We start from the raw sequence: 52,020 nt of genomic DNA, 5'->3' as shown, positions 1-52,020 counted from the left end.
GAAAAATGCTCCGTATCTTTCGATACGGAGCATTTTCTTTGAGCGCTGCGCAGATTGCTAGGTTTTCACACAGTCTGGGATCGGGCGGGTTTTTTAACGGCTACAGGAAGATCACTCTTCGATGTTGCCCATCGCGGTGGTGTTGAAGCCGCCGTCGACGTACATGATTTCACCGCTGATGCCCGACGCCAGGTCGGAGCACAGGAAGGCGCCGGCGTTGCCGACTTCTTCGATGGTGACGTTGCGGCGCAGCGGAGTCTGCGCTTCGTTGGCAGCCAGCATCTTGCGGAAGTTCTTGATGCCGGAAGCAGCCAGGGTGCGGATCGGGCCAGCCGATACGCAGTTGACGCGGGTGCCGTCCGGACCGAGGGAACCGGCCAGGTAACGGACGCCGGCTTCCAGCGAAGCCTTGGCCATGCCCATCACGTTGTAGTTCGGCATGGTGCGCTCGGCGCCCAGGTACGACAGGGTCAGCAGGCTGCCGTTGCGGCCTTTCATCATTTCGCGGCCAGCTTTGGCCAGGGCCACGAAGCTGTAGGCGCTGATGTCGTGAGCGATGCGGAAACCTTCACGGGTAGTGGCTTCGGTGAAGTCGCCGTCCAGTTGGTCGCCCGGGGCGAAGCCGACGGAGTGCACGATGCAGTCCAGGCCGTCCCACTTCTTGCTCAGCTCTTCGAAGACCTTGGCGATTTCTTCATCGCTGGCCACGTCGCACGGGAAGCACAGCTCAGGGCTCGAACCCCAGCCTTGTGCGAATTCTTCGACGCGACCCTTGAGTTTGTCGTTCTGATAAGTGAAGGCAAGCTCAGCGCCCTCGCGATGCATGGCGGCAGCGATGCCGGATGCGATGGACAGCTTGCTGGCGACACCGACGATCAGTACGCGCTTACCGGCGAGAAAACCCATGTGTTGCTCCTCTTTCAGGTTATTGCGCAGTGGCTGGTGCCAGAAAAGCGGCTTCCAGCAACTGCTGTGTATACGGATGTTGGGGGGCGGCAAAAATACTTTGCGCGTCTCCCTGTTCGACCACTTGGCCATGCTTGACCACCATCAGCTGGTGGCTCAGCGCTTTGACGACAGCCAGGTCATGGCTGATGAACAAATACGTCAGGTTGTACTTGGCTTGCAGTGAACGCAACAGCTCCACCACTTGCCGCTGCACCGTGCGGTCGAGCGCCGAAGTCGGCTCGTCCAGCAGGATCAGCGCCGGTTTCAGCACCAAGGCCCGGGCAATGGCGATTCGCTGCCGTTGCCCTCCGGAAAATTCGTGGGGGTAGCGGTGCCGGGTTTCCGGATCCAGACCTACCTCCTTCAATGCCGCAATGATCGCCGCTTCCTGTTCGGTCGCGGTGCCCATCTTGTGTATCCGCAGGCCTTCGCCAACGATGTCATTGACGCACATGCGCGGGCTCAGGCTGCCAAACGGGTCCTGAAACACCACCTGCATCTCCCGCCGCAGCGGGCGAACCTCACTCTGCGTCAGGCAGTCTAGCTGCTTGCCTTCAAAGCGGATCGCGCCTTTGCTGCCGATCAGACGCAAAATCGCCAGACCGAGGGTGGATTTGCCGGAACCGCTTTCGCCGACGATCCCCAGGGTCTGACCCTGCGGCAGGCTGAAATTGATGCCGTCCACTGCCTTGACGTAATCCACCGTGCGCTTGAGCAGGCCTTTCTTGATCGGGAACCAGACTTTGAGGTCCTCGACTTCGAGCAGCGGCGCGCCGATTTCATTGCTCGCGGGGCCGCCGCTGGGCTCCGCGCCGAGCAATTCCCGAGTGTACGGATGCTGCGGCGAACGGAACAGCTCTGCGCACGATGCCTGTTCGACGATGCAACCGCGCTGCATGACACATACGCGATGCGCAATTCTTCGCACCAGGTTCAAATCGTGACTGATCAGTAACAGCGACATCCCCAATCGAGCCTGAAGATCCTTGAGCAAATCGAGGATTTTCAGCTGAACGGTCACGTCCAGCGCGGTGGTCGGTTCGTCGGCAATCAGCAATTCCGGCTCGTTGGCCAGGGCCATGGCGATCATCACCCGCTGGCGCTGGCCGCCGGACAATTCATGGGGCAGGGCCTTGAGACGCTTGTGCGGCTCGGGAATGCCGACCATCTCCAGCAGCTCCAAAGTGCGCCTGGTCGCGACTTTGCCGCTCAGGCCCTTGTGGATGCCGAGCACTTCGTTGATCTGCTTCTCGATCGAATGCAGCGGATTGAGCGAGGTCATCGGCTCCTGAAAGATCATGGCGATGCGGTTGCCACGAATATGGCGGATGGTCTTCTCGCTCAAATCCAGCAGGTTCTGCCCGGCGTAATTGATGCTGCCGGCCGGATGCCGCGCCATGGGGTAGGGCAGCAGGCGCAGGATCGAATGCGCCGTGACCGATTTGCCCGAGCCCGATTCGCCGACCAGCGCCAGGGTTTCGCCGCGCTTGATGTCGAAGCTCACGCCCTCGACCACGCGGTGGACCCGCTCGCCGAAACCGAATTCGACGGCGAGGTCGCGCACTTCGATCAGATTGTCCTGATTCATTTCACTTCCTCGGGTCGAAGGCATCGCGAGCGGACTCGCCGATAAACACCAGCAGGCTCAACATCAGCGCCAGCACGGCAAACGCGCTCATGCCCAGCCATGGCGCCTGCAGGTTGGATTTGCCTTGGGCAACCAGTTCGCCCAGCGACGGACTGCCGGCCGGCAAGCCGAAGCCGAGGAAGTCCAGCGCGGTCAGGGTGCCGATGGCGCCGGTAAGGATGAACGGCATGAAAGTCATGGTCGAGACCATGGCGTTGGGCAAGATGTGGCGGAACATGATCGCGCCGTTCTGCATGCCCAGCGCGCGGGCGGCGCGCACGTATTCCAAATTGCGGCCACGGAGGAACTCGGCGCGCACCACATCGACCAGGCTCATCCACGAGAACAGCAGCATGATGCCCAGCAACCACCAGAAATTCGGCTGGACGAAACTGGCAAGGATGATCAGCAGATACAGCACCGGCAGCCCCGACCAGATCTCGAGAAAACGCTGCCCGGCGAGATCGACCCAGCCGCCATAAAAGCCCTGTAGCGCCCCGGCAATCACGCCGATGATCGAACTCAGCACGGTCAGCGTCAGCGCAAACAACACGGAAATGCGGAAACCGTAGATCACCCGCGCCAACACGTCGCGGCCCTGATCGTCGGTGCCCAGCAGGTTGTCCGCCGAGGGTGGCGCCGGGGCCGGGACTTTCAGGTCGTAGTTGATGCTCTGGTAGCTGTAGGGGATCGGCGCCCACAGAATCCACGCGTCCTTGGCCTTGAGCAGTTCGCGAATGTACGGACTCTTGTAGTTGGCTTCCAGCGGGAATTCGCCGCCGAACGCGGTTTCCGGATAGCGCTTGATCGCCGGGAAATACCAGTTGTTGTCGTAATGCACGACCAGCGGCTTGTCGTTGGCAATCAGCTCGGCGCCCAGGCTCAGGCCGAACAGGATCAGAAACAGCCACAGCGACCACCAGCCACGCTTGTTGGCCTTGAACAGTTCGAAGCGCCGGCGGTTGAGAGGGGACAGGTTCATCTCAATGCTCCCGGCTGGCGAAGTCGATACGCGGATCGACAAAGGTGTAGGTCAGATCGCCGATCAGTTTCACCACCAGCCCGAGCAGGGTGAAGATGAACAGCGTGCCGAACACCACCGGGTAATCGCGATTGATCGCCGCTTCGAAACTCATCAGGCCAAGGCCGTCGAGGGAAAAAATCACTTCCACCAGCAGGGAACCGGTGAAGAAAATGCCGATGAACGCCGACGGAAAACCGGCAATCACCAGCAGCATGGCATTGCGGAATACATGCCCGTAGAGCACGCGATGGCGGGTCAGACCCTTGGCCTTGGCGGTGACCACGTACTGCTTGTTGATCTCGTCGAGAAAGCTGTTCTTGGTCAGCAGGGTCATGGTCGCGAAGTTGCCGATCACCAGCGCGGTGACCGGCAATGCCAGGTGCCAGAAGTAATCGAGGATCTTGCCGCCCAGGCTCAGCTCATCGAAGTTGTTCGAAGTCAGCCCGCGCAGGGGGAACCAGTCCAGATAACTGCCGCCGGCAAACACCACGATCAGCAGGATCGCAAACAGGAACGCCGGGATCGCATAGCCGACGATGATCGCCGAACTGGTCCAGACATCGAAGTGGCTGCCGTGCCGCGTGGCCTTGGCGATGCCCAGCGGGATCGACACCAGATACATGATCAGCGTGCTCCACAGCCCCAGCGAGATCGACACCGGCATCTTTTCCTTGATCAGGTCGATGACCTTGGCGTCGCGGAAGAAACTGTCGCCGAAATCCAGCTGCGCGTAGTTCTTGACCATGATCCATAGGCGTTCCGGGGCCGATTTGTCGAACCCGTACATGTGCTCGATTTCCTTGATCAGCGCCGGGTCCAGCCCCTGCGCGCCACGGTATGACGAGCCGGCCACCGCCACTTCGGCACCGCCGCCGGCAATCCGGCTGGTGGCGCCTTCGAAGCCTTCGAGCTTGGCGATCATCTGCTCGACCGGCCCGCCGGGCGCGGCCTGAATGATCACGAAGTTGATCAGCAGAATGCCGAACAGGGTCGGGATGATCAGCAGCAGTCGCCGAAAGATATACGCCAGCATCTGATTACTCCGTGCCCGCAGGGTCGGCTTGCAGTTGGGTTTCGACTTCTACGGCAGGCTTGGCGTCAGGCTTGACCCACCAGGTGTTGATGCCAATGTCGTACTTGGGCGAGGTTTTCGGGTGGCCTATATGATTCCAGTAAGCCACGCGCCAGCTCTTGATGTGCCAGTTCGGCACCACGTAGTAGCCCCATTGCAGAACACGATCCAGCGCGCGAGCGTGGGCCACCAGGCTTTTGCGCGAGTCGGCGTTGATCAGGCTTTCCACCAGTTGGTCAACGGTCGGATCCTTCAGACCCATGCTGTTGCGGCTGCTCGGTTTGTCGGCGGCGGCGCTCATCCAGTATTCGCGCTGCTCGTTGCCCGGCGAGTTGGACTGGGGAAAGCTGCCGACCATCATGTCGAAATCCCGCGAGCGCACGCGGTTGATGTACTGCGAGACGTCGACGCGGCGGATCACCAGATCGATACCGAGGTCGCTGAGGTTGCGCTTGAACGGCAGCAGCACGCGTTCGAATTCGGTCTGGGCAAGAAGAAATTCGATCACCACCGGTTTGCCGGTGGCGTCGACCATTTTGTCATCGACGATTTTCCAGCCGGCCTCTTGCAGCAGTTGATACGCCTCGCGCTGCTGGGTGCGGATCATGCCGCTGGCGTCGGTCTTGGGATTTTCGAAGGCTTCGCTGAACACCTGGGCCGGCAGTTGGCTGCGGAACGGTTCGAGGATCTTCCGTTGCTCGGCGTCGGGCAGGCCGGTGGCGGCCATTTCCGAGTTCTCGAAGTAACTGCGGGTGCGCACGTAGGCGCCGTTGAATAATTGCTTGTTGGTCCATTCGAAATCGAACAGCAGCCCCAGCGCCTGACGCACGCGCACATCCTGGAACACCGGGCGGCGCAGGTTGAAGACGAAGCCCTGCATGCCGGTCGGGTTGCTGTTGGGGATCAGTTCTTTGATCAAGCGCCCCTCGGTGACCGCCGGAACGTTATAGGCGCTGGCCCAGTTCTTCGCGGTCATTTCCAGCCAATAGTCGAACTGTCCGGCCTTCAGCGCTTCGAGGGCGACGGTGTTGTCGCGGTAATAGTCGGTAGTCATCGTGTCGAAGTTGTAGAAGCCACGGTTGACCGGCAAGTCCTTGCCCCAGTAATCCTTGACCCGTTCGTAACGTACCGAACGGCCGGCCTTCACTTGGGTGACCTTGTACGGGCCGCTGCCCAGCGGGATTTCCAGATTGCCCTTGTTGAAGTCGCGGCTGGCCCACCAGTGTTTCGGCAGGACCGGCAACTGGCCGAGGATCAGCGGCAGCTCGCGGTTGTTGCTGTGCTTGAACTTGAACAAGACCTTCAGCGGGTCTTCGGCGATGGCTTCGGCAACGTCGTTGTAGTAGCCGCGAAACATTGGCGAGCCTTCCTTGGTCAGCGTCTCGAAGCTGAACACCACGTCTTCGGCGCGCACCGGGTGGCCGTCGTGAAAGCGTGCTTCCGGGCGCAGGTAGAAGCGCACCCAACTGTTGTCCTCGGCTTTCTCGATCTTGCTGGCAATCAGGCCGTACTCGGTGAACGGCTCGTCGAGGCTGTGTTTGGTCAGGGTGTCGTAGATCTGGCCGATGTCATCGGCGGGCACGCCTTTGTTGATGAACGGGTTGAGGCTGTCGAAGCCACCGAAGCCGGCCTGACGGAATACGCCGCCCTTGGGCGCATCAGGGTTCACGTAGTCGAAATGCTTGAAATCGGCCGGGTATTTCGGCGGCTCGTTGTACAGGGTCACGGCGTGTTGCGGGGCGGCCCAGGCCAGCCCGGCGAACAGCAAGCCGCCGGCCTGCACGAGCAGGGTGCGAACAGCGTTCATCGATCTTTCTCCGAAGACTTCAGCCACCATGCGCTCAGGCCCAGGGTGTAGGGCGGCGTGGTGACAAAGGCCAACCGGTTGCGGTAGGCCAGACGGTGATAATTGAGGTACCAGTTGGGAATGCTGTAGTGCTGCCAGAGCAGCACGCGGTCGAGCGCCTTGCCGGCGGCGACCTGCTCGTCGCGGGTGCGCGCGGCGAGCAACTGTTCGAGCAGGTGATCGACCACCGGATTGGCGATGCCCGCGTAATTCTTGCTGCCCTTGACGTTTACCTGGCTGGAGTGGAAGTACTGCCACTGCTCAAGGCCCGGGCTCAGGGTCTGGCCGAGGGTCATCGAGATCATGTCGAAATCGAATTGGTCGAGGCGCTGTTTGTACTGGGCGCGATCGACGGTACGCAGGCGCGCGTCGATGCCGATGCTGTTGAGATTCTCGATGTAAGGCTGATAAAGCCGCTCCAGGCTCGGATTGACCAGCAGCAGTTCGAAACGCAGCGGTTGGCCGTCCTTATTTTGCAGGCGCTGGCCGTGGAGCTTCCAACCGGCCTCGGCGAGCAGGGCGAGGGCTTTACGCATGGTCTCGCGCGGGATGCCACGGCCGTCGGTTTTCGGCAGGGTGAACGGCTCGGTGAACAGCCGGGCTGGCAACTGCTCCTTGTAAGGCTTGAGCATCAGCCATTCATGCCCGACCGGCAGGCCGGACGCAGTGAATTCGCTGTTGGGGTAGTAACTGCTCGTGCGCTTATAGGCATCGCTGAACAGCGCGCGGTTGGTCCATTCGAAGTCGAACATCAGACCCAACGCTTCGCGCGTCCTGGCATCGGCGAAGGTCGCGCGGCGGCTGTTCATGAACAGGCCCTGAGTCTGGGTCGGGATCTGATGCGGGATCTGCACCTTGATCACTTCGCCACGACGTACAGCAGGGAAGTTGTAACCGTTGACCCAGTTCTTCGCCTGATGCTCGATGTAGATGTCGAACTCACCGGCCTTGAACGCTTCGAAGGCGACATCGCTGTCGCGGTAGAACTCGACGTCCATGCGATCGAAATTGTACTTGCCGCGATTGACCGCTAAGTCCTTGCCCCAGTAATCCTTGACCCGCTCGAAAATCAGCTGCCGCCCCGGCGTGACCGACGTGATGCGGTACGGCCCGCTACCCAGCGGCGGTTCGAAGGTGGTGGCTTTGAAGTCGCGGTCTTTCCAGTAATGCTGCGGCAGTACCGGCAATTCGCCCAGGCGCAGGATCAACAGCGGATTGCCCGAGCGCTTGAACACGAAACGAATGCGCTGCTTGTTGAGGATGTCGACCCGCAGCACTTCCTGCAGGGCCGTGCGATACAGCGGATGACCGTCCTTGAGCAGCGTTCGATAGGAGAACGCCACGTCGTAGGCGGTGACAGGCGCGCCGTCGTGAAAGCGCGCTTCGGGGCGCAAATTGAAGACGACCCAGCTGCGATCTTCGCTGTACTCCACCGATTGTGCGATCAACCCGTAACTCGACGCGGGTTCGTCGCCGGACGGCGAATACTGCCCGGTGCCAACCATCAGCGGCTCGTTGAGCTCGTTGATGCCGTACTGGAGAAAATTGGCGGTGGTGACCGGGCTGGTGCCCTTGAAAGTGTACGGATTGACCGTATCGAAGGTGCCGAACGCCATCACCCGCAACGTACCGCCCTTGGGCGCTTGCGGGTTGACCCAGTCGAAGTGGGTAAATCTGGCCGGGTACTTGAGCGTGCCGAACTGCGCATAACCGTGACTTTCGGTAATCGTCGCGCTTGCGGGTGAGCTCAAGGCCAGGCTGATCAGGAGCAGGGGGAGGGCACGCTTCAAGTCAGATCCGATCCAGCGGCTTGGGCTTTGTGGGCCGTACAGTAACAGCTTGTCTGGACAGGAAAAAGATGCGGGTTAATGCCGGGTTAATCGTTTGCGCGAAGAGCCCCTCACCCTAACCCTCTCCCGGAGGGAGAGGGGACTGATCGTGGTGTCTGGGCGAATTGCACCGAGGTGCGATACCGAGTCGAAGTCAGTTTCTGAAAAGCCCCCGATCGGCTCCCTTTCCCCCTCTCCCCCCTGGGGGAGAGGGCTGGGGTGAGGGGGGTGGATCTAAAGCACACCACAAAAACTTCATCCAAAAAAAGCCCCTGAAATATCAGGGGCTCTTCAATCAGTGCGGCTGATAAACCGTAAGCATCTGCCCCGGTTTCAACGCCTTGCCCGCACCCGGGTTCCAACGCTTGAGATGTTGCATCTCGACGTTGAAGCGCTTGGCCACCACGTACAGGGTGTCGCCGCGCTTGACCTTGTACTGGGTCTGCTGCTTGCTCTCGTCCTTGCCTTTGCTCTTGGTATTCGCCGCGACCACGGTGTTGACCCGGCCAGACTTGCGCGCCGGTGCACGCTTGGTGTTGTCCTGCATGACCAGGGTCTGGCCGACCTTGAGGTTCTTGCCGGTCAGCTTGTTCCAGCGCTGCAGATCCTTGACTTCGACCTTGTTGGCCTTGGCGATGGAGCCGAGGTTGTCGCCACGCTTGACCCGATAAGCACGTTTGAGCTGTGCCACTTCCGACGGATCGGCGCCTTCGAACACCGGTTTCAGCGAGCGCGGGCTGATCAGTTCGTCCGGGCGCATGGTCTGCAGACTGGCGGTCAGCAGTTGCGCCTTGGATGTCGGCACCAGCAAATGCTGCGGACCGTCGATGGTGGTGCGCTGTTTGAACGCCGGATTGAGCTGGAACAGTTCGTCTTCATCGATGTTCGCCACCGCAGCGACCTTGGACAGGTCCATGCGCTGGTTGATTTCGACGACCTGGAAGTACGGCTCGTTGGCGATCGGATTGAGGTTGACGCCGTAGGCTTCCGGCGCCAGCACCACTTGCGACAGCGCCAGCAACTTCGGCACATAGGCCTGGGTTTCCGCCGGCAGCGGCAGGTTCCAGTAGTCGGTGGGCAGGCCGAGCTTTTCGTTGCGTTCGATCGCGCGGCTAACGGTGCCTTCACCGGCGTTGTAGGCTGCCAGCGCCAGCAGCCAGTCGCCGTTGAACATGTCGTGCAGGCGAGTCAGGTAATCCATCGCTGCCGTGGTCGAAGCGGTGATGTCGCGACGACCGTCGTAGAAGCGGGTCTGGCGCAGGTTGAAGTAGCGCCCGGTGGACGGAATGAATTGCCACAGGCCCACCGCATCGGCGCGGGAGTAGGCCATCGGGTTGTACGCGCTCTCGATCACCGGCAGCAGGGCCAGTTCCAGCGGCATGTTGCGCTCTTCGAGGCGTTCGACAATGTAATGAATGTAGAGGCTGCCGCGTTCGCCGGCATTCTCGAGAAAAGAGGGATTACTGGCGAACCACAGGCGTTGTTGCTCGATGCGCGGATTGACGCCAAGGCCTTCCTGCAACTGGAAGCCCTGGCGCATGCGTTCCCAGATGTCCTGGGGCGCCACGGGAGTGGGCTTCTCGGTCAGCCAGATCGGCTTCTGCTTGGCTCGCGCAGCAATGTTCGGCGTATGCGTCGCTTCAGTCTGCGGAGCGTGGCTGGAGCAACCCGCCAGCGTGGCGGACACAGCCACCGCGATGGCTTGCGCCAGGCGGGTCAAAGCATCTGAATTGACGGACTTACGTATGGATGACGACATTGGCTGGAAGTAAGTTCCGGGCAAAAATGTCGGGCGATTCTAGAAAGCGCACCCCCTGCGGTCAACCATTGAGAATTTTTGTCCCGGCCGGCGCGCTTGTCAGAACTTGTCTTTCCATGCCCGCAGAGCCGCAAATACCTCGCTCGGCTCCCGGTTTTGAGCGCCTTCCCGTTCGTCCACTTTTTGTGTAACCAATGTTTCAGAAGTGCGTAAAAACGGATTGGTCAGCTTTTCCAGGGCCAAAGTCGACGGCAATGTCATCACGCCGTTCTGCCGTTGCTGCGTGACCTTTTCCAGACGGGCGGCGACTTCCGGGTTGCCCGGCTCGACGGCGGCGGCAAATTTCAGATTGCTCAAGGTGTATTCATGGGTGCAGTAAACCAGCGTATCTTCCGGCAGGGCCGCAAGACGGCTGAGCGAGCGGTACATCTGCTCGGGGGTGCCTTCGAACAACCGGCCGCAACCGGCGGCGAACAGGGTGTCGCCGCAGAACAGCAGGCCATGGTGGTAATAGGCGATGTGCCCCAGGGTGTGACCGGGCACCGCATAGACGTCGAAGTCCCAGCCGAGCACGCTGACGCTGTCGTTGTCCTTGAGCGCTACGTCGCGCGCCGGGATGCTTTCGCTGGCCGGGCCGTAGACCTTGGCGCCGGTCGCGGCTTTCAGGCGCTCGACGCCGCCGACATGGTCATGGTGATGGTGAGTGATCAGAATATCGCTGAGCACCCAGCCCGGATGCGCGTCAAGCCACGCCTGCACCGGGGCGGCGTCGCCCGGATCAACCACCGCGCAGCGCTGGGTCTGATGATCCTGTAACAACCAGATGTAGTTGTCGGTGAACGCGGGCAGGGCACTGATCTGTATCATCGTCGGAATTCGCCAAGCAGAAAACATTGGCGCATCTTAGTAGTTCCTGGCGCGTTGGAGAATGACATGACCGATAAAGCGTTCGCTCAGGCCGATCCCGACTGGCTGGCATTGATCAGCGCCGCCCGCGAATGGCTGTCGGGGCCGCTCGGGCAATTTCTGCTGGATGAAGAGCGGCGCATGCTCGATGACGAGCTCGGCCGCTTCTTCGGCGGTTATCTGGTGCATTACGGGCCGTCCGCCGAAACCCCGCCGGCCGCGCCGCAAGTGCAGCGCAACGTGCGTCTCGGCGCACCGTTGCCCGGAGTCGAGATCGTCTGCGAAGAGCAGGCCTGGCCGTTGAGCGAGCACGCCGCCGACGTGGTGGTGATGCAGCATGGCCTGGATTTCTGCCTGTCGCCCCACGGTTTGCTGCGTGAAGCAGCGAGCAGCGTGCGCCCCGGCGGACATCTGCTGATCATCGGCATCAACCCCTGGAGCACCTGGGGGCTGCGGCATTTCTTCGCCAATGATGCCCTGCGCAAGGCGCGCTGCATCTCGCCGTCGCGGGTCGCCGACTGGCTCAATCTGCTGGGCTTCGCGCTGGAGAAACGCCGCTTCGGGTGCTATCGTCCGCCGCTCGCATCACCCAAGTGGCAGAACCGTCTGGCCGGCTGGGAACGCAAGGCCGGTGACTGGCAATTGTCCGGCGGGGGCTTCTATCTGCTGGTGGCGCGCAAGATCGTGGTGGGGCTCCGGCCGTTGCGCCAGGAACGCCGCGAGCCGATGGGCAAGCTGATTCCGCTGCCGATGGCCAAGGTCAACCGCCGCCGCATCGAACCGTAAATCTTCTTTTATTTGTGGCCGGGCTTGTCCCGGCCGCGGTCATTGTCGATCCGTGATTGGCAGGACAGGCATTTTTCTGGAAAGACTGGCATGAGCGAAAGCGTGGAAAGCGTCGACACCGTAGAACTGTTCACCGACGGTGCCTGCAAGGGCAACCCCGGCCCCGGCGGCTGGGGCGCGCTGCTGGTGTGCAAGGGCGTCGAAAAGGAATTGTGGGGCGGCGAGGCCAACACCACCAACAACCGCATGGAGCTGCTCGGCGCGATTCGTGGCCTCGAAGCGCTCAAGCGCCCCTGCGAAGTGCTGCTGGTCACCGACTCGCAATACGTGATGAAAGGCATCAACGAGTGGATGGTCAACTGGAAGAAGCGCGGCTGGAAAACCGCTGCGAAAGAACCGGTGAAAAACGCCGATCTGTGGAAAGAGCTGGACGAGCAGGTCAATCGCCACAAAGTCACCTGGAAATGGGTGCGCGGGCACATTGGTCATCACGGTAACGAGCGGGCTGACCAGCTGGCCAACCGTGGGGTGGATGAAGTTCGCGGTTACAAGCAGAGCTGATTTCGCTTCTAACCGTGGCGTGGCCGTTCGCGAGCAGGCTCGCTCCCACATTTGCAATGCATTCCCCTGTAGGAGCTGCCGAAGGCTGCGATCTTTTGATCTTGCTGTAAGAAAAATCAAAAGATCGCAGCGTGCCGCAGCTCCTACAGGCTTCATTCCCAGCGTGTTAACATCCGCGCCTTTGCCCGATTGACCCGTTGAGAGCTGAGCACTGATGGCCACCAGATCCGTTGTACTCGATACCGAAACCACCGGCATGCCGGTGACCGATGGTCACCGGATCATTGAAATCGGTTGCGTCGAACTGATCGGTCGGCGCCTGACGGGCCGGCATTTTCACGTTTATCTGCAACCGGATCGCGAAAGCGACGAGGGTGCGATCGGTGTGCACGGTATTACCAACGAATTCCTCGTTGGCAAGCCGCGCTTTGCCGAAGTCGCCGACGAGTTCTTCGAGTTCATTCAGGGCGCACAGCTGATCATTCACAACGCGGCGTTCGACGTTGGCTTCATCAACAACGAATTCGCCTTGATGGGCCAGCACGATCGCGCTGACATCACCCAGCACTGCACGATCCTCGACACCCTGATGATGGCTCGGGAACGTCACCCGGGGCAGCGCAACAGCCTCGATGCGTTGTGCAAGCGTTACGGCGTCGACAACTCCGGCCGTGAACTGCACGGCGCTTTGCTCGACTCGGAGATTCTCGCCGACGTCTATCTGACCATGACCGGCGGCCAGACCAGCCTGTCGCTGGCCGGCAACGCCTCCGATGGCAATGGCACGGGCGAGGGTGCCGACAACTCGGCTACCGAAATCCGCCGCCTGCCGGTCGATCGCCAGCCAGCACGCATCATCCGGGCGACTGAAGAAGAACTGGCGGCGCATCTGGTGCGGCTGGAAATCATCGCCAAATCGGCGGGAGCGCCGGCGTTGTGGACGCAGATTGCCGAGGCTGATGCGCAGGCCTGAAAAACCTGAAGATCAAAAGATCGCAGCCTTCGGCGGCTCCTACGGGGATTGCATTCCAAGTTAGAGACACCGAAGGCAGCGATTTTTTGCATTTGGCGACATGGAGCCAAGTTGCCACCCTCGCCACATTCGCTGCAACCCTCTACCCTGAGTGCACTGGTCAGGTGCAAATCTGCCGCCTCAGGACACTGAGCCTCATGTACAAAGAGTTGAAATTTGCGCTGGCAATCATCCATCGCGACAGCAAGGTCGACACTGTCGGCTGCGTCAAGGAATGAGGACTTTTCCCAGTATGCAACCGGTCATGAATCCGAAATACCCAGGGTTGTCGGTGCGGGTCGCCGACGAAGGTTTTGCGCCGTATATCTGGGGCAGCGACTTCAGTTTCGAGGTTGCCGCCTATGGCGCCGCCGTGATCGGCAAGCCGGTCGAGCAGTGGCCGGTGACGCCGATCGTGCCGTACCGCAAGTGCTACGGTATTGATCCGGAAGAGTTCAGCGCCTTTCACAACGCGCCCGACAGTGCGATTTTCATGGCGTACCTGGACGACGAGCCGGTTGGTCACCTGGTGATCAGCACCAACTGGAACGGCTTTGCCCACATCGATGAACTGGCGGTGCATGCCCCGGCCCGTCGCCACGGCGTGGCCAAGGCGTTGCTCGATGTCGCGCAGTTCTGGAGTCGCAAGAAGAAGCTGCCGGGCATCATGCTCGAAACCCAGAACAACAACCTCGGCGCCTGTCGTCTGTATGAGCGTTGCGGTTATGTGATCGGCGGCATCGACCAGTTGCGCTATCGCGGCATCGATCCGCACACCGCCGAAGTCGCGTTGTTCTGGTATCGCCTGTTCGATAATCCGCTGGAAAAACCACTCAGCTCGACAACATCGCCTCGGCTTGTTCCGTGACGATCGTCAGCAGTGTCTGAATCGCCGCTGACGGCGTGGCATGTTTGAAGGTCAGGGCGTAGAGGTTGATCGGCACTGCCGGTGAGAGCGGGCAGACGTCAAGCCCACCGGCGCGGGCGCCCAACGCGGTGAAGGGGTCGACGATGGCCAGACCTTCGCCGGCCTCGACCATGCTGCGCATCATCTGATGGGTCTGCACGCGGGTCTGAATGCTTGGCGCCGGGCGCAAGGCCTGGAGTTTGTTTTCCAGTGCCGGGCTCAGCGGATCATGCCCTTCGAGACCGACCATGGCCTGACCGGCCAGATCCGCGAGGGAAATGTATTTCTGTTTCGGTTGTAGCCAGCCGTGCGGAGCGAGCAATTGCAGCTTGCCCTGGGCCAGCGGCTGGCAGTGGATATCGGGATGTTCGGGATCGTGCAGGCTCAGGCCCAGATCGCTTTCGCGCAGTAACAGGCTGCGAACGATGTCGCGAGTCGGCGCGCTGAGCAGGCTGCAAGGTGCGTCCGGCAAGCGCCGACGCAGAGTCGCAAGGCTTTGTGGCAGCAATTGTTGGGCCAGCGGCGGGGTGCCGATGATGCGCAAGGGCGGGGCGAGGTATTGCTTGAGGCTGCTGGCCAGACGCTGCACCGGCTCAAGCGCCTCGTAAATGTGCGCGATTTCCACTTGCAAGGCGCGCGCTTCGGCGGTCGATTGCAGGCGCCCGCGAACGCTGGCGAACAGCATGAACCCCAACTGACTCTCGGCTTCGCGCAAACGCTCTTCGACCTCGGTCACCGGCAGTTGCAGCCATTCGGCGGCGGTGCCCAGGTGACCGGTCTGCAAGAGCGCCTGAATCACTTCGATGTGGCGTAAACGCATGCGTGAAGTCCATGTTCAGCAGGTGGGGTCAGACGCTGAATCCTACCCCAAGTCCGCTCGCATGACTTCTGCTCATAACGCTGGGTTATTGAGCGACGGTTGGCTCAGGTTCGCGAATCAGGGTAATGCCTGATTGAACCAGGAGAAACTCGCTGTCACTGACTTTGTTGACCCGATCGCCAATAGCCAGTCTGTAAATGGGCTCCGAGCCAGTGGATCCGTCTGCAGACGGGTTCGATTCCTGGAATTCATGCACGGAATAAACGCGGCCTTCCGCATCTCTTGCATGAAACTGACCGACGAGTACTGCTGCCATCTGCTTAGAACCTCTGGAGATAAAACGCTTGATTTGCGGCTTTGTAGACCGTCACCAAGCTCGGTAAGTTTTCCTACAGGAAAAAAATATTCGCCGCGCAGGAAAAACCAATGACCACTGGTGAAAGCGCCACTGGATCATCTATAACTAGCGACTCTTCCCACGGACCATCGAGAGTCATCCATGAGCAATGTCTACAACGTCGCTGTAGTGGTCGGTAGCCTGCGCAAAGCATCGATCAATCGCAAAGTCGCACTGGCCCTCGCCGAACTGGCGCCGGCCAATCTCAAGCTCGAGATTGTCGAAATCGGTGAGCTGCCGCTGTACAACGAAGACATCGACGGCGCTTCTCCGCCGGCAGCCTACAGCACTTTCCGTCAGAAAGTGGCGTCATCCGACGCGGTGCTGTTTGTTACCCCCGAGTACAACCGCTCGATCCCGGCACCGTTGAAGAACGCCATCGACGTTGGTTCGCGCCCTTATGGCCAGAGCGCGTGGAGTGGCAAACCCGGTGCGGTGATCAGCGTATCGCCAGGCGCCATCGGCGGCTTCGGCGCCAACCAGCACCTGCGCCAGACTTTTGTTTTCCTCGATATCCATTGCCTGCAACAGCCGGAAGCGTATCTGGGCGGCGCCGGTAACGCGTTCGACGAAGCGGGCAAACTGAGCGACTCGGTGAAGCCGTTCCTGCAAAAATTCATTGATGCCTACGGCCAGTTCGTAGAGCAACACAAGAAATAAACTCACCGAAACTCACTGTGGGAGCGAGCCTGCTCGCGAAGGCGGACTGTCAGATAACAATTTCACGTCTGACACACCGCTTTCGCGAGCAGGCTCGCTCCCACATTTGTTCGATTTCCACCCGTTTCGCTATTTGAAGGCTTCTGCGAATGCTCGCTGCGTCACTGATTTTCCTGCTGACCATCACCCTCGTCATCTGGCAACCCAAAGGTCTCGGCGTCGGCTGGAGTGCAACGCTGGGCGCCGTGCTGGCGTTGATTTTTGGCGTCGTTCACCTCACGGATATTCCGCTGGTCTGGCAGATCATCTGGAACGCCACCGGCACCTTCGTGGCGCTGATCATCATCAGCCTGTTGCTCGACGAGGCTGGCTTTTTCAATTGGGCGGCGCTGCACGTGGCGCGTTGGGGGCGGGGCAGTGGGCGCAAACTGTTTGCCTTCATGGTGCTGCTTGGTGCGCTGGTGTCTGCGTTGTTCGCCAATGACGGCGCGGCGCTGATTCTCACGCCGATCGTGATTTCGATGCTGTTGGCGTTGCGCTTTTCACCGGCGGCGACGCTGGCATTCGTCATGGGCGCCGGGTTCATTGCCGACACGGCGAGCCTGCCGCTGGTGGTATCGAACCTGGTCAACATCGTTTCGGCGGACTTCTTCCACATCGGCTTCAACCGCTATGCCGCGGTGATGGTGCCGGTCAACTTCGTCAGCGTGGCGGCGACGCTGGGCATGTTGCTGTGGTTTTTTCGCCGCGACATCCCGGCGGCGTACGACCCGGAACAACTGGAAACCCCGCACACCGCGATCCACGACAAAGCGACGTTCTATGCCGGTTGGGCGGTGTTGGTGATCCTGTTGATCGGCTGCTTTGCCCTCGAACCGCTGGGCATTCCGATCAGCGCAATTTCCGCTGTGTGCGCCGCCTTGCTGCTGGGTATTGCCGCGCGCGGCCACAAAATCTCCACGCGCAAAGTGATGAAAGAGGCGCCGTGGCAGATCGTGATTTTCTCGCTGGGCATGTATCTGGTGGTGTACGGCCTGCGCAATGCCGGACTCACCAGTTACCTCGCCGGGTGGCTGGACGTATTCGCCGGCCACGGCGTGTGGGGCGCGGCGATGGGCACCGGGGTGCTGACGGCGCTGCTGTCGTCGATCATGAACAACTTGCCGACGGTGTTGATCGGCTTGTTGTCGATTGATGCCAGTCAGGCCAGCGGCGTGATCAAGGAAGCAATGATCTACGCCAACGTGATCGGCAGCGACCTGGGGCCGAAGATCACTCCGATCGGCAGTCTGGCGACCTTGTTGTGGTTGCATGTGCTGGAGCGCAAGGGCATCCACATCGGCTGGGGCTATTACTTCCGCGTCGGGATTGTGCTGACGGTGCCGGTGTTGCTGGTGACGTTGGCGGCGTTGGCGGTGCGGCTTTCGCTGTAGACCGGGGTGGGCCCAATCGCTGGCAAGCCAGCTCCCACAGGATTTGTATTCACCGCGAAACCTGTGGGAGCTGGCTTGCCAGCGATTGGGCCAGTTCAGGCACCACAAATCTCAGGTTTGACCGGGCACATTCGGCCAAAGATCCGCCACCAGAAACAACCGCTCCGCCTCTTCCCATTCGCCCTGGGCATTCTCGGTCAGGCGTACCATCAACTGCGCCGGGGCCAGTGCTGGCAGGTCTTCCAGCCACAAACGCAGGTGCTCATCTGTCCAGACCTGATCCGCCGGGTAATGCGCCGGCGCCAGCCACGCATGGCGGGGCAGGGGTTGCCAGCGGCCCGGCGGGCGCTGCGCGACAAACGCCGGCCAGTCCTTCTGATGCAGCCAACTGCCACGCAGATGTTGCGGATGCGCGCCGTGCGGTGAGTCGGCCTGCCCGGGCCACGGATACAGCAGATAACCGCCCAGCCACAGCTGCGCGCTGAAGGTTTCGATATCCAGCGCCGCGAGCACTTCGCGGCTTTCTGGGCGCGCCGAGATCGGCAATTGATGCTCGGCCAGATGTGCCAGCTTACGATCCAGCCGATCATGACAACCCGGCCCCAACCACTGCGCCGGATCGCGGCCATCGCCATCCTGCGGGCCAAGGTAGAGCTTGATCGCCAGTTCCAGATGATGCACGCCGTCGCGGTCACGCAGCAGCATGTCCAGCTCGCCGAGGGTGTGCCCGGCGCGGCGGATTGGCAGGTTGGCGGCGATCAATTCTATGCCCGGCGCATGCGAGACGGCGAACTGCCACAGGCGCTCGTAATACAGGCCCAGGCGCCGGGTGCGCGCCTGCGCCAGCCATTGCAGCAGGCCGTAACTGTCGTGGTCGAGCTGGCGCAGCCAATGTTCGAGACGCTGCGGGTCGGGCACCCAGTCGCTGCCGGCGAGCGGATGGCGCTGCGGCCACGGCGTAGCGGCGAGCATCGGCGGGGCGAGGATCACCCACGCCAGGTCCCGCACTTCGGGATGGCGTAACTGATGGGGCAACTGCAACAAATCGGGAAACAGGATCATCTTGCGAGCATAGCCTTAAACCTGAGCGCACCCTTGTGGCTGAAAGGATTTTGTCTATCTGGCGCTTTCGCCCATAATCGGGTTTTCGCGTTTTCGATTGTCCGCAGAGGTCCCATGGAGCAATTTCGTAATATCGGCATCATCGGTCGCCTGGGCAGTTCCCAGGTGCTGGATACCGTCCGCCGACTGAAACGCTTTCTGCTCGACCGTCACCTGCATGTGATCCTCGAAGACACCATCGCTGAAGTCCTGCCCGGCCACGGCCTGCAAACCTCGTCGCGCAAGATGCTCGGCGAAGTCTGCGACATGGTCATCGTCGTCGGCGGTGACGGCAGCCTGCTCGGCGCTGCGCGGGCGCTGGCCAAGCACAATATTCCGGTGCTGGGCATCAACCGTGGCAGCCTCGGCTTCCTCACCGATATTCGCCCGGACGAGCTGGAAATCAAGGTCGCCGAAGTGCTCGACGGCCACTATCTGGTAGAAAACCGCTTCCTGCTGCAAGCCGAAGTGCGTCGCCATGGCGAGGCCATCGGCCAGGGCGATGCGCTCAACGATGTGGTGCTGCACCCGGGCAAATCGACGCGGATGATCGAATTCGAGCTGTATATCGACGGCCAGTTCGTCTGCAGCCAGAAGGCCGACGGCCTGATCGTCGCCACGCCCACCGGCTCCACCGCCTATGCGTTGTCCGCCGGCGGGCCGATCATGCATCCCAAGCTCGACGCTATTGTGATTGTGCCGATGTACCCCCATACCTTGTCGGGACGGCCGATCGTGGTCGATGGCAACAGTGAGCTGAAAATCGTCGTGTCCAAAGATATGCAGATCTATCCGCAGGTGTCCTGCGACGGCCAGAACCACTTCACCTGCGCACCGGGCGACACCATTACCGTGAGCAAGAAAGCGCAGAAGCTGCGCCTGATTCATCCGCTCGATCACAATTACTACGAGGTGTGCCGCACCAAGCTTGGCTGGGGCAGCAAGCTGGGGGGCGGAGGCGACTGATGCTCGATCCCGCGCGCAGTTACGACCTGATCGGTGACGTGCACGGATGCGCCATGACCCTCGAACACTTGCTGGACCGTCTCGGTTATCACAAGCAGGGCGGGGTCTGGCGGCATCCGTCACGCATGGCGGTGTTCGTCGGCGACATCATCGACCGTGGCCCGCGTATTCGCGAGGCGCTGCATATCGTCCACGACATGGTCGAGGCGGGGCAGGCGCTGTGCATCATGGGCAACCATGAATTCAATGCGCTCGGCTGGGTCACCCCGGCGCCACCGGGCAGCGGCAAGCAGTTCGTGCGCGAACACACCAAGCGCCATGCGCGGCTGTTGCAGGAAACCCTGAGCCAATTCGAGGACCATCCCGGTGACTGGCATGACTTCCAGCAGTGGTTCTACGAGCTGCCGCTGTTCGTCGATGCCGGTCGCTTCCGCGTCGTCCATGCGTGCTGGGATGCCGGACTGATCGAGCCGCTGCGGGCGCTGTTCCCCAATGGCTGCGTCGATGAGCATTTCCTCCAGGCCTCGGCGGTGCCCGGCAGCTTCGCCTGCACCGTGTTCGACCGCTTGCTGCGCGGCACCGACATGCGTCTGCCCGGTGGCCTGACCATGACCAGCGGCGACGGTCTGGTGCGTTCGTTCTTCCGCACCAAGTTCTGGGAGGACGACCCGAAAACCTACGGCGACATCGTCTTCCAGCCCGATGCACTGCCGGAACCTGTCGCGCAGACGCCGCTGACTTCAACCGAAAAGAATTCCCTGCTGCGCTATGGCGTCGACGAGCCGTTGCTGTTCGTCGGCCACTACTGGCGCAGCGGCAAACCGGCGCCGATCCGCCCGAACCTCGCGTGCCTGGATTACAGCGCCGTGCTTTACGGCAAACTGGTGGCCTATCGTCTGGACCAGGAAACGCGCCTGGATCCGCAAAAATTCGTCTGGGTCGATGTCGAGCGGCCGGAGGTCCTGCAATGAGTGCGGTAGCGGTATTGCGCCTGCCGTTGGCGGTGGATTTGAGCGGTTTTGTCAAACTGCTGCAACGCATGCAAGTGCCCCATCGGGTCAGCGAAGAGGCGGGCGAACAGGTGTTGTGGGCGCCGGAGGAAATCAGCGAGGACGTGCGTTCGTTGTACGAGCGCTTCCCGGCCGGCGACCCGGATCAGCAACTGGACATTCCCGTGGGCCAGACCTTCAAACGGCCGGGTTTTGCCGAACAGTTGAAACACGCCAGGGCCACCGGATTGATTCTGCTGTTGAGCCTGATCGTTGGTGGTCTGACCTTCCTCGGCGAAAACCTCGAGACCCTGCGCTGGCTGACCTTCCTCGATTTTCGCGTGATCGGCGAGTACATCCACTTCACGCCCCTGGCCGACAGTCTGGCGGCAGGGCAGTGGTGGCGGCTGGTCACGCCGATGCTGATCCACTTCGGCATCCTCCATCTGGCCATGAACGGCATGTGGTATTGGGAGCTGGGGCGGCGCATCGAGTCGCGTCAGGGCAGCATAAACCTGATCGGCCTGACGCTGCTGTTCAGTCTGGTGTCCAACTACGCGCAGTTCGTCTGGAGCGGCCCGAGCCTGTTTGGTGGGCTGTCCGGCGTGCTTTACGGCTTGCTCGGGCATTGCTGGATTTTCCAGCTGCTGGCGCCGAACCCGGCCTATCGTCTGCCGCGCGGCGTGCTGGTGATGATGCTGGTGTGGCTGGTGGTGTGCATGTCCGGGGTGATTTCGCTGATCGGTTTCGGCCAGATCGCCAACGCCGCGCACCTGAGCGGGTTACTCATCGGATGCTTTACCGGTTTGTTGGGCGGTTTGTATAACCGCCGTAAACTGGCCGTCTAACATTTTTTGTTTCAGCAAAGAGCACGGAGACCCTGATGTCCTCTTTCAACGACATGATCAGCAACATCACCCCGGACATCTACGAAAGCCTGAAACTGGCCGTGGAAATCGGCAAATGGTCCGACGGCAACAAACTCACTGCCGAACAGCGCGAGCTGTCGTTGCAGGCGATGATTGCCTGGGAAGTCCAGAACCTGCCCGAAGACCAGCGCACTGGCTACATGGGCCCGCAAGAATGTGCGTCGAAGTCGATCGAAGTGCCGAACATCCTGTTCAAGTCGGATGCCATCCATTGATCGAGATTGGCCGCGGTGCAATCAGCAAAATGTCGGCGCGCCTGGACGGGTCGAACGTGCAATACGCGTTTCGTCTGGATGACGTCGAGGTGCCGGTCAATCCGTTGATCGGCAGCACGTTGCGTCTGGAATTCCTGGGGGCGATCCACTGCACCCATTGCGGGCGCAAGACCAAAACCAGTTTCAGCCAGGGTTATTGCTACCCGTGCATGACCAAACTGGCACAGTGCGACCTGTGCATCATGAGCCCGGAGCGTTGCCACTTCGACGCCGGCACCTGCCGCGATCCGGTGTGGGGCCAGCAGTTCTGCATGACCGACCATGTGGTCTACCTGGCCAACTCGTCAGGGATCAAGGTCGGTATCACCCGTGCCACCCAGTTGCCGACCCGCTGGCTCGATCAGGGTGCGAGTCAAGCCTTGCCAATCATGCGTGTATCGACACGCCAGCAGTCGGGCTTTGTCGAGGACCTGTTCCGCAGCCAGGTGGCGGACAAGACCAACTGGCGCGCGCTGCTCAAGGGCGATGCCGCGGCGGTGGATCTGGCCCAAGTGCGCGATCAGTTGTTCGAAAGCTGCGCTGAGGGCCTGCAAGGGTTGCAGGAGCGATTCGGCCTACAGGCGATTCAGACGATTGCCGATGTCGAACCGCTGGAAATCCGCTATCCCGTCGAGCAATACCCGGCGAAAATCGTCAGCTTCAACCTGGACAAGAACCCGATTGCCGAAGGCACGCTGCTGGGGATCAAGGGCCAGTACCTGATCTTCGACACCGGCGTGATCAACATTCGTAAATACACGGCGTACCAGCTCGCCGTGCATCAATAAGGATTCCAGCATGCGCACCGAACAACCGAAGATGATCTATCTCAAGGACTATCAGGCGCCCGAGTACCTGATTGACGAAACGCACCTGACCTTCGAGTTGTTCGAGGACCACAGCCTGGTTCACGCGCAACTGGTGATGCGCCGCAACCCGGAGCGCGGCGCCGGCCTGCCGCCGCTGGTGCTCGACGGCCAGCAACTTGAGCTGCTCTCGGTGACGCTGGCGGACCGGGAGCTGAGCGCTGCTGACTATCAAGTCTCGGACAGCCACCTGACCCTGCAGCCGACCAGTGAAACCTTCACCCTCGACACCAGCGTACGCATCCACCCGGAAACCAATACCGCGCTGGAAGGCCTGTACAAGTCCGGCGCGATGTTCTGCACCCAGTGCGAGGCCGAAGGCTTTCGCAAGATCACCTATTACCTCGACCGCCCGGACGTGATGAGCAAGTTCACCACCACCGTCGTGGCCGAACAGCACAGCTACCCGGTGCTGCTCTCCAACGGTAACCCGATCGCTTCCGGCCCCGGTGAAGACGGCCGGCACTGGGCGACCTGGGAAGACCCGTTCAAGAAACCAGCGTATCTGTTTGCGCTGGTCGCCGGTGATCTGTGGTGCGTCGAAGACACCTTCACCACCATGAGCCAGCGCAATGTCGCGCTGCGCATTTATGTCGAGCCGGAAAACATCGACAAGTGCCAGCACGCGATGAACAGCCTGAAGAAGTCCATGCGCTGGGACGAAGAGGTCTATGGTCGCGAGTACGATCTGGACATCTTCATGATCGTCGCCGTCAACGATTTCAATATGGGCGCGATGGAGAACAAGGGCCTCAATATCTTCAACTCCAGCGCCGTGCTGGCCCGCGCCGAAACCGCCACCGACGCCGCGCACCAGCGGGTCGAGGCGATCGTCGCCCACGAATACTTCCACAACTGGTCGGGCAACCGCGTGACCTGCCGTGACTGGTTCCAATTGTCGCTCAAGGAAGGCTTCACGGTGTTCCGCGATGCCGGTTTCTCCTCGGACATGAACTCGGCGACGGTCAAGCGCATTCAGGACGTGGCGTACCTGCGTACCCACCAGTTCGCCGAAGATGCCGGGCCGATGGCCCACGCCGTGCGTCCGGACAGCTTCATCGAGATTTCCAACTTCTACACCCTGACCGTGTACGAAAAGGGCTCGGAAGTGGTCGGCATGATCCACACCCTGCTGGGCGCAGAAGGCTTCCGCAAGGGCAGCGATCTGTACTTCGAGCGCCACGACGGCCAGGCCGTGACCTGCGACGACTTCGTCAAGGCCATGGAAGATGCCAATGGCGTTGATCTCAGCCAGTTCAAGCGCTGGTACAGCCAGGCCGGCACACCGCGTCTGGCCGTCAGCGAGTCCTACGACGCTGCGGCGAAAACCTACAGCCTGACCTTCCGCCAGAGCTGCCCGCCGACCCCGGACAAGGTGGAAAAACTGCCGTTCGTGATCCCGGTCGAGCTCGGCCTGCTCGACAGCCAAGGCAATGAAATCGCCCTGCGTCTGGCTGGCGAAGCGTCGGCACAAGGTACCACCCGAGTGATCTCGGTGACCGAAGCCGAGCAGACCTTCACCTTCGTCGACATCAACGAACAGCCGCTGCCATCACTGCTGCGCGGCTTCTCGGCGCCGGTGAAACTGAGCTTCCCGTACAACCGCGATCAACTGATGTTCCTGATGCAGCACGACAGCGACGGTTTCAATCGCTGGGATGCCGGTCAGCAACTGTCGGTGCAAGTGCTTCAAGAGTTGATCGGCCAACATCAGAAAGGCGAGAGCCTGAAGCTCGATCCGCGTTTGGTGTCGGCGCTGCGCACGGTGCTGTCCGACGAGTCGCTGGATCAGGCGATGGTTGCCGAAATGCTCTCGCTGCCGGGGGAGGCCTATCTCACCGAGATCAGCGAAGTGGCTGACGTCGAGGCGATTCACGTCGCTCGCGAGTTCGCCCGCAAGCAACTCGCCGAAGGCTTGTTCGAAGCGCTGTGGCTGCGTTATCAGGCCAACCGCGATCTGTCGAAAAAGACTCCGTACGTCGCCGAGGCAGAGCACTTCGCTCGTCGCGCCTTGCAGAACATTGCCCTGTCGTACCTGATGCTCAGCGGCAAGCCGGAAGTGCTGGCGGCGGCGCTGGAGCAATTCGAGACCGCCGACAACATGACCGAGCGCCTGACCGCCCTGGCGGTGCTGGTCAACTCGCCGTTCGAAGAACAGAAGGCCCTCGCCCTGGCCAGCTTCGCCGAGCACTTCAAGGACAATCCGCTGGTCATGGATCAGTGGTTCAGCGTGCAGGCTGGCAGCACCTTGCCGGGCGGTTTGGAGCGGGTGAAGGCGTTGATGCAGCACCCGGCATTCAACATCAAGAACCCGAACAAGGTGCGGGCACTGATCGGCGCGTTCGCCGGGCAGAACCTGATCAACTTCCACGCGGCGGACGGTTCCGGTTATCGCTTCCTCGCCGATCTGGTGATCGAACTGAACGGCTTCAACCCACAGATCGCCTCGCGCCAACTGGCCCCGCTGACTCGCTGGCGCAAATACGACAGCGCGCGTCAGGCGTTGATGAAGGCTGAGCTGGAACGCATTCTGGCGTCCGGGTCGCTGTCCAGCGATGTGTATGAAGTGGTGAGCAAAAGCCTGGCGTAACCCGATCCGGTAGGAACCGTCGAGTTGATCGTTCCCATGCTCTGCGTGGGAATGCCTCTCTCGACGCTCTGCGTCGGCTTTGGGACGCAGAGCGTTCCTTGCTGCATTCCAACGAGGAGCGTGGGAACGATCAACAAAAAATGCCGCTCAACGAGCGGCATTTTTATTGGTACAACAAACAGCTATTTACGCAGATCAAACCGATCCAGATTCATCACCTTCGTCCATGCCTTGACGAAATCGTTGACGAACTGCGCCTTCGCGTCGGAACTGGCGTACACCTCGGCCAACGCGCGCAATTGCGCATTCGAGCCGAACACCAGATCCACCCGAGTCGCCGTCCACTTTGGCGCCCCGGTCTTGCGGTCACGGCCTTCAAACTCATCGGCATCCCGTGACGTTGGGGTCCACTCCACGCCCATGTCCAGCAGGTGGGTGAAGAAGTCATTGCTCAGCGTTTCGCTTTTATCGGTGAACACGCCATGCCGCGTCTGGCCGACATTGGTGTTCAATACCCGCAAACCACCCAGCAGCACGGTCATTTCCGGTGCCGTGAGCGTCAGCAACTGCGCCTTGTCGATCAGCAACGTTTCCGCCGCAACCGTGTATTTACCCTTGCTGTAATTGCGGAAACCATCGGCAATCGGTTCGAGGAAGCCGAACGATTCGACATCGGTCTGCTCCTGCGAAGCATCGACGCGGCCCGGTGAAAACGGCACCGACACCGAATGCCCGGCGTTTTGCGCGGCTTTTTCCACCCCGGCATTACCGGCCAGGACGATCAGGTCCGCCAGCGAGATCTTCTTGCCATTGGCAGCAGAACCGTTGAACTCGTTCTGAATACCTTCCAGTGTGCTCAGCACCTTGTCCAATTGCTCGGGCTGGTTGGCCTGCCAGAACTTCTGCGGGGCCAGACGCAAGCGTCCGCCGTTGGCGCCACCGCGCTTGTCCGAACCGCGGAAGGTCGATGCTGCAGCCCACGCGGTCGAGACCAGTTGCGACACTGACAACCCTGAAGCCAGCACCTTGTTTTTCAGCGCCGTGGCGTCGCTGTCATCGATCAGCGGGTGCGTCACGTCGGGCAGCGGGTCTTGCCAGAGCAACTCCTCTTGCGGCATTTCCGGGCCGAGGTAGCGGGAGAGCGGACCCATGTCACGATGGATCAGCTTGTACCAGGCGCGGGCGAACGCGTCGGCGAGCTGATCGGGATTGGCCAGAAAGCGCCGCGAGATTTGTTCGTAAGCAGGATCGAAGCGCAACGCCAGGTCGGAGGTGAGCATGGTCGGCGAGAGCTTCTTGTTCGGATCGTGAGCGTGGGGAACGGCGCCTGCACCCGCGCCGTTTTTCGGTTGCCATTGATTGGCGCCCGCCGGGCTTTTGGTCAGCTCCCACTCGAAGCCGAACAGGTTTTCCAGATAGTTGTTGCTCCACTGCGTTGGTGTGGTGGTCCAGGTCACTTCCAGACCACTGGTGATGGTGTCGGCGCCTTTACCGGTGCCGAAGGCGTTTTTCCAGCCCAGACCCTGTTGCTCCAGACCGGCCGCTTCCGGCTCTGGGCCGACATTGTCGGCCGGGCCGGCGCCGTGGGTCTTGCCGAACGCGTGGCCGCCGGCGATCAGCGCCACGGTTTCTTCGTCGTTCATGGCCATGCGGCCGAAGGTTTCGCGGATGTCCTTGGCCGAGGCCACCGGGTCCGGGTTGCCTTCCGGGCCTTCCGGGTTGACGTAGATCAGGCCCATCTGCACGGCGGCGAGGGGATTTTCCAGATTGCGTTCGCCCTGATCGGTGCGGCTTTCTTCACGGCCATGCAGATCGGGCTCAGCCACCAGCGTGCCGTCGCCGGGCTCTTGCACCGGGCCATTGCTCTTGCCGTAACGGTTGTCGCCGCCCAGCCACTCGGTTTCCGAACCCCAGTACACGTCTTCATCCGGTTCCCAGACATCGGCGCGGCCCCCGGAAAAACCGAAGGTCTTGAAGCCCATGGATTCCAGCGCGACGTTGCCGGTGAGCACGATCAGGTCGGCCCAGGAGATGTTGCGTCCGTATTTCTGCTTGATCGGCCACAGCAGGCGGCGGGCCTTGTCGAGGCTGACGTTGTCCGGCCAGCTGTTGAGCGGGGCGAAGCGTTGCTGTCCGGAGCCGGCGCCGCCACGGCCGTCGGCGGTGCGATAGGTCCCGGCGCTGTGCCAGGCCATGCGCACGAACAGCGGGCCGTAATGGCCGAAGTCGGCTGGCCACCAGTCCTGAGAATCAGTCATCAGTGCTTTGATGTCTTGTTTCAGCGCCTGGAAGTCGAGGCTTTTGAAGGCTTTGGCGTAGTCGAAGTCCTGGCCCAGCGGATCGGACTTGGGGGAATGCTGGCTGAGGATTTTCAGATTGAGTTGATTCGGCCACCAGTCACGGTTCGTCGTACCGCCGCCGGCGGCGTGGTTGAACGGGCATTTCGATTCGTTTGCCATGTTCGTATCCCTATCAGGTCTGCGGCCGGCTCGTGCCGACTTCGGACTGGTAAGGCTAGACCCGAGTTGGCAAGTCGGCTAATAGCCCGACTATTGGATACCGATAGGCAAACTCTTTCACCGTCCCATGTAGGAGCCGCCGAAGGCTGCGATCTTTTGATCTTGCTGTTCGATGAAAAATCAAAGGCAAAAGATCGCAGCCTCCGGCAGCGCCTACAGGGGTTAGCTGGATTGCGCGGTTTCGTCATCAGGAACGTCATCAAGGATGTCTTCCTGGCCGGGCAATTCGGTGATGACGCTGAAGTCGCTGACCTCGACCGCGCCATTGCCATACCCCAGCAAATGAAACGAGAACGCCTTGCGCGGCTGGGGGTTTTCAAAGCTGAAGTCCAACTCCAGTGGCTGGTCCGCCGTGGCGACCATTTCCGTAGGCAGGCCCAGTTGCACGTCCTGTTCGAATTGCTTGGCCTTGAGCTGAATGTACGCCGCCTGCTGCGGATCGACCGAGCGAACGGTCAGGCGTACGCGGGTGTGCGAGCCTTTGGGCATTTCCAGGTATTGCGCGCCGATCAGGTTGTCGGCCCAGTCATCCTTGATCTGCGCTTGCAGAGGGATGATGTTGTTGCTGCCGAACTGGTAGCGATGATTAAGCGGTGTGCGCAGCAAGGACAGGTCCAGCGCATCGGCGCGCGCGGCGATCTGCCGGGCCGGATGGCCGCTGTAGGTGCCTTTGTAAGTGGCGCTTTCGGCGATGAAACCGGTGCTTTGGTAGTAGCGGCAGCGGCGCGGCAGGTCGCATTCGGAGAAGATGCCCTGGCCGTCGTGGTAGCGCAGCTTGCCGTTGGTGAACGACATGATTTCTCGCCCGGAATCGTAGTCGCGAAACAGCGAGCGGCCGCTCAGCGCAGACGGCACCGGCAGGTCAAAATAGTCGAGGATCGAGGTGCTCAGATCGACGTGACCATAGACCCCGGCATTCAGGCGCGGCAGTTGCGCCTGCTCCGGTGCCAGCGTCAGGTTGAAACCCCACGAGGAGGCCAGCCGCACGCCGTCGATGCCGTGGGATTCATCCGAGGTGATCACCACCAACGTGTCGTTGAGAACGCCCTGGCGCTCCAGCCCCGAAAGAAATTCATCCAGCGCATCGTCGAGATAACCCACAGCAGCCTGCTTCGGCGTTTCATAACGCTGCAGATAATCGTCCGGTGCCGAGTAGGGCTGATGGGTGCCGACCGTCAGCAGCGTTAGCATCCACGGCTGTTTTTGCTTCTTCAGTTGGCCGACGTAATCCAGCGCACCTTCGAAAAACGCCTTGTCATCCTTGCCCCAGGGGAATTCCAGGTAGTTGCTGTTGCTGAACCATTCCAGACCATGGGTCGCATCGAAACCGATGTGCGGCATGATCTTGTCTTTGGCCATGAAGCGCAGGCCTGCGCCCTGCAAATAATGAGTGCTGAAGCCGTGCTCGCGCAATTGTGCCGGCAGGCAGGCCTGATTGCGTTCGTTGAGGGTGAGCATTTCCACGCCTTTGGGCGTGCCATTGTTGAGCTTGTCGTAGTCACCGCACAGCATGGCATACAGACCGCGAATGGTCTGATGGGTGTGCAGCACGTAATCCGGGGTGTTCATGCCGCGCTCGGCCCAGCGGCTGAGGTTGGGCATCAGGTCTTCCTGATAATGACTGCCGATCGCTTCGCGGTTGGCGCGGATGTAGGCGCCGGGAATGCCTTCCAAAGCGATGATCAATACGTTGCGCGCCTGCCCCGGCGCGGCGAGCAGCTTCTGGCCGTTGAGATCGACGTCGGTGAGCCCGGCCATCGCCGGTGTGGGTTCTTCAACGTCGCCGTCGAGCCATTCCTCGGCCTGGATCTGCAGGTCGGCGACTTCACTGGCGAGCAACTGATGCGGCAGGTTGTACAGGCGCCAGGCGTCGCCGTCATTCGGCCACAGGTTTTGCGCGCCCCAATGGGCGGCGAACAAAACAATAGGCGCGGCCCAGACCGAGCGAGGCAGAGCAGGGCGAGACAAGCCGCGACCAACAAGCTGAGTCAGCAGCCAGAAAACCAGGGCACCCAGCAAAGCCATGGCCAGGGCAGGGTGCGCAAGTCCGCCGCCAGTGGAATTCTCGACGAACTGCGGGTCGATCAGGTAGTGAATATCCGAAGGCGTCGGCAGGCGGCCGACGGCGCTGACCAATTCTGCCGTGGCGATCGCCAGCAGCGCCCAAAACACCACCACCGGCAAGGTCAGCCACCATGCGCGGCGATGCAGCGTTACCACCAGCAAACTGCCCACGGCCAGATCCGACAAAAAGCCCAGCGGTGTCGACCAGCCCAACGCTGCACGCAGGCACACCGGTACGATCAATACCAGAACGATGAGAGAAAAAAGGCGGGCGTTCGGCCGCCGCAGCCAGTTGAAAAGAGCGCTCACAAAAAAGGCCTGCTTGTCATCAAAGGGTCAAAAAAGTGTGGGTAATGATACCAAGGGCAGGAAGGCTGATCGGCTATTAAAACCTGCGGCTGGCGATCGCTGAAATTTCGCGCGCCCATAGCGGACGGGGTTTCGAGCCTTAAAGCCGTTTTTCAGAAGCGGCAGTTTTTTGTTTCAGACTGTTGTAGGTCCATCCACTGCTCCTGAGTTTCAGCAGCAGACGCTAAATCGTGGAGTGCTATCGATATGCGATAAAGATATTTAATTTCTATTTTTTATAGCTATAAAGTCAGGCCTTTCAGCCCACCCCCATGCTGCGAGGTTGTCATGGCCACACCGTTCAAACGTTCTGCGCTGACTCTGTTGGCCGCAACTCTGGCAGCGGGCGCGCTGTTCAGTAGCGGCGCCCGGGCCGAGGGCAAAATCAGCATTGCCCAGCAATTCGGCATTGGTTACCTGATTCTCGACGTCGTGCGCGATCAACAATTGATCGAGAAACACGGCAAGGCCCAAGGCCTGGAGATCACGGTCGACTGGAACAGCATTTCCGGCGCCACGGCGATGAACGAGGCGCTGCTCACCGGTGCGCTGGACGTCGTCTCGGCCGGCGTGCCGCCGATGCTCACCGTGTGGGATCGCACCAAGGGCAAGCAGAACGTCAAAGCCATCGCCGCGCTGGGGTCGATGCCCAATTACCTGCTGACCAACAACCCGAACATCAAAACCCTCAAGGACTTCAGCGACAAGGACCGTATCGCCGTGCCGGCCGCAGGTGTAGGCTTCCAGTCGCGTACCCTGCAGATAGAAACCGCCAGGGAGTTCGGTGATGACCAGTTCAAGAAGTTCGATAACATTTCGGTCAGCCTGCCGCACCCTGACGCCACCGCTGCGCTGATTGCCGGCGGCTCGGAAATCAACTCGCATTTCTCCAGCCCACCCTTCCAGTACCAGGCGCTGCAAAACCCCAACGTGCATAAAGTGCTGAGCTCCTACGACATCCTCGGCGGCCCGGCGACGTTCAACGTGCTCTACACCACGGAAAAATTCCACGACGAAAACCCGAAAACCTACAAAGCTTTCTATGACGCACTGGCCGAAGCCGAGAACATCATCAAAGCCGACAAACCCGCCGCCGCCCAGGCCTACATTCGTGTAGAGCAATCGAAACTGCCGCTGGCTCTGGTCGAGCAAATCGTCAAAGACCCGGAAATCGACTTCACCGTCGTACCGCAACGCACGTTCATCTATGCCGAGAAATTGCAGGAACTGGGCGTGTTGAAAAACAAAGCGGCGAGCTGGAAGGATTACTTCTTTGAAGAAGCGCATGGTGGTGCGGGGAGTTGAGGGGAGGGGAGTGCGGCAGGCTCCTGTGGTCTGCCGCTAATACTCGTCAGTGGCAGCGCTCACAGCGAGTCGGAAATGGACGTTTCCCCATCCTCGAAAATGCTTTCAATCGGCAACCCGAACGCTCGCGCGATCTGGAAGGCCAGCGGCAGGCTTGGGTCATAGCGTTCATTTTCGATGGCATTGATGGTCTGACGGGAGACCTTCAAGCGCTGCGCCAGATCGACCTGTGACCACTTGCGCTCGGCGCGCAGCGCCTTGAGGTGATTTTTCATTGATAGCGACGTCGGGCGATTTGCAGACCGAGGATCCACATTGCGCCCATCACCGGCCATACGCAGGTCCACGGGATGTGCGGGGCGCCGATATTTTCGAGAAAGCCATAGCTGAACGTCAGCAACGCGGAAGCGGCGAACGCAAAGCCCAGCGCTTCAAACTGGATGCGCAGGTGCATCTCATCCAGGCGCCGCAGGTTGCGCACGATAGCCCAGCACATCAATCCGGCGGGGATCATCGGCGCCAGCGCGACGGCTGAACGCAACAGCAGATGGGCGTCCAGCAAATGTTGGCTGGCAACCACCGAGGCGATCAGCACGAGTGTGTACAGCGTCAATGCGGCGCCCATTTCGAGGTAATAGCGATTCATGTTTAACTCCATGTAAAAGACCCTTTACATCCTCGTCGAAATCTTTGCTTATGTAAAGCAAGCTTTCCATTCGGTCAGAGCATCGCTTCCATAAAAAACGGGGCGGCCCGATCATCGATCAAGCCGCCCCGCTTATCTGTCAGGCGAACAGTCTTTCAGTCAGCGATCAATGCATCTTGCTGTGATCGTGGCCGCCCATGTTGGTCAGCGCGCGGACCGGTGCTTTGACTTCGATGGTTTCTTTCTCGCCCTTGGCGTTTTCCACGGTCAGGGTCAGCGGCACGCTGTCGCCTTCCTTCAACTGACCGGTCAGGCCCATCAGCATGACGTGGTAGCCGTTCGGATCGAAGCTCACGGCTTTGCCGGCAGGCAACTCAACCGACTTCACCGGGCCCATGGTCATCACATCGTTCTTCATGCTCATTTCATGAATCTGAACGTCCTTGGCCACTGGCGAGGCAACGCTGAGCAGTTTGCTGTCGCTGTCGGCAGTGACGGTCATGAACGCGCCGCTGGCGGACTGGGTCGGCACGGTGGCACGGGCCCAGGCATCGTCGACTTTGGTCTGCGCCGAGGCCTGAAAGGCCAGGCCGAGCAGGGACAGTGCACATACGGTGCGTTTGAGGTGATTCAGAACGGGATGCATCAGCAGACCTCCATAACAGTAAGCAAATCTTCCGTGCACTCTTGGGCTGTCAGCGAAGTGGACAGGCCCAGGCGCAACTCACCACGCGAGTCGTAGACGTAGCTGGTGGACGTATGGGAGATGGTGTAGGTGTCGCCGGCCGGGACTTTCTCGTAGAACACGTCGAATTCCTTGGCGGTGGCCTTGGTTTCCTCAAGCGTGCCGTACAGCGCGACGAAGCTCGGGTCGAAGGCTTTGACGTAGGCGTCGAGGATCTGCGGCGTGTCGCGTTCCGGGTCGAGGGTGATGAACACCACTTGCAAACGATCGCCGTCGCGGCCCATCAGTTTCTTGATCTGCGCGGCGCGCGCCAGGGTGGTGGGGCAAACGGCCGGGCACTGGGTGAAGCCGAAGAAGATCATCGGCATCATTCCGCGAAAGCTCGACAGCGACATGGTTTCGCCTTCGGGGTTCTTCAGCTTGAAGGTGCGTCCGAGGATCTTGTCGCTCAGATCCTTGCCGTACTTGTACGACAGTTGGCCACGGGTATCGCAACCGGCGAGCAGGCCGAGCCCGAGCACGCCCATTCCCGCAAGTACCTTGCGGCGAGTCAACAAAGCCGTCATCTAATACCGCCTTTTGCAGCCCGCCAGTCGGCAGGACTGGCGGGGGGTTAACCGTAAAAGCGCCGCATGATAGCAAACTGAGGCTGATCGCCGGCTGCCGATCGCCGCGCGGTGCCGGATCGGACGACAAAAGGTGTAAGAAGAAATGACGAATAAGCCATGCGTTCGCCGCGACCAAACTTGATTTAAATAGTATGACGATTGGAGGCGGGCGCAGAAACACGTACTCTTGCCGCTGCGCTGCAAAGACCAAAACAACAACAGGAGTCTGTAATGCAACCGATTCGTCTCGGCCTGGTGGGCTACGGCAAGATCGCCCAGGATCAACACGTTCCCGCCATCCTCGCCAACCCGGCGTTCCAGTTGGTGGCGGTCGCTACCCAAGGCAAACCTTGCGCCGGGGTGGAGAACTTCCAGTCGCTGGGCGAACTGCTCGAAAACGGCCCGAGCGTCGATGCCATTGCTTTCTGCACGCCGCCACAAGGGCGCTTCGCACTGGTGCAACAGGCGTTGGCGGCCGGCAAGCACGTGCTGGTGGAAAAACCGCCCTGTGCGACATTGGGCGAGGCCATGGCCCTGGTCGATCAAGTCGCCGATCAAGGCGTCAGCGCTTTGTTCGCCTGGCATTCACGCTACGCACCGGGCATCGCCGCCGCCCGCGACTGGCTTGCCAGCCGCACCCTGCAAAGCGTGCAGATCGACTGGAAGGAAGACGTACGCAAGTGGCATCCGGGTCAGGCATGGATCTGGCAACCGGGCGGCCTCGGCGTCTTCGACCCGGGCATCAACGCACTGTCGATCGTCACCCACCTGCTGGCGCTGCCGCTGTTTGTCGAAGCCGCCGCACTGCGCGTGCCGAGCAACTGCCAGGCGCCGATTGCCGCCTCGATCAAAATGTCTGACCCGCATCAGTTGGACGTACGCGCCGAGTTCGATTTCGACCATGGCCACGACGAACTGTGGAGCATCGAAATTCGCTGCGTCGAAGGCGTCCTGCGCCTGGACAACGGCGGCGCCGTGCTGAGTATCGACGGCGTGCGCCAAAGTGTGTCGGAGGAGGGCGAGTACGCAGCGGTCTACCGCCACTTCCAGCAATTGATCAGCGACAAGGCCAGCGACCTGGATCTGCAGCCGTTGCGCCTGGTGGCGGACAGTTTCTTTGTCGGCAGCCGGACGTTGGTTGAGCCGTTTTACGATTGAGTGAATTTCAGCTTGAGTCGTCATAGCGCGTAAGCAGGTCTGCGTCGCGCAGGCCGCCAGACAAATAAAGCCTGCTTTTAACAGCAGGCTTCTTGGTCACTTTATTGGCTGCGTTCTGTAGGTTTCATACAGTTGCTGAATGTCGGGATTGTCCAGATTCGCGTAGACGATTCCTTCCTTGTCCAAACCGTCCAACCCTTTGATACCGCCAATCACTTCGGGCCATTCCTCACGGCTTGAGATATCTACGACGTGGGGCTTCAGATAGTCGTCCAGGTGGCCTCTGGAAGGATCGCGGATCTCGTCGCTGAGCGCCCGTAAATACGCATCTTTGTTGGTCTTCGACCAATCGATGGCGAACTTGGCTCGATAGCACAGTTCCATGTGAACGAGCAGGATGGTCCGCCCATTACCATCCAGAAACGGATGAGCGAAAGCCAATTGGCCCATCACCTCGCCGGGGCGCTCGCGGAAGCGTTTTTTGTTCGCAGCGAGCTCCAGCGCATATTCGACGGATCTTTTGATCAGCTCAGGTCGCTCGAAAGGTGTGTGATGCGGATCTTCTTTTGATCCTTTGAAAACCGCGAGGTGGGGAACAAGCTCATTCCTGTCTTTGCCTGACCATGGGTAGAAACCGGCAAACAGGATTTCATGAGTTTTGAGTATCGCTTGATAGTCGATGGATGTCTTTTTTGCCAGATGAGCAAGGGCGTCTTCGATACTGGCTTCGAAAGAGAGATGTTCCGATTCCTTTACTTCAACCGGGTCTTTCAGCTTGAGCGAGTTGAAAGGTAGCCTTCAGTTTCGAAATCGCCGAAGGGGTCGAACGTCATGCGCTGAGCTGCTTTTTCGAACGCCTTTTTTCCTGAAGGTAACGTCCTTGCAAGGCCATGATTTCTGCCTTGTTCAACACACCCTTTCGCTTCAGATTAACCAGCAACTGCTCAACATTATCCAGCTCGACGGCATCACCAGCCAGTTGCGTTATCGTTGCCGCCATGCGGCTCAGGCCGTCACGCTCGGCGCCAATGCGGTGTTTTTCTGCAAGCTTGCATACTTCGCTCGCGACGCTGTCAGTGGCTGATTCGCTCATTGTTAACCCCTCGTTTTCTCTGTCGGAGCATAGCATGGCGCCGTTCCGCCGGATTAGCCGTCTAGCATTTCGACTCTTGGCATTGTCCTCTTTGAGTTGACGGTGAAACGCTTTTCAGCCGATTTATCCCTTTGCTGTGCGTCAGTAATCTGTACCCAACTTGAACGCAACAACAAAACTCCAAACTTGAAAAGGGACGCACACCATGACCACTCCAACCTACAACCGCCTGAACAAAGACGACGCTATCGTGCTGCTGGTTGACCACCAGACCGGTCTGATCTCGCTGGTGCAGGACTTCTCGCCGAACGAGTTCAAGAACAACGTGCTGGCGCTGGCGGATCTGGCCAAGTTCTTCGACCTGCCAACCATCCTCACCACCAGCTTCGAACAAGGCCCGAACGGCCCGCTGGTGCCGGAGCTGAAAGAGATGTTCCCGGACGCACCGTACATCGCTCGCCCAGGTCAGATCAACGCTTGGGACAACGAAGATTTCGTCAAGGCAATCAAGGCTACCGGGCGCAAGCAGATCATCATTGCCGGTGTGGTAACGGATGTGTGTGTAGCGTTCCCGACCCTGTCGGCGCTGGCGGAAGGTTTTGATGTGTTCGTGGTGACTGACGCGTCCGGCACCTTCAACACCACCGTGCAGCAAGCCGCGTGGAGCCGCATGACTCAGGCCGGCGCGCAGATGATGAACTGGTTCTCGGTGGCCTGTGAGCTGCACCGCGACTGGCGCAACGACATCGAAGGCCTGGGCAATCTGTTGTCGCAGCGCATTCCCAACTACCGCAACCTGATGAACAGCTACTCGGCGCTGACGCAGCAGAAGTAAGCGTTAAATCCAAAGCGAAAGCCTGCCTCGAAAGCAGGCTTTTTGCGTTTTCTACAGAACGCCGTTCGTCCATTGTCGGGCACTTGTCACGCAAGGGCATTTCACACGTTCAGGTACCTATCGCTGAACACCTCGGAGAACGACATGGACATTGATGAAAACGCACCGGGCAACCAGTCGCAACAAGCCGTGACGCGCACCACCGACAACGAGACCGGGCACGATCCCAAGCGCGAAAACCCCGAGGTGCCTTTGCCGCCGGACGATGAGGCGCCTGTAGAAGAAGACATGTCGGATGTGGATGCGGCCAATTCGGTTTCGACGGAGCATCCGCCGTCACGCTGAGTGAGCGATTTAATCGATGCCTCCCACTCTGGAATTAGAGTGAGAGGCTCTCCCGCGCACCCTGATGCAGTTCAGTAACCGACATTGTGAAAACCAGTTTCGCTCGCCCATGGTTGGCATACCCATGCGCCACATCGGTCCGCGCCACCGCCGAACACCCAGGCCCGACAATCAGCTCGGCATCGCCAACGTGCAAATGCAACGTGCCTTTCTCGACATGAAACAACTCGGTGGTGCCGTTCGGGTGACCGGCTGAAGAAAATGACTCGCCGGGAAACAATTCCCAGCGCCACAACTCGAGCATGTTCGGGCCGCCGGTGCCGGCCAGCAGGCGCGCCGATCCGCCCAGTTCACCGGTCCATAGCGTGGGGATGTCATCACTGTCGATCAGATGCGCCGCCGGAGTGTCGGCGACATTGACGAAGTCCGCCACGGACAAGCCCAGCGCTGCGGCGATTTTGCACAATGTCGCGATGCTTGGGTTGGCCGAGCCCTTCTCGATCTCGACCACCATGCCTTTGCTCACGCCCGAGCGCCTGGACAGTTCATCCAGGGTGATGCCCTGTTGTTTGCGCGCCTGTTTGAGCGTGCGCGACACCGCCGCGCTGACGGTCTCGACGTCGGCGCCGGCTTCGGTCGATATATTGACTTTCTTGGTCATTGATCGCTAGCATCGTTTGAAATTCGGGTATGAGGGGGATTCTGGGATGCTGTCTGTCGTGCCGTCAATCGATCCGGCTGTTGCGCAACTCGCGCCGGGCTTCAGAGCGCTGAGTATTGTCGTGCAAGCGGCGCCGATTACTCAGGCATACGTGGCCGGTGAAGCACTGGCCAAAGCCTGCCAGATCGTCGCCAACGGTGGCCCGGCATGGGCGCCCGCGCACTTGCAGGCCTGGGCGGACGTGTTTCGCCAGTTCGGTGCCAAGCCGCAGCGCACGCCGTGCTCGGCCGAGGCTCTGCGCAAACGGATGTTGCGCGACGGCGAGTTGCCGAGCATCGATCCGGTGGTTGATCTGTACAACGCCATCAGCCTCGAGTACGCGATTCCGGTCGGCGGGGAGAATGCGCAAGCCTACATAGGCTCACCGCGTCTGGTCATCGCCGATGGCAGCGAACCGTTCGACACGATGAAAGAAGGTCTGCCCGCGCATGAGTTTCCGGACGCCGGCGAAGTGGTCTGGCGCGATGACCAAGGCGTGACCTGCCGGCGCTGGAACTGGCGCCAAGGCGTGCGAACCCGCCTCGATGCGCAAGCGCAGCACATGTGGTTCATCCTCGAAAGCCTGCCGGCGATGCCGCTGGAAGCGCTGACCGAGGCCGGCGACAAGCTCATCGAAGGCCTGCAGCAAATGATGCCCGGCGCCGAGATCGAAAGCATGTTGATCGGGCCGGGAGCGCGTTAGGTTGGATATGAGTGCCAGCCCGTTTCGTCAGCGGCACCGCGATTCCTTGTGGGAGCCTGCTCGAGAAGGCGGCGGCACATTCAACATCATATTCGCCTGAGCCAGCGCTTTCGCGAGCAGGCTCGCTCCCACAATGTTCCGTGTTGACCATTGATTTGGTGGTGCCACAAAAACCCTGTGGGAGCGGGCTTGCCCGCGAAGACGGCGGTACATCCAAAATCTTTGCCGGCTGATCCACCGCTTTCGCGAGCAGGCTCGCTCCCACAATGTTCCGTGTTGACCAATGATTTGGTGGTGCCACAAAAAACCTGTGGGAGCGGGCTTGCCCGCGAATGCGGCGGTACATTCAACATCATGTTCGCCTGACCCAGCGCTTTCGCGAGCAGGCTCGCTGCCACAATGTTCCGTGGTGACCAATGATTTGGTGGTGCCACAAAAAAACTGTGGGAGCGGGCTTGCCCGCGAAGGCGGCGGTGCATTCAACATCATGTTCGCCTGACCCAGCATTTTCGCGAGCAGGCTCGCTGCCACAGTGTTCCGTGTTGACCAATGATTTGGTGGTGCTACAACCTCTGTGGGAGCGGGCTTGCCCGCGAAGACGGCGGCACATTCAACCTCTTTGCCGGCTGACCCAGCGCTTTCGCGGGCAGGCTCGATCCCACAATGTTCCGTGTTGACCAATGATTTGGTGGTGCCACAACCCCCTGTGGGAGCGGGCTTGCCCGCGAAGACGGCGGTACATTCAACATCATGTTCGCCTGACCCAGCGCTTTCGCGAGCAGGCTAGCTGCAACAGATTGACTCCGGGTCTCAGTAGGGGCTCGCGGTCGGGCGTACGATCAGTTCGCTGACGTCCACGTCCGCCGGTTGTTCGACGGCATACGCAATCGCGCGGGCGATGGCTTCGGCGGGGATGGCGATCTTGCGGAATGACTTCATCTCTTCGCGGCCGCCTTCGTCGGAAATGCTCTCGGCCAGTTCCGATTCGGTCACGCCCGGTGCGATGACGGTGACGCGGATATCGCCGCCCACCTCCTGACGCAAGCCTTCGGAAATCGCCCGTACGGCGTATTTGGTCGCGCAGTACACCGCCGCAGTCGGGCTGACCGCGTAAGCACCGATCGAGGCGATGTTGATGATCTGCCCGGCGCGCTGGCGCTGCATCAACGGCAGGCTGGCGGCGATGCCGTGGAGTACGCCCCGGATGTTGACGTCGATCATGCGGTTCCACTCATCGACCTTCAGCGCGTCCAGCCGCGACAACGGCATGACCCCGGCGTTGTTGACCAGCACATCGACGCGGCCGTAATGCTCGACGGCAAAATCGACGAAGCGCTGCACATCCTGCTGATCGGTGACGTCCAGTGCGCGGAACTGCGCGTGGCCACCGGCGCTATTGATCTCTTCGGCAATGACTGCCAGACGCTCGGTGCGCCGTGCACCCAACACCACTTTGGCGCCACGTTCGGCGAGCAGGCGTGCGGTGGCTTCGCCGATGCCGCTGCTGGCGCCGGTAATCACGATCACTTTGTCTTGAATGTTCAGCATGATGTCGTCCTCTTCTGTGTGCCCGTGAGTGGGCTTGGAAGAAGATTAAGTGCGGGGGCTCATGGGCTATTAATCGATTCCTCCACGGGATTTGCCCAATTCTGCTGCATCGCTTTTCGACAGATTTCAGGCCCCGCGTGGCGCATCGCGGTAGGCACTTGGGGTGACGCCGACTTCACGGCGGAACACCTGGGAAAAATGGCTGGGGCTGGAATAGCCAACCTCCAGGCCGATGTCGATCACGCTGTGGGCGGTTTCCAGCAACAGATCACGCGCGCGGCTCATGCGCAGGCGGATGAAGTATTGCGAGGGCGATAAACCGGTGGCGCGCTTGAAGGTGCGGCTGAAGTGGTAGTCGCTCAGCCCGGCGATGGCGGCCAAATGACTGAGGCTGAAATCCTCCGCCAGATGCGCATTCATGGCTTCGATCACCCGGCGCAGTTTGTAGGCGGGCAGGGCGTTGTCGCGGCGCGGGTTGCTGTCCGGGTCGAGGTAATGACGCAGCAGATGTATCGCCAACGCCTGAGCCAGGCTGTGCACCAGCAGTGCGCTGGGTTGGCGCTGTTCGGTCAGTTCGATGCGCAGTTGCTCAAGGATGAAGCTGACCTGCTCGTCACGCGCACCGGACACATCGACAAACGTCACTGCACCGGCCTGTTCGCCGAACGCTTCGCGCGCCGCTTGTTCGATCAGGCCCAGACCTAGGTAGAGGTGCATGACTTCGAAGACCTCACAGCCTTCGGTTTGCCAGCGCATTTCATAAGGTTCGCGGGTGTTGGTCAGGAAGAAGTCGCCCGCCGTGACCTGGCTCGCCTGCCATTCTCCGCCCAACGAACGTTCTTCGACCCGGGCAGTGCCGGCCAATACCAGCACCAGCAGCGGTTCGGCCACGCATGGCACGCGGATCGGCTCAAGCAGAGTCTGATGGCGGAACAGCTGCACCACTGCATCCTTGATCTGCGGCCGCGGCGTGGTCGTTTCCGCAATACCGGGCAGATGCTCCGGCATGGCTTCGGCGGCGATGCGCGCGGGCTGGCTGATTGTCGGTGTAGCGGGGCTGGTAGAGGGCACAGGACGCTCCATCAAAAGCTTCGGCTGTGAATGATTTTGCAGGTTAGGGCGGGCGGGCAGGAAATTCCAGCGCAAAACTCCGACAGTCCCGGCAATCGCCCGAAAGCCCGGCGGCGGACAGTGCGCGACAGTGAAGCCGTGTTTACGACCGCGCCATCAGGCGCAACACCGATTCGCTATCGAGGAGTTAAAACCATGACTGATTTCAACCACACCCTGCCACAAGAAGTCGCCGGTAAAGTTGCACTGGTCACTGGCGCGGCCAGTGGCATCGGCAAGGCGATTGCGCTGATGCTGCACGCTCGCGGCGCCAAGGTGATTGCCGAAGACCTCAACCCGGCTGTCGAAGCACTGGCTCGTCCCGATCTGGTGCCGCTGGTGGCGGACATCACCGAGGACGGCGCCGCCGAACGTGCAGTAGGCCTTGCCGTCGAGCAGTTCGGGCGCCTGGATATTCTGGTCAACAACGCCGGGATCATTATCAACAAAGCAGTGATCGACATGAGCCGCGACGACTGGGAAAAGATCCAGGCAGTGAATGCCACGGCCGCCTTCCTGCACTGCCGCGAAGCGGTCAAGGCGATGATCCCGAACAAGTCCGGCGCGATCGTCAATATCGCTTCCTATGCGTCGTACTTTGCCTTTCCGACCATTGCCGCCTACACCGCTTCCAAAGGGGCGCTGGCACAACTGACCCGTACGCTGGCCCTGGAAGTCATCGAGCACGGCATTCGCGTCAATGCCATCGGCGTCGGCGATGTGGTGACTAACATCCTCAATGACGTGGTCGAGGACGGCCCGGGCTTCCTCGCGCAGCACGGCGAAGCGGCGCCAATCGGTCGGGCGGCGCAGCCGGAGGAAATTGCCGAAATCGTCACCTTCCTCGCCTCCGACCGCGCCAGTTTCATGGTCGGCTCGGTGGTCATGGCCGATGGCGGCATGACGGTAACGGCGGGTTGATAGTCGGGTGAGAAGCCAAGGGCGCGTGTGATAACGCGCCCATGGCTTTGCCAGTAACACGAGCACGCAGAATCAGGCAAATCTGCAGCATCTTTGATCTAGTCGCCGCTGGATAAAACTGGCTAATCTTCCTCCGCAGTTGACCCACCTTCGTCTGCTTTCGAGGCCCTTTGCATGGATAACCACGACGCTTCCATCCTCCACGACACGGCGGTGTATCGCGCCGAACTGGTGCGCTTGCTGACTCAACGCTTCGACGCGCCGGGCACTTACGAAACGGCGATTGCGCCGCTGCACGTGATCCGTCTCGATGGCCCGTCCGAGCTGATTCACGTTGTGCACCGGCCGGCGTTGTGCCTGATCGTGCAGGGGCGCAAGGAAGTCGGGCTGGGTGACGAACGCTTCCTCTACGACCCGCTGAATTATCTGGTGGTGTCAGTGACGTTGCCGGTGTCGGGACGGGTGATCGAAGCCTCGCCCGAGGCGCCGTATTTTTGCGTACGGCTGGATTTCGACCCGGCGCAACTGACGCAACTGATTGCCGAATCACCGCTGACCGGCATGCCGCAAGACGCCGGGCGCGGGATGTTTCTCGACAAGATCGACGTGACCCTGCTCGACACCATGCTGCGTCTGGTGCGCCTGCTGGATAATCCGCGCGACATCGGCATGCTCGCGCCGATGGCGTTGCGCGAGCTGTATTACCGCCTGCTGCGCGGCCAGCACGGGCATCTGCTGTATGAAATCGCCGTCAGCGATTCGCAGACCCACCGGGTCACGCGGGCTATCGACTGGCTGAACAAGAATTTCACCGAGCCGCTGCGCATCGACGCGCTGGCGCAGGTGGCCAATCTGAGCAACTCGGCGCTGCATCACCGCTTCAAAGCCGTCACCGCGATGAGTCCGCTGCAATATCAAAAACAGCTGCGCCTGCAAGAGGCGCGGCGGCTGATCATCAATGAAGGGCTGGACGTGTCCAGCGCCTGTTACCGCGTCGGCTACGAAAGCGCTTCGCAGTTCAGCCGTGAATACAACCGCCAGTTCGGCTGCCCGCCGTCCAAGGAACTTAGCCGCCTGCGTCAGACCGGTTGATTACCGCGCGGGTCCTGCCCATTGCTCACGAAACCCCAGCAGAAAATCCACAAACGCCCGCACCCGCTGCGGCACATAGCGGCCGTGCGGGTAGAGCAGGGTGTAGGGGCGCGAACGTCCGGCGTACGGTTGCAGCACTTCAATCAGGCGACCATCGGCGAGTTCTTGCTCGACGATGAAACGGTAAGTCTGAAACAGCCCGGCGCCGTGCTTGGCCAGCGTCACACCGCCGAGCACATCGTCGGAACAGGAATAGCCACCGTCGGAAATCACTTCCAGGTCCCGGCCGTTTTCCTGAAACAGCCAGGAAATCCGCCGCCCGCTGCTGGGCAATTCGAACTGGATGCACTCATGCGCAATGAGATCGTCGAGGGTCTGCGGCGTGCCGGCTCTATGCAGATATTCGGGGGCGGCGACCACCACCAGGGCGGCGTCTTCCAGCAGGCGCGCGATCAGGGTCGAGTCCGGTTGCGCGCGCACGCGTATCGCCAGGTCGTAGCCCTCTTCAACGAAGTCGATATTGCGATTGCCCAAGTGCACGTCGACCGTGACCTCGGGGTACAACGCGCGAAATTTCGGCAGCAGCGGCAGGATGCGGTGATGCCCGTAGGTGGTCGGCAGGCTGATGCGCAGTCGACCCGATGGCGAAGTCTGCGCGCCCATGACTTCCTGCTGCGCTTCGACCAGTTGCGTCAGCGCCTGGCTGCATTGTTCGAAGAAGCTCCGGCCGGCGTCGGTGAGGCGAATGCTGCGCGTGGTGCGGGCAAACAGTCGCGAACCCAGGCGTTGCTCCAGACGCAGAATCGACCGGCTCACCGCAGCGGGCGTGACCCCGGCCAGTTGCGCGGCGGCGGTGAAGCTGCCGGCTTCGGCGGCCAGGCAGAACAGTTCGATACTGCCTAACTGCAAATCTTCAAAATGGCGTTTCATTGTGGCTCGCACCGAGGATCGACGGACGTTCATCCTCTGTGTACCACAACCAACGACGCCGCCGGTATCCACCGGCGGCGTTGCAGGGTTTCGATCAATGGCCGGCGCTCTGGCCACCGTCGACATGCAGGATCTCGCCAGTGACGAAATTTGCGCCGTCGAGGTAGAGGATCGCTTGCACGATGTCGTCGATTTCGCCCATGTGGCCGACCGGGTGCAGGCTGCCCAGCGCCTGATGGGTTTCCTCAGCGTGCATCGGCGTTTTGATGATGCCCGGCGACACGGCGTTGACCCGAATGCCGCGCTTGGCGTACTCGATCGCCAGGGATTTAGTCGCGGCGTTGATGCCGCCCTTGGTCAGCGACGCCAATACCGAAGGCACGCCATCGATTGCATGATCGACCAGGCTGGTAGTGACGCTGACGACGTGGCCGCTGCCGTGTTTTTCCATCTCGGCGATGGCCAGTTGCGAGATGTAGAAGAAGCCACTCATGTTGGTCGCCACGACCTGGGCATAGTCCGCCTGGCTGTAAGCGGTGAACGGCTTGGCCAGAAAGATCCCGGCATTGTTGACCAGCGTATCGACGCGACCGAAGCGGGCAACAGCGGCGCGAATCACGCGCTCGGCGGTTTGCGGATCGGCAATGTCACCGGCGACGGCCAGGACATCCGGGTCGCTCGACTCTTTGATCGAGCGCGAGGTAGCGACCACTTGATGGCCAAGGGCGCGAAAGCCTTCGACCAGACCTGCACCGATGCCTTGCGAGGCGCCGGTGATGACAACTACTTTTTTCGATGTGCTCATGATGATTTCCTCTGTCGCTGGCCCGTCGGGATGGCGGGTGGCTGTTGGAGAGGACTTTAGGAAGTTGCGAGGAGTTGATAAATGGGGGCTGAGGTACATCATTTGTACTGTGGTGTATCTAATCAGAACGACCTGCACGCGTTTTTGTTGGGGGGCAGCTCTCGATTGTCCTGTTCAGGTGGACGGTGAAACGCTTTTCAGCCGATTTATCCCTTTGCTGTGCGTCAGTAATCTGTACCCAACTTGAACGCAACAACAAAACTCAAAACTTGAAAAGGGACGCACACCATGACCACTCCAACCTACAACCGCCTGAACAAAGACGACGCTATCGTGCTGCTGGTTGACCACCAGACCGGTCTGATCTCGCTGGTGCAGGACTTCTCGCCGAACGAGTTCAAGAACAACGTGCTGGCGCTGGCGGATCTGGCCAAGTTCTTCGACCTGCCGACGATCCTCACCACCAGCTTCGAACAAGGCCCGAACGGCCCGCTGGTACCGGAGTTGAAAGAGATGTTCCCGGACGCGCCGTACATCGCTCGCCCTGGCCAGATCAACGCCTGGGACAATGAAGATTTCGTCAAGGCGATCAAGGCCACCGGGCGCAAGCAGATCATCATTGCCGGTGTGGTCACGGATGTGTGTGTCGCGTTCCCGACCCTGTCAGCATTGGCTGAAGGTTTCGATGTGTTCGTAGTCACCGATGCGTCCGGCACCTTCAACACCACCGTGCAGCAAGCCGCGTGGAGCCGCATGACTCAGGCCGGCGCGCAGATGATGAACTGGTTCTCGGTGGCCTGTGAGCTGCACCGCGACTGGCGCAACGACATTGAAGGCCTGGGCAATCTGTTGTCGCAGCGCATTCCTAACTACCGCAACCTGATGAACAGCTACTCGGCGCTGACGCAGCAGAAGTAAGTTCACGACCCACGAAAAAGCCTGCTTTTAACAGCAGGCTTTTTGTTTTTCCGACGGCTGCGGCCAACTTGGTTGCTCTGTAGCTTGACCCACCGCTTTCGCGAGCAGGCTCGCTCCGACAGTTGACCGTGTTTCCTCAGGAGAAATGCAATTTCCTGTGGGAGCGAGCCTGCTCGCGAAGACGGCGGCACAGTCACCCGAGCAATTCGCTGATCCACTGCACCTCTTGCTTCAGCGCAAGAATTTTGTCCTCCGGCAACGTCTGTTGCGCTCGCGTAAACTGCCCCAACGTCTTTTGCCGCTGCTTCAGCCTGCGTTGCCATTTGTGCAGAAATGCCGGGCAGCGCGCCTGCAGATGCAGCGGACCGAAAAACAGTTCCCTGGCATCGTAAGTCACCGGATCAGAGGCCCGCTCGGCAACGATAATTTCGTAGTCGAAGCGGTTCTCGTGCAGCACTTCTTCGCAAACGATCCGGTAACTGTTATCCATCAACCACTGGCGCAGTGCTTGCTCGCCGCCGTTGGGTTGCAGGATCAAGCGTTCGTGGCCACTGAGATGGGCTTTGCCACTGTCGAAAATATCGCGAATGGTTTCGCCGCCCATGCCGCACAGGGTGATGGCGCTGATGCCGTCGTCAGGCCTGATCGCCGCCAGGCCATCGGCCAGACGCACGCTGATCTGGCCGCGCAGGTCGTTGTCATTGACGGTGCGTTGCGCCGCGTGAAATGGCGTGCGCGCGACCTCGCCAGCCACCGCCGCTGTAATCAGCCCTCGGCGCATCAGGGCAACCGGCAAATAGGCGTGATCCGAGCCGATATCCGCCAGCCGCGCGCCGACCGGCACGTGGGCAGCGACGCGCTCCAGGCGCATGGACAATGTCTGTTGGTTCAATGGCGACCCCGTTCACCCAGCGGTGGAAAAAGGGGTGCGACTCTGGCGAGCAACGCGGGCGCTGTCAAATCGCGCCGATGGAATCCCTCAAGCCATCGGCAGCACGGCGCTGCCGATGGACGTTGGCGCTTAGCCGGCGAGCGTTGCGTTGTCGATGACGAAGCGGTATTTCACGTCGCCCTTGAGCATGCGCTCATAGGACTCGTTGATCTGGTCGGCGCGGATCAACTCGATGTCGGAAACGATGCCGTGCTCGGCGCAGAAATCCAGCATCTCCTGGGTCTCGGGAATGCCGCCGATCATTGAACCGGCAATGGTGCGCCGCTTGGTGATCAGGTTGAATACGTTCGGCGACGGATGCGGCGATGCGGGCGCTCCGACCAGGGTCAACGCGCCATCGCGCTTGAGCAGCACGAGGAAGGCGTCGAGATCGTGCGGCGCTGCGACGGTATTGAGGATGAAGTCGAAGCTCTTGGTGTGTGCCGCCATTTCTTCGGCATTGCGCGACACCACCACTTCGTCCGCACCCAGCGCCTTGGCCGCTTCGCGCTTGGATTCGGAGGTGGTGAAGGCGACGACATGGGCGCCCATGGCGTGGGCCAGTTTGATGCCCATGTGGCCCAGGCCACCGATGCCGACCACGCCAACTTTCTTGCCGGGGCCAGCGTTCCAGTGGCGCAGCGGCGAGTAGGTGGTAATGCCGGCGCAGAGCAGCGGCGCGACGGCTGCCAGTTGCGCCTCGGGATGACGGATGCGCAACACATAGCGCTCGTGCACGACGATGTTTTGCGAATAGCCGCCGAGGGTCCAGCCCGGTGCGTCCGGGGTCGGGAAATTGTAGGTGCCGATCATGCCGTCGCAGTAATTTTCCAGACCGGATTCGCAGTCATCGCAGTGCTGGCAGCTGTCGACGATGCAGCCGACACCGACCAGATCGCCGACCTTGTAGTTTTTGACGTGATCGCCAACCGCCGAGACGCGGCCGACGATTTCATGGCCGGGCACGCAGGGGAATTGCGTGCCAGCCCATTCGGCGCGCACCTGATGCAAGTCGGAATGGCAGATGCCGCAGAAAGCGATATCGATCTGCACGTCGTGCGCCGCCGGGGCACGGCGGTTGATCTGCATCGGCTCAAGAGGTTTGTCGCCAGCGTGGGCGCCGTAGGCTTGTACGAGCATGTGAGCATCCTCCATGGGGTTGTCGGACGCCCATTGTTGCGCCTGGGTCGGAGCGCGAGGTAGTGCATTTCTGTGAAATGCTTGCCTGATTCTGCTGTTGATTGCGCAACCGAAAGGCAACCGAAAGGCAGCCGTATGGCTGCCGTTTCAGGCTCAACGCGGATTGGGCTGGTCGTCCATCTCGGCGTTATCGGTTTCCTGACGTACGCGCTCCGGATCCAGGCCGGTACTGTCATCATCCAGCGGGATTACGCCTTCGTTGTCGGGTAGCTCATCGATGCCGCGTTCCTTCATCGGATCGACCTCGGTACGCCCCGGACTCAGCGGGTCGGGCGTGGTTGGGAGCGGATCGTCACCTTGCTTGCCTTGATCGTTATTCATCTCACACCTCGTCATGGCCGTTTTCTACGGCTTGTGCAGGTTGGAGGTGCGGGCGATTTTCGCCGTTCGATTTTTTTGCCTGCCTTCGGTCGCCTCGCAAAAAGCGGAATTTCTCCGACGCGCGCGGCTCCATAAATCAACAGCCAGAGGCGAGGACGCAATGATGAGCAGTTCATTCAAAGTCGGCGAAGCGGTGCGCTGGAATTCCGAGGCAGGCGAAATCCACGGCAAAGTGGTCAAGGTGCACACTCGCGATACCGAGTTCATGGGCCGCCACCGCCCGGCCTCGAAAGACGCGCCGCAGTACGAGGTCAAGAGCGACAAGACCGGCCACCTGGCCATGCATCACGGCGACGCGCTGAAGCACGCTTAGAAACGCGCCAGTCGGTAGGCGTCGGCATTCGGCAACTCGCCGGCCGCGCCTGAGACCATCTGCCCGATCATCTCCGCCGTCAGCGCCGCCTGCGTCAGGCCCAGATGCTGATGACCGAAGGCAAGCAAGACCTTGCCGGCGCAAACCTGATCGATCACCGGCAGCGAATCCGGCAGCGACGGGCGAAAGCCCATCCACGGCGTCGCGCCATCAGCGTTCAGGTCCTTGCGAAACAGACCTTGGCTCAGGCGCTGCAACTGCCAGGCACGTGCCATGTTCGCTGGCCGCTCCACCCCGGCGAATTCGACTGTGCCGGCCAGACGCAGGCCTTCGCGCATCGGCGTCATGATGAATTTGCGTTCCAGCGAGGTGACGGGGAAGGGCAGGCGATCATGCTCGTGCGGCAGCATCAGGTGATAGCCACGTTCGGTGTCCAACGGTACCTGCTTGCCGGTCAGAGCGGCGGTGAGTTTTGCCGAATGCGCACCGCAGGCCAGTAACACGCGGCTGGCCGTCACACCGCCGTTGCCGGTCATCAACAAGACACCGTTTTCCTGCACGTAGCCGCCCTGAACCTGCTGCTGGAGAAAACTCACGCCGCTGCTGCGAGCCGCTTCGACCAGTGCGCAGACCACCCGATAGGGATCAAGGAAATGCCCGGTTCGCGGGAAAAACAGTCCGCCCTGAATCTGTTCGCTGAGCTGCGGCGCCGTTTCGCGAATCGGCCCCGCTTGCCAATAGTCCACCGGCACCTGCTGCTGATGCAGTCGCGCCTGCAAGGCTTCGATGGCCTGACGGGATTCAGGTTTTTCGAAGACCAGTAACGAGCCGTCAACCTTGAGCAGATCGGTGCGCTGGATATCGCTGAACAAGCGCTGCCACGCGTCGAGGCTGCTTTCGTTGAGCGCGCGCAAGCCGGCGACGGTTTTCTGAAAAGGCTCAGGCCGCAGATTCAGCAGCAAGCGGGTGAACCACGGCAGGGCGCGCGGCAGGTACTTCCAGTCCAGACGCAGCGGCCCCATCGGGTCCATCAGCATGGCCGGCAAACGCTTGAGGATCGACACGTCAGCAATCGGGAACACCTGCTCGGTGGCCAGATGCCCGGCATTACCGAACGAAGCGCCATGCCCCGGTTCCTGCTGATCGATGACCACCACGCGCAAACCCTGGCGCGCCAGACGCAGTGCGCAAGCGACGCCGATGATCCCCGCGCCGACCACGGCGATGTCGTGCGATGGATTATTCGCCATGGCGTGTCGCTTCCCGTTGGCCATCGAGCAAGCGCCGAAGGTTGAGCGGATTGGTCTGTTGCAGCACCGTCGGCAGCAAGCTGTCGGGGAAATCCTGATAGCACACCGGCCGCAGGAAACGCAGGATCGCCGCAGTGCCCACCGAGGTGCTGCGCGCATCCGAGGTCGCCGGGTAAGGCCCGCCATGCACCATCGCATCGCAGACTTCCACGCCGGTCGGCCAGCCATTGACCAGCAAGCGCCCGGCCTTGCGCTCGAGGGTTGGCAGCAACGCGCGCGCCAAAGCAAGGTCCGCGTCATCCATGTGCAATGTCGCGGTCAGTTGACCTTCGAGATGGGCGCAGACCTGACGGATTTCTTCGTCACTGCTGCATTGCACGATCAGCGCTGTCGCGCCGAAGACCTCGGCTTGCAAGCTTTGATCGGCAAGAAAATCCGCTGCATCGGTGCTGAAGACATGCGTCTGACACTGATTCGGGCCGCCGCCGGCTTGGCCAACCGCTACCGCGCGTGCACGGGGATTGTCTTGCAGAGCCGTCACGCCTGTTTGACAGGCGCCGAAGATGCCGGGCGTGAGCATGGTTTGCGCCGCGCTGCGCGGGATCAGTTCCGCTACCGCGCCGAGGAACCCGTCGAGCGCCGGGCCTTTGCGGGCAATCAGCAATCCCGGGTTGGTGCAGAACTGCCCGGCGCCCAGTGTCAGCGACGCGACAAACCCTTCGGCCAGCGCCTGCGCGCGATTTTCCAGCGCGGCGGGAAACAGCAAAACCGGGTTGATCGAGCTCATTTCCGCATACACCGGGATCGGCTCGGCCCGCGCTTGCGCAGCTTTCATCAAGGCCAGACCGCCAGTGCGCGAGCCGGTGAAACCAGCGGCTTTGATGCGCCAGTCGCTGACCAATGCGATGCCGACTTCGTAGCCAGAATCGAACAATAAGGAAAACACGCCCTCGGGCAGAGCGCAGGCTTTGACCGCTTGCGCCACTGCGCGGCCGACCAGTTCGCTGGTGCCCGGATGGGCGCTGTGCGCCTTGACGATTACCGGGCAACCGGCCGCCAGTGCTGCGGCGGTGTCGCCACCGGCCACGGAAAATGCCAGCGGAAAGTTGCTCGCACCAAACACCGCGACCGGCCCCAGGGCAATCTGCCGCTGGCGCAAGTCGGAGCGCGGCAGTGGTTGGCGTTGCGGTTGCGCACTGTCGACGCGCACGTCCAGCCATTCACCCGCGCGCACGGTACGGGCGAACAGGCGCAATTGCGAGCAGGTGCGGCCACGTTCGCCCTGAAGGCGTGCAGGCGGCAGACCGGTTTCGGCGTGGGCGCGTTCGATCAGTTCATCGCCAAGGTTTTCGATGTGTTCGGCAATGCTTTCGAGAAATGCCGCACGGGTGCTCAGGCTGGTTTCGCGGTACGCGTCTTGCGCCGTCCAGGCCAGGGCGCACGCCTGTTCCACCTGTTCGGCTGACGCCCCGGCGTACTGCGGTTCAAGTGCCTGGTTGGTCGCCGGATCAATCCCGCGAAAGGCTGGACGATGGCCCGTCACGGATTGTTGGCCGATCAGCATGTTGCCCGTCAGAGTCATGGTGTCTTCCTGTGAAATGAGCGAGGCCTGCCGCGAATCGTGATGACTCGCGGCAGGTGGCGGTCAGGCGAAGTTCTGCTCGGCGGACCAGTTTTCGTACCAGTGACGGAACAGCGAATACTGCTTCTCGGCATAGCGCCGTTGCGAGTCGCTCAGCACGTCGCTTTCGTTGAAGTGCAGGGTGTATTCCTTGTCGCCGTTGAGCACCATCAGATGCTTGTAATACAGCACCAGATCGCAACCTTCGTCGAACGAGGACAGCACCGCCAGCGCCGACTCCAGTTCCCGCGCCTGGCGCCGGGCCTTGGCATCGCCTTGCGCGGCCTGCTTGCTCAGCGCCACCAGTTGCAGCACTTCGCGGGGCAGGGCGTTGCCGATGCCGGTAATGGCGCCGGTGGCGTTGCAGTTGACGAAGCCGTGCACCACTTGCGTGTCGACGCCGACCATCAGCGTCACGTCGTCATCCTTGGAGGTGATGTTCTCGGCCGCGTAGCGCAGGTCCGCGCCGCCGCCGAATTCCTTGAAGCCGATCAGGTTTGGGTATTCACGGCGCAGTTCAAAAAATAGATCGGCGCGGGTGGCGAAGCCGTAGTAAGGGCTGTTGTAGATCACCGCCGGCAAGTTCGGTGCGGCTTGCAGAATGGCGGCGAAGTGGGCCTTTTGCGCCGTCGCCGAAGCACCACGGGACAGCACGCGCGGAATGACCATCAAGCCTTGCGCGCCGACTTTCGCCGCATGCGCTGCGTGG

50 protein-coding genes and 1 pseudogene (1 of these 51 only partly in view) are annotated in these 52,020 nt (G+C 60.8%); 21 read left to right on the top strand and 30 right to left on the bottom strand.

Annotation, left to right across the window (positions count from 1 at the left end):
* Positions 1-111: 111 nt before the first annotated feature.
* The 8 genes from fabI to gloB form a co-directional block, all read right to left on the bottom strand.
* A complete protein-coding gene (gene fabI, locus AAEZ10_RS24400; RefSeq protein ID WP_003202751.1) occupies positions 112-906 on the bottom strand; it encodes an enoyl-ACP reductase FabI in 795 nt (264 codons plus the stop codon).
* A 19-nt stretch (positions 907-925) separates the two neighbouring features.
* Positions 926-2,536, bottom strand: coding sequence for an ABC transporter ATP-binding protein (locus AAEZ10_RS24395; protein ID WP_243243310.1), 1,611 nt, complete (start codon positions 2,534-2,536; stop codon positions 926-928).
* Between the two features lies 1 nt (position 2,537).
* On the bottom strand, positions 2,538-3,557 hold the full coding sequence (locus tag AAEZ10_RS24390) for an ABC transporter permease (protein ID WP_016774153.1): 1,020 nt from the start codon (positions 3,555-3,557) through the stop codon (positions 2,538-2,540).
* 1 nt (position 3,558) lies between these two features.
* The gene (locus tag AAEZ10_RS24385) at positions 3,559-4,632 is read right to left on the bottom strand and encodes a microcin C ABC transporter permease YejB (protein WP_016774154.1); all 1,074 of its coding nucleotides are present in this window, start codon (positions 4,630-4,632) and stop codon (positions 3,559-3,561) included.
* 4 nt (positions 4,633-4,636) lie between these two features.
* The gene (locus tag AAEZ10_RS24380; RefSeq protein WP_350571342.1) at positions 4,637-6,478 is read right to left on the bottom strand and encodes an extracellular solute-binding protein; all 1,842 of its coding nucleotides are present in this window, start codon (positions 6,476-6,478) and stop codon (positions 4,637-4,639) included.
* Positions 6,475-8,307 carry an extracellular solute-binding protein gene (locus AAEZ10_RS24375; protein ID WP_350571340.1) on the bottom strand — a complete coding sequence of 611 codons (1,833 nt, stop codon included), beginning with the start codon at positions 8,305-8,307 and terminating at the stop codon, positions 6,475-6,477. Before AAEZ10_RS24375 ends, AAEZ10_RS24380 begins: the two co-directional genes overlap by 4 nt.
* A 334-nt stretch (positions 8,308-8,641) precedes the next feature.
* The gene (locus tag AAEZ10_RS24370; protein ID WP_039763240.1) at positions 8,642-10,105 is read right to left on the bottom strand and encodes a transglycosylase SLT domain-containing protein; all 1,464 of its coding nucleotides are present in this window, start codon (positions 10,103-10,105) and stop codon (positions 8,642-8,644) included.
* Between the two features lie 99 nt (positions 10,106-10,204).
* Positions 10,205-10,972, bottom strand: coding sequence for a hydroxyacylglutathione hydrolase (gene gloB, locus AAEZ10_RS24365; protein ID WP_073475417.1), 768 nt, complete (start codon positions 10,970-10,972; stop codon positions 10,205-10,207).
* A gap of 66 nt (positions 10,973-11,038) precedes the next feature.
* On the opposite strand from gloB, the gene AAEZ10_RS24360 reads away from it, so the two are divergent.
* The 4 genes from AAEZ10_RS24360 (at position 11,039) to AAEZ10_RS24345 (ending at position 14,238) form a co-directional block, all read left to right on the top strand.
* Positions 11,039-11,797, top strand: a complete 759-nt coding sequence (locus tag AAEZ10_RS24360; protein ID WP_041480625.1) for a class I SAM-dependent methyltransferase — start codon at positions 11,039-11,041, stop codon at positions 11,795-11,797.
* A gap of 90 nt (positions 11,798-11,887) precedes the next feature.
* Positions 11,888-12,358 carry a ribonuclease HI gene (gene rnhA / locus AAEZ10_RS24355; RefSeq protein WP_350571337.1) on the top strand — a complete coding sequence of 157 codons (471 nt, stop codon included), beginning with the start codon at positions 11,888-11,890 and terminating at the stop codon, positions 12,356-12,358.
* A 214-nt stretch (positions 12,359-12,572) separates the two neighbouring features.
* On the top strand, positions 12,573-13,331 hold the full coding sequence (gene dnaQ / locus AAEZ10_RS24350) for a DNA polymerase III subunit epsilon (protein ID WP_024012494.1): 759 nt from the start codon (positions 12,573-12,575) through the stop codon (positions 13,329-13,331).
* Positions 13,332-13,623: 292 nt separating this feature from the next.
* On the top strand, positions 13,624-14,238 hold the full coding sequence (locus AAEZ10_RS24345; protein WP_016774208.1) for a GNAT family N-acetyltransferase: 615 nt from the start codon (positions 13,624-13,626) through the stop codon (positions 14,236-14,238).
* Here AAEZ10_RS24345 and AAEZ10_RS24340 read toward each other — a convergent pair.
* Complete coding sequence (locus tag AAEZ10_RS24340; protein WP_339100095.1) at positions 14,204-15,097, bottom strand: LysR family transcriptional regulator; 894 nt, start codon at positions 15,095-15,097, stop codon at positions 14,204-14,206. The two genes, AAEZ10_RS24345 and AAEZ10_RS24340, sit on opposite strands and share 35 nt — an antisense overlap.
* Before the next feature lie 85 nt (positions 15,098-15,182).
* A complete protein-coding gene (locus AAEZ10_RS24335; protein ID WP_016774209.1) occupies positions 15,183-15,413 on the bottom strand; it encodes a hypothetical protein in 231 nt (76 codons plus the stop codon).
* 183 nt (positions 15,414-15,596) lie between these two features.
* On the opposite strand from AAEZ10_RS24335, the gene AAEZ10_RS24330 reads away from it, so the two are divergent.
* Both AAEZ10_RS24330 and AAEZ10_RS24325 read left to right on the top strand, forming a co-directional pair.
* The gene (locus AAEZ10_RS24330) at positions 15,597-16,154 is read left to right on the top strand and encodes an NADPH-dependent FMN reductase (protein WP_024012496.1); all 558 of its coding nucleotides are present in this window, start codon (positions 15,597-15,599) and stop codon (positions 16,152-16,154) included.
* 149 nt (positions 16,155-16,303) lie between these two features.
* A complete protein-coding gene (locus AAEZ10_RS24325) occupies positions 16,304-17,587 on the top strand; it encodes an arsenic transporter (RefSeq protein ID WP_339100094.1) in 1,284 nt (427 codons plus the stop codon).
* Positions 17,588-17,698: 111 nt separating this feature from the next.
* On the opposite strand, the gene AAEZ10_RS24320 is transcribed toward AAEZ10_RS24325, so the two are convergent.
* Positions 17,699-18,649 carry a DUF1853 family protein gene (locus AAEZ10_RS24320; RefSeq protein WP_339100093.1) on the bottom strand — a complete coding sequence of 317 codons (951 nt, stop codon included), beginning with the start codon at positions 18,647-18,649 and terminating at the stop codon, positions 17,699-17,701.
* 114 nt (positions 18,650-18,763) lie between these two features.
* On the opposite strand from AAEZ10_RS24320, the gene AAEZ10_RS24315 reads away from it, so the two are divergent.
* The 6 genes from AAEZ10_RS24315 to pepN are packed head-to-tail and all read left to right on the top strand — an operon-like array spanning position 18,764 to position 25,282.
* Complete coding sequence (locus AAEZ10_RS24315) at positions 18,764-19,654, top strand: NAD(+) kinase (protein WP_016774212.1); 891 nt, start codon at positions 18,764-18,766, stop codon at positions 19,652-19,654.
* Positions 19,654-20,625, top strand: a complete 972-nt coding sequence (locus AAEZ10_RS24310; protein WP_095179579.1) for a metallophosphoesterase — start codon at positions 19,654-19,656, stop codon at positions 20,623-20,625. The genes AAEZ10_RS24315 and AAEZ10_RS24310 overlap by 1 nt, the downstream gene beginning before the upstream one ends.
* Positions 20,622-21,491, top strand: a complete 870-nt coding sequence (locus AAEZ10_RS24305) for a rhomboid family intramembrane serine protease (protein ID WP_339100092.1) — start codon at positions 20,622-20,624, stop codon at positions 21,489-21,491. Before AAEZ10_RS24310 ends, AAEZ10_RS24305 begins: the two co-directional genes overlap by 4 nt.
* Before the next feature lie 35 nt (positions 21,492-21,526).
* A complete protein-coding gene (locus tag AAEZ10_RS24300) occupies positions 21,527-21,787 on the top strand; it encodes a YeaC family protein (protein WP_064361999.1) in 261 nt (86 codons plus the stop codon).
* Positions 21,784-22,614: a DUF2797 domain-containing protein gene (locus AAEZ10_RS24295; RefSeq protein ID WP_016774216.1), complete on the top strand. Its 831-nt coding sequence runs from the start codon at positions 21,784-21,786 to the stop codon at positions 22,612-22,614. Before AAEZ10_RS24300 ends, AAEZ10_RS24295 begins: the two co-directional genes overlap by 4 nt.
* 10 nt (positions 22,615-22,624) lie before the next feature.
* Positions 22,625-25,282 carry an aminopeptidase N gene (gene pepN / locus AAEZ10_RS24290; RefSeq protein ID WP_339100091.1) on the top strand — a complete coding sequence of 886 codons (2,658 nt, stop codon included), beginning with the start codon at positions 22,625-22,627 and terminating at the stop codon, positions 25,280-25,282.
* A gap of 182 nt (positions 25,283-25,464) precedes the next feature.
* Here pepN and katG read toward each other — a convergent pair whose 3' ends face one another.
* Positions 25,465-27,741 (bottom strand): catalase/peroxidase HPI, encoded by a 2,277-nt coding sequence (katG, locus tag AAEZ10_RS24285; protein WP_350571331.1) that lies wholly within the window; start codon positions 27,739-27,741, stop codon positions 25,465-25,467.
* A gap of 222 nt (positions 27,742-27,963) precedes the next feature.
* A complete protein-coding gene (locus AAEZ10_RS24280) occupies positions 27,964-30,174 on the bottom strand; it encodes an LTA synthase family protein (protein ID WP_339100089.1) in 2,211 nt (736 codons plus the stop codon).
* Positions 30,175-30,501: 327 nt separating this feature from the next.
* Here AAEZ10_RS24280 and AAEZ10_RS24275 point away from each other — a divergent pair, with 327 nt between their 5' ends.
* On the top strand, positions 30,502-31,518 hold the full coding sequence (locus AAEZ10_RS24275) for an ABC transporter substrate-binding protein (RefSeq protein ID WP_350571329.1): 1,017 nt from the start codon (positions 30,502-30,504) through the stop codon (positions 31,516-31,518).
* Positions 31,519-31,577: 59 nt separating this feature from the next.
* Here AAEZ10_RS24275 and AAEZ10_RS24270 read toward each other — a convergent pair whose 3' ends face one another.
* The 4 genes from AAEZ10_RS24270 to AAEZ10_RS24255 all read right to left on the bottom strand — a co-directional run bounded on the left by AAEZ10_RS24270 (position 31,578) and on the right by AAEZ10_RS24255 (position 33,415).
* Positions 31,578-31,793 (bottom strand): helix-turn-helix transcriptional regulator, encoded by a 216-nt coding sequence (locus AAEZ10_RS24270; protein ID WP_073475280.1) that lies wholly within the window; start codon positions 31,791-31,793, stop codon positions 31,578-31,580.
* A complete protein-coding gene (locus AAEZ10_RS24265; protein ID WP_073475277.1) occupies positions 31,790-32,164 on the bottom strand; it encodes a hypothetical protein in 375 nt (124 codons plus the stop codon). Before AAEZ10_RS24265 ends, AAEZ10_RS24270 begins: the two co-directional genes overlap by 4 nt.
* Before the next feature lie 166 nt (positions 32,165-32,330).
* Positions 32,331-32,810, bottom strand: a complete 480-nt coding sequence (locus AAEZ10_RS24260; RefSeq protein ID WP_350571326.1) for a copper chaperone PCu(A)C — start codon at positions 32,808-32,810, stop codon at positions 32,331-32,333.
* Positions 32,810-33,415 carry an SCO family protein gene (locus AAEZ10_RS24255; RefSeq protein WP_016774221.1) on the bottom strand — a complete coding sequence of 202 codons (606 nt, stop codon included), beginning with the start codon at positions 33,413-33,415 and terminating at the stop codon, positions 32,810-32,812. The genes AAEZ10_RS24260 and AAEZ10_RS24255 overlap by 1 nt, the downstream gene beginning before the upstream one ends.
* A gap of 273 nt (positions 33,416-33,688) precedes the next feature.
* Here AAEZ10_RS24255 and AAEZ10_RS24250 point away from each other — a divergent pair, with 273 nt between their 5' ends.
* Positions 33,689-34,615, top strand: a complete 927-nt coding sequence (locus AAEZ10_RS24250; RefSeq protein WP_350571324.1) for a Gfo/Idh/MocA family protein — start codon at positions 33,689-33,691, stop codon at positions 34,613-34,615.
* 96 nt (positions 34,616-34,711) lie between these two features.
* Here AAEZ10_RS24250 and AAEZ10_RS24245 read toward each other — a convergent pair.
* A pseudogene (locus tag AAEZ10_RS24245) lies at positions 34,712-35,448 on the bottom strand (Fic/DOC family protein).
* Entirely contained in the window at positions 35,445-35,708 is a 264-nt protein-coding gene (locus AAEZ10_RS24240) for a hypothetical protein (RefSeq protein WP_016774224.1), read from the bottom strand. Before AAEZ10_RS24240 ends, AAEZ10_RS24245 begins: the two are co-directional and overlap by 4 nt.
* 205 nt (positions 35,709-35,913) lie before the next feature.
* On the opposite strand from AAEZ10_RS24240, the gene ycaC (AAEZ10_RS24235) reads away from it, so the two are divergent.
* Together ycaC (AAEZ10_RS24235) and AAEZ10_RS24230 are read left to right on the top strand one after the other, a co-directional pair.
* Complete coding sequence (gene ycaC / locus AAEZ10_RS24235) at positions 35,914-36,543, top strand: isochorismate family cysteine hydrolase YcaC (RefSeq protein ID WP_016774235.1); 630 nt, start codon at positions 35,914-35,916, stop codon at positions 36,541-36,543.
* A gap of 144 nt (positions 36,544-36,687) precedes the next feature.
* A complete protein-coding gene (locus tag AAEZ10_RS24230; RefSeq protein ID WP_016774226.1) occupies positions 36,688-36,888 on the top strand; it encodes a hypothetical protein in 201 nt (66 codons plus the stop codon).
* 34 nt (positions 36,889-36,922) lie between these two features.
* On the opposite strand, the gene AAEZ10_RS24225 is transcribed toward AAEZ10_RS24230, so the two are convergent.
* On the bottom strand, positions 36,923-37,549 hold the full coding sequence (locus AAEZ10_RS24225; protein WP_150635678.1) for a helix-turn-helix domain-containing protein: 627 nt from the start codon (positions 37,547-37,549) through the stop codon (positions 36,923-36,925).
* Positions 37,550-37,595: 46 nt separating this feature from the next.
* On the opposite strand from AAEZ10_RS24225, the gene AAEZ10_RS24220 reads away from it, so the two are divergent.
* Complete coding sequence (locus tag AAEZ10_RS24220) at positions 37,596-38,291, top strand: B3/B4 domain-containing protein (protein ID WP_350571321.1); 696 nt, start codon at positions 37,596-37,598, stop codon at positions 38,289-38,291.
* Positions 38,292-39,101: 810 nt separating this feature from the next.
* Here the strand turns inward: AAEZ10_RS24220 and AAEZ10_RS24215 are convergent.
* On the bottom strand, positions 39,102-39,839 hold the full coding sequence (locus AAEZ10_RS24215; protein ID WP_071171866.1) for an SDR family oxidoreductase: 738 nt from the start codon (positions 39,837-39,839) through the stop codon (positions 39,102-39,104).
* Positions 39,840-39,965: 126 nt separating this feature from the next.
* Positions 39,966-40,847, bottom strand: coding sequence for a helix-turn-helix domain-containing protein (locus AAEZ10_RS24210; RefSeq protein WP_350571349.1), 882 nt, complete (start codon positions 40,845-40,847; stop codon positions 39,966-39,968).
* A gap of 258 nt (positions 40,848-41,105) precedes the next feature.
* Between AAEZ10_RS24210 and AAEZ10_RS24205 the strand changes: the two genes are divergently transcribed.
* Both AAEZ10_RS24205 and AAEZ10_RS24200 read left to right on the top strand, forming a co-directional pair.
* The gene (locus AAEZ10_RS24205; RefSeq protein WP_056784713.1) at positions 41,106-41,870 is read left to right on the top strand and encodes an SDR family NAD(P)-dependent oxidoreductase; all 765 of its coding nucleotides are present in this window, start codon (positions 41,106-41,108) and stop codon (positions 41,868-41,870) included.
* Positions 41,871-42,044: 174 nt separating this feature from the next.
* On the top strand, positions 42,045-42,962 hold the full coding sequence (locus AAEZ10_RS24200; RefSeq protein WP_073475257.1) for an AraC family transcriptional regulator: 918 nt from the start codon (positions 42,045-42,047) through the stop codon (positions 42,960-42,962).
* Here AAEZ10_RS24200 and AAEZ10_RS24195 read toward each other — a convergent pair whose 3' ends face one another.
* Both AAEZ10_RS24195 and AAEZ10_RS24190 read right to left on the bottom strand, forming a co-directional pair.
* On the bottom strand, positions 42,963-43,892 hold the full coding sequence (locus AAEZ10_RS24195) for a LysR family transcriptional regulator (protein WP_122699049.1): 930 nt from the start codon (positions 43,890-43,892) through the stop codon (positions 42,963-42,965).
* Positions 43,893-43,986: 94 nt separating this feature from the next.
* A complete protein-coding gene (locus AAEZ10_RS24190) occupies positions 43,987-44,697 on the bottom strand; it encodes an SDR family NAD(P)-dependent oxidoreductase (RefSeq protein WP_339100083.1) in 711 nt (236 codons plus the stop codon).
* Between the two features lie 288 nt (positions 44,698-44,985).
* Here AAEZ10_RS24190 and ycaC (AAEZ10_RS24185) point away from each other — a divergent pair, with 288 nt between their 5' ends.
* Positions 44,986-45,615 (top strand): isochorismate family cysteine hydrolase YcaC, encoded by a 630-nt coding sequence (ycaC, locus tag AAEZ10_RS24185; protein WP_016774235.1) that lies wholly within the window; start codon positions 44,986-44,988, stop codon positions 45,613-45,615.
* Positions 45,616-45,808: 193 nt separating this feature from the next.
* Here ycaC (AAEZ10_RS24185) and AAEZ10_RS24180 read toward each other — a convergent pair whose 3' ends face one another.
* The 3 genes from AAEZ10_RS24180 to AAEZ10_RS24170 form a co-directional block, all read right to left on the bottom strand.
* Entirely contained in the window at positions 45,809-46,507 is a 699-nt protein-coding gene (locus AAEZ10_RS24180; RefSeq protein WP_339100082.1) for a tRNA (adenine(22)-N(1))-methyltransferase, read from the bottom strand.
* Positions 46,508-46,636: 129 nt separating this feature from the next.
* Positions 46,637-47,686, bottom strand: a complete 1,050-nt coding sequence (locus AAEZ10_RS24175) for an NAD(P)-dependent alcohol dehydrogenase (RefSeq protein ID WP_071171871.1) — start codon at positions 47,684-47,686, stop codon at positions 46,637-46,639.
* A 153-nt stretch (positions 47,687-47,839) separates the two neighbouring features.
* Positions 47,840-48,067 carry a hypothetical protein gene (locus tag AAEZ10_RS24170; RefSeq protein WP_350571316.1) on the bottom strand — a complete coding sequence of 76 codons (228 nt, stop codon included), beginning with the start codon at positions 48,065-48,067 and terminating at the stop codon, positions 47,840-47,842.
* A gap of 163 nt (positions 48,068-48,230) precedes the next feature.
* Here AAEZ10_RS24170 and AAEZ10_RS24165 point away from each other — a divergent pair, with 163 nt between their 5' ends.
* Positions 48,231-48,440, top strand: coding sequence for a hypervirulence associated TUDOR domain-containing protein (locus tag AAEZ10_RS24165; RefSeq protein WP_122507430.1), 210 nt, complete (start codon positions 48,231-48,233; stop codon positions 48,438-48,440).
* On the opposite strand, the gene AAEZ10_RS24160 is transcribed toward AAEZ10_RS24165, so the two are convergent.
* The 3 genes from AAEZ10_RS24160 to AAEZ10_RS24150 form a co-directional block, all read right to left on the bottom strand.
* Positions 48,437-49,690: an NAD(P)/FAD-dependent oxidoreductase gene (locus tag AAEZ10_RS24160; protein ID WP_350571314.1), complete on the bottom strand. Its 1,254-nt coding sequence runs from the start codon at positions 49,688-49,690 to the stop codon at positions 48,437-48,439. The genes AAEZ10_RS24165 and AAEZ10_RS24160 overlap by 4 nt on opposite strands.
* Complete coding sequence (locus tag AAEZ10_RS24155) at positions 49,680-51,272, bottom strand: aldehyde dehydrogenase (NADP(+)) (protein WP_350571312.1); 1,593 nt, start codon at positions 51,270-51,272, stop codon at positions 49,680-49,682. The genes AAEZ10_RS24160 and AAEZ10_RS24155 overlap by 11 nt, the downstream gene beginning before the upstream one ends.
* Before the next feature lie 63 nt (positions 51,273-51,335).
* On the bottom strand, positions 51,336-52,020 hold the 3' portion of the coding sequence (locus AAEZ10_RS24150) for a dihydrodipicolinate synthase family protein (RefSeq protein ID WP_110599051.1). Its footprint extends 263 nt past the window's final position; the window shows 685 of its 948 coding nt (coding positions 264-948); its start codon lies beyond the right edge, outside the window — the gene reads right to left on this strand; it ends in the stop codon at positions 51,336-51,338.

This window comes from Pseudomonas sp. H26/SER47-MNA-CIBAN-0231 (assembly GCF_040310465.1).
GTDB classification, from domain to species: domain Bacteria; phylum Pseudomonadota; class Gammaproteobacteria; order Pseudomonadales; family Pseudomonadaceae; genus Aquipseudomonas; species Aquipseudomonas atacamensis.
The sequence above is the reverse complement of the archived record's forward strand: the minus strand, read 5'-3'. Positions and strand labels throughout refer to the sequence as shown.

What these genes read in the sequence shown, in the direction of transcription:
- AAEZ10_RS24325 (WP_339100094.1), top strand. Translation starts at nt 16,304, where the DNA reads ATGCTCGCTGCGTCACTGATTTTCCTGCTGACCATCACCCTCGTCATC.
- AAEZ10_RS24165 (WP_122507430.1), top strand. Translation starts at nt 48,231, where the DNA reads ATGAGCAGTTCATTCAAAGTCGGCGAAGCGGTGCGCTGGAATTCCGAG.
- AAEZ10_RS24395 (WP_243243310.1), bottom strand. Translation starts at nt 2,536, where the DNA reads ATGAATCAGGACAATCTGATCGAAGTGCGCGACCTCGCCGTCGAATTC.
- AAEZ10_RS24305 (WP_339100092.1), top strand. Translation starts at nt 20,622, where the DNA reads ATGAGTGCGGTAGCGGTATTGCGCCTGCCGTTGGCGGTGGATTTGAGC.
- AAEZ10_RS24385 (WP_016774154.1), bottom strand. Translation starts at nt 4,632, where the DNA reads ATGCTGGCGTATATCTTTCGGCGACTGCTGCTGATCATCCCGACCCTG.
- AAEZ10_RS24195 (WP_122699049.1), bottom strand. Translation starts at nt 43,892, where the DNA reads ATGAAACGCCATTTTGAAGATTTGCAGTTAGGCAGTATCGAACTGTTC.
- AAEZ10_RS24190 (WP_339100083.1), bottom strand. Translation starts at nt 44,697, where the DNA reads ATGAGCACATCGAAAAAAGTAGTTGTCATCACCGGCGCCTCGCAAGGC.
- dnaQ (WP_024012494.1), top strand. Translation starts at nt 12,573, where the DNA reads ATGGCCACCAGATCCGTTGTACTCGATACCGAAACCACCGGCATGCCG.
- fabI (WP_003202751.1), bottom strand. Translation starts at nt 906, where the DNA reads ATGGGTTTTCTCGCCGGTAAGCGCGTACTGATCGTCGGTGTCGCCAGC.
- AAEZ10_RS24170 (WP_350571316.1), bottom strand. Translation starts at nt 48,067, where the DNA reads ATGAATAACGATCAAGGCAAGCAAGGTGACGATCCGCTCCCAACCACG.
- AAEZ10_RS24380 (WP_350571342.1), bottom strand. Translation starts at nt 6,478, where the DNA reads ATGAACGCTGTTCGCACCCTGCTCGTGCAGGCCGGCGGCTTGCTGTTC.
- AAEZ10_RS24230 (WP_016774226.1), top strand. Translation starts at nt 36,688, where the DNA reads ATGGACATTGATGAAAACGCACCGGGCAACCAGTCGCAACAAGCCGTG.
- AAEZ10_RS24330 (WP_024012496.1), top strand. Translation starts at nt 15,597, where the DNA reads ATGAGCAATGTCTACAACGTCGCTGTAGTGGTCGGTAGCCTGCGCAAA.
- AAEZ10_RS24300 (WP_064361999.1), top strand. Translation starts at nt 21,527, where the DNA reads ATGTCCTCTTTCAACGACATGATCAGCAACATCACCCCGGACATCTAC.
- AAEZ10_RS24175 (WP_071171871.1), bottom strand. Translation starts at nt 47,686, where the DNA reads ATGCTCGTACAAGCCTACGGCGCCCACGCTGGCGACAAACCTCTTGAG.
- AAEZ10_RS24315 (WP_016774212.1), top strand. Translation starts at nt 18,764, where the DNA reads ATGGAGCAATTTCGTAATATCGGCATCATCGGTCGCCTGGGCAGTTCC.
- AAEZ10_RS24310 (WP_095179579.1), top strand. Translation starts at nt 19,654, where the DNA reads ATGCTCGATCCCGCGCGCAGTTACGACCTGATCGGTGACGTGCACGGA.
- AAEZ10_RS24390 (WP_016774153.1), bottom strand. Translation starts at nt 3,557, where the DNA reads ATGAACCTGTCCCCTCTCAACCGCCGGCGCTTCGAACTGTTCAAGGCC.
- AAEZ10_RS24345 (WP_016774208.1), top strand. Translation starts at nt 13,624, where the DNA reads ATGCAACCGGTCATGAATCCGAAATACCCAGGGTTGTCGGTGCGGGTC.
- AAEZ10_RS24370 (WP_039763240.1), bottom strand. Translation starts at nt 10,105, where the DNA reads ATGTCGTCATCCATACGTAAGTCCGTCAATTCAGATGCTTTGACCCGC.
- AAEZ10_RS24360 (WP_041480625.1), top strand. Translation starts at nt 11,039, where the DNA reads ATGACCGATAAAGCGTTCGCTCAGGCCGATCCCGACTGGCTGGCATTG.
- AAEZ10_RS24155 (WP_350571312.1), bottom strand. Translation starts at nt 51,272, where the DNA reads ATGACTCTGACGGGCAACATGCTGATCGGCCAACAATCCGTGACGGGC.
- ycaC (WP_016774235.1), top strand. Translation starts at nt 35,914, where the DNA reads ATGACCACTCCAACCTACAACCGCCTGAACAAAGACGACGCTATCGTG.
- AAEZ10_RS24260 (WP_350571326.1), bottom strand. Translation starts at nt 32,810, where the DNA reads ATGCATCCCGTTCTGAATCACCTCAAACGCACCGTATGTGCACTGTCC.
- AAEZ10_RS24335 (WP_016774209.1), bottom strand. Translation starts at nt 15,413, where the DNA reads ATGGCAGCAGTACTCGTCGGTCAGTTTCATGCAAGAGATGCGGAAGGC.
- AAEZ10_RS24340 (WP_339100095.1), bottom strand. Translation starts at nt 15,097, where the DNA reads ATGCGTTTACGCCACATCGAAGTGATTCAGGCGCTCTTGCAGACCGGT.
- AAEZ10_RS24275 (WP_350571329.1), top strand. Translation starts at nt 30,502, where the DNA reads ATGGCCACACCGTTCAAACGTTCTGCGCTGACTCTGTTGGCCGCAACT.
- gloB (WP_073475417.1), bottom strand. Translation starts at nt 10,972, where the DNA reads ATGATACAGATCAGTGCCCTGCCCGCGTTCACCGACAACTACATCTGG.
- AAEZ10_RS24200 (WP_073475257.1), top strand. Translation starts at nt 42,045, where the DNA reads ATGGATAACCACGACGCTTCCATCCTCCACGACACGGCGGTGTATCGC.
- katG (WP_350571331.1), bottom strand. Translation starts at nt 27,741, where the DNA reads ATGGCAAACGAATCGAAATGCCCGTTCAACCACGCCGCCGGCGGCGGT.
- AAEZ10_RS24220 (WP_350571321.1), top strand. Translation starts at nt 37,596, where the DNA reads ATGCTGTCTGTCGTGCCGTCAATCGATCCGGCTGTTGCGCAACTCGCG.
- AAEZ10_RS24160 (WP_350571314.1), bottom strand. Translation starts at nt 49,690, where the DNA reads ATGGCGAATAATCCATCGCACGACATCGCCGTGGTCGGCGCGGGGATC.
- AAEZ10_RS24265 (WP_073475277.1), bottom strand. Translation starts at nt 32,164, where the DNA reads ATGAATCGCTATTACCTCGAAATGGGCGCCGCATTGACGCTGTACACA.
- AAEZ10_RS24215 (WP_071171866.1), bottom strand. Translation starts at nt 39,839, where the DNA reads ATGCTGAACATTCAAGACAAAGTGATCGTGATTACCGGCGCCAGCAGC.
- AAEZ10_RS24205 (WP_056784713.1), top strand. Translation starts at nt 41,106, where the DNA reads ATGACTGATTTCAACCACACCCTGCCACAAGAAGTCGCCGGTAAAGTT.
- AAEZ10_RS24210 (WP_350571349.1), bottom strand. Translation starts at nt 40,847, where the DNA reads ATGCCGGAGCATCTGCCCGGTATTGCGGAAACGACCACGCCGCGGCCG.
- AAEZ10_RS24250 (WP_350571324.1), top strand. Translation starts at nt 33,689, where the DNA reads ATGCAACCGATTCGTCTCGGCCTGGTGGGCTACGGCAAGATCGCCCAG.
- AAEZ10_RS24320 (WP_339100093.1), bottom strand. Translation starts at nt 18,649, where the DNA reads ATGATCCTGTTTCCCGATTTGTTGCAGTTGCCCCATCAGTTACGCCAT.
- AAEZ10_RS24270 (WP_073475280.1), bottom strand. Translation starts at nt 31,793, where the DNA reads ATGAAAAATCACCTCAAGGCGCTGCGCGCCGAGCGCAAGTGGTCACAG.
- pepN (WP_339100091.1), top strand. Translation starts at nt 22,625, where the DNA reads ATGCGCACCGAACAACCGAAGATGATCTATCTCAAGGACTATCAGGCG.
- AAEZ10_RS24225 (WP_150635678.1), bottom strand. Translation starts at nt 37,549, where the DNA reads ATGACCAAGAAAGTCAATATATCGACCGAAGCCGGCGCCGACGTCGAG.
- ycaC (WP_016774235.1), top strand. Translation starts at nt 44,986, where the DNA reads ATGACCACTCCAACCTACAACCGCCTGAACAAAGACGACGCTATCGTG.
- rnhA (WP_350571337.1), top strand. Translation starts at nt 11,888, where the DNA reads ATGAGCGAAAGCGTGGAAAGCGTCGACACCGTAGAACTGTTCACCGAC.
- AAEZ10_RS24255 (WP_016774221.1), bottom strand. Translation starts at nt 33,415, where the DNA reads ATGACGGCTTTGTTGACTCGCCGCAAGGTACTTGCGGGAATGGGCGTG.
- AAEZ10_RS24240 (WP_016774224.1), bottom strand. Translation starts at nt 35,708, where the DNA reads ATGAGCGAATCAGCCACTGACAGCGTCGCGAGCGAAGTATGCAAGCTT.